Genomic DNA, 56,743 nt, shown 5'->3' with positions numbered 1-56,743 from the left:
CGCAACGCAGCCGTGCGTCCTGACGACATGGTCGCCTCGCGGCGTCTCACGCGCGTCCGGCGTCCTCGCGTTCAGCCGACGAGAAGCTCGGCTCGTTCGACCGTCGAGAAGTCCGGTGACGGCCCCGGCCGGGTGGCGAAACCGTGTGTGCAGGCGAGCAGATCACGGGCACGCACGGACGCGGTGGTGACCAGTGCTCCCCCGGGTCGGCCCCGGCTCCGGCGGCGGACAGGTTCTGCCCGAGTCTCGTACGGGGACCGCTGCTCGGCGGTGAGGGAGGCCGGGCGGTCGGTCTCGGTCTTCGGCGGGAGCTCGGACGCGATGCCCGGATCCGGCTTCCTGCGTCGGAGCGACGGGCTGACCAGCTCCGCCGGTCGCCGTGCTGTGGAGCCGTACCCACGCTCCTGACCCGGCGGTGGCCCGAACCCCGCGCGTTCTCCTTGTGTCGGCCTCGATGGCGCCGACCCAGCGGCGGCGGAAACGGCGTGAACGCCGGCGCGGCGCAGGTCGCTGCTGCTCCCTGCGTTCAGCCGTGCCCGGCCGCGAAGGCGGCTGTCGACGTGTCGTCCAGGTCCACGCAGCATCCGTAGCCCCAGTAGACGTAGTAGTGCGGGGTCGCCAGCTGGCGTCGACAGCTCATGCAGACCACCTGCTGGTGGGGATTGGCGCGGATCACGGCCGCGTCCTTGAGGCTGAAGACCGCTCGGGTGGTCTCCAGCCCGTGCTCCTCGATGCCCTGCTTCACGAATTCAAACGCGCCGTACGTGTGGCCGTTGGGGCACTTGATGCGGTTGGAGTAGGCCGAGCCGCACGCCGCGGCTCCGAGCTCGCTTCTGATCCGGGTCATTTCCTCGTCCGACACCGGCTCGAGTCCCATGTGCTTCATCCGCTGCGGTGTCCAGTACCACGCGTTGACTGCGGAGAATTGAGCACGGGTCAGGTAGAAGGTGGCGGTCCTACCACTCTTCACGGTGGCTTTCACAGCATCCACGACGATGCTGTCCTCAGCCATGATGACGGCCCTGCCGCCACCGACGACCGACTCGATGTCAGCGAGCGAGGACGGGTCCATGGTGCATCACTCCGCAGCAGGCAAAGGCCGGTGCGAACCCCGGCGCGGGTCTCTGTCGCTGTGATGCTCTGTCAGCTCAGTATCCGCTGCAACCGGGAACAGCCGTCCGGGTGCGCACCGCCACGCATGGTTCACGCGTTCCTGGCCCCGACCTCCGCACGGACCCCGGCCACGGACTCGGGCTCGGACCTGGACCCGAGTGGAAACACACACGGTACACACCTCCGCCGAGACCACCGCGCGGCGTGGGCGCACCCCTGACCGATGACACGTTTCAGCTGCTCACCGCACTGTGCGAACGGGATCTCCGCCTCCTCGCCGTCGGTGGCGCGTCTGCCGCGACGCCGGGCGGAACCGCGACAGGAACGTGTGATGTGCAGGGGGATCACAAATAGTGGGCATTGCTCTACTCTTCCGCCATGCCGAGGCCCCGCAGTGCCCTGAGCGTCCTGTTAGCCGTCTTGTTCCTTCTCGTCGGCGCGACGTCCGCGATGGCGCACGAAGAACGTCCCGTGGACTTTCCCGACGGTTCGGGGAGTGTGCCGCTCTATCGAAGCGCGGAGCCCGATCTCCTCGTGTGCAAGACCGACCGTGCCGACTTCGATCGGCGCGTCTCCGGCTTCCCGGCGGAACTGAAGGACCGCAATATCCGGCTCTTCGAGCGCTGTCAGGACAACGGGTTCCGGCATCTGCAGGAAGCGGTGAACGCCGTCGACAAGCCGGGCATGGGCATCGCGATTCTGCCGGGGCTGTATCTGGAGGAACCGACCCAGTCGGCGCCAACGGGCGAGTGCACCCGGCTCAAGGCGCCCAATTCGTCGTTCGGATACCAGATCCTGTCGTACGAGCAGCAGGAGAAGTGCCCCAACAACCAGAACCTGATCGCGATTCTCGGCAAGAGGGATCTGCAGATCGAGGGCACCGGCGCCAGCCGCAACGACGTCATCATCGACGGCGGGTACAGGAAGCTCAACATCATCCGGGCCGACATGGCCGACGGTGTCTACTTCAAGAACTTCACCGCGCAGCGCTCGACATTCAACTCCCTCTACGTCCTGGCGAGCGACGGATTCGTCATCGACGACGTGCTCACCCGCTGGAACGACGAGTACGGTTTCCTGACCTTCGCAAGCGACCACGGCCTGTACAAGGACTGCGAGTCCTACGGCAACGGCGACTCCGGCATCTATCCGGGCAGCGCCTCCGACGTCAACAGCGAGCGGGGCCACGACGTCGAGCGCTACTCCATGGAGATCACGGGCTGCCGCAGCCACCACAACATGGTCGGCTACTCCGGCACGGCCGGCAACTCGGTCTGGGCGCACGACAACGAGTTCGACCACAACATGGCGGGCGCCACCATGGACAGCGCCTTCCCCGGCCATCCCGGACTCCCGCAGGACCACTCGAAGTTCGAACGCAACCTGATCCATGACAACAACCAGGACTACTACCGTCATGTACGGGACGGCACCTGCGCCAAGCCGCCCGCCGAGCGGGGGTACGAGAAAGGCGTCGTCTGTCCTCAGATCTCGGTCCCGGTCGGATCCGGCGTCGTCATCGCCGGCGGCAACTACAACCTCTTCCAGGACAACTGGATCTACGGCAACCAGCGAACCGCCTTCGTGCTGCATTCCGTGCCCGGGTTCGTGCGTGGCGAGGAGGGCGTGGGAAAGCAGTGGGACACGTCCCACCACAACCGCTTCATCGGCAACCGCCTCGGCATCGACCGGGAGGGAAACCCCCGCCCCAACAGGACCGCCGTCTGGTGGGACGGCCAGGGCGAGGGCAACTGCTGGTCCGGCCTCACGGGTCCGGGCAACCCGCGGACGCTCCCGGCGTGCGGTGACACACCGGGTGAGGTGTCGGGAGGCAGCGACCGCATCGTCGGCGAGCCGGTGAAGCTGGTGCAACTGCTGGTGTGCTCGGAGTACGACGTGCGCGCCCGCAGGCTCCCCGCGGGATGCGACTGGTACGGCGCGCGGGGTGTGGAGCGGATCGAGACCCAGATCGCGATCGCCGTGGCGGCCGTGCTCGCACTCGTCGGCGGGGTGCTGTGGCGGCGGACGTTGCGCCGCGACCGGTGGGGGACCGCGGCCGCCGCGGTCGCGCTGATCGGACTCGTGGTCGGTGTGATCGGTTCGGCGAGGTCGTACGAGCACACGGTGATCCCGACCGTGTCGCTGTTGCTGCTCGGGCTCGGATGGGCCGGTATGGGCCTTCGGTTCCTTCGACGACGCAGGGTGTTCGGCTGGGTGACCGTGGGGCTGGGTGCACTCACCTTGCTCGACGCCTGGGACAAGTCCGTCGTGATGATCCCCTGGACTCCGCTCGGCCCGGCGTGGCTGCGGGCCCTGGTGGGTGCGGCGTGGGTGGTCTGGGCGGTGATCGCTGCCGCAGGCCGGTCGGAACAGGCGGGCGCCGCCCCGAACCGTAGCCGTCACCAGGACCGGGCTACGGCTACGGGCGACGTACGCACCGAGAACTCGGAGGAGCCTGGGCCGGACACAAGGACGGGGACGTCATGAGGAAGCGAACGGCTCCGTTGTGCCTCGCCACGCTCGCCATCGGCACGGCCCTCGCGGTCACCCTGACAGCGGTCGGCTGTGCCCGGCCCACCACCCACCACAAGCCCGGGACCAGCCACGACACGGCAACAACCCCCGTCGCTCCGGCAACCCGGCCGCCCGACGACTCAGGCAGTGACATGCGGGATCGGGACGACCGGGACTCCGCTCCGTCCACCAGAACCGTCCGCATCACCGTCACGGGCAACGAGGTCAGCCCCGCCCCCGGCCGTGTCGAAGTGGCCAAGGGCACCCGGGTGGCCCTCGTCGTGACCAGCGACCAGGCCGACGAACTGCACGTTCACGGCTTCGACATGACCACCGAACTGATGCCGGGACGCGCCCGGACGTTGTCCCTCACGGCCGACCGGACGGGCCTGTTCGCGGTCGAGACCCACGAGTCGGGGCTCGTACTCACCCAGCTCGTCGTCCGCTGATGGCAGGGCTCACCGATGCGGCGCCTCGGCATGCCGCCGCGGCAACCTTCCCGCTCCCGGCCGGCATACGCCCATGATCCTCGACGTCGACCATGCCCTTGGCCTCGCCCACGGCATCGGCAGCCGCCAGGACCTGCCCATCCCAGCCTTCTACGCCTATGCCGGAGCCTTCACGGCCCTGCTCGTCTCCTTCCTCGCCCTGGGCCTGCTCTGGCCCACCCCGAGATTCACTGGCGACACGGCCGGGCGTCCACTGCCGACCGCCCTCCAACGCGCTGCGGACGGCGCACTCTTGCGAGGCATCCTGCAAGCGTTGGGCCTCGCCGCGGCGGTCTTCGTCGCCGCCCATCTCCTCCTCGGCCCCGACGACCTCGACCGCAACCCCGCCCCCGGCGCGGTCTACGTCCTGTTCTGGGTGGGCCTGGTCCCCGCCTCCGTTGTCTTCGGCCCCGTCTGGCGTCTGCTGAACCCCCTGCGCACGCTCCATTCCCACGCCTGCCGCGCCCTCGGTCGCGACCCTCGCTCCGGGCGCCCTCTCCCGAGGGCCATGGGCTATTGGCCCGCCGGCGTGGGACTGTTCGCCTTCACCTGGCTCGAACTCGCCTCAAGGGAGCCCGCCTCACGCGCCGCCCTGCTCACCTTCCTCCTCCTCTACGCCGCGGCCCAGCTCGGCGGAGCAGCGGTGTACGGGGCACGGTGGTTCGACCGCGGCGACGCCTTCGAGGTGTACTCCGCGCTACTCGGTCGCCTCTCTCCTCTGGCCCGCCGCCCGCACGACCGGCTTCTCGTGTTGCGCAGCCCCTTCAACAGCCTGGACGCCGTCCCTGTCGCCCCAGGGCTCACCGCCACGCTGTGCGTGATGCTGGGCAGCACCGCCTACGACGGCTTCTCCAAAGCGCCGTGGTGGATCACCACGCTCCAGACTTCGCCCCTCGGCCGGACCGGTGCCGCCACCCTTGGGCTGGCCGCCTCCTGCGCCATCGTCGCCCTGCTCTACGCCTCCTGTGCCATCGCCGCACGCCTCATCTCGGGCCCGGGTCAGGAGCGTCCCACCAACGCCTTCGCGCATTCCCTCATCCCCATCGCCACCGGCTACCTCTTCGCCCACTACCTCTCACTCTTCATCATCGAATCCTCACGCACAGTCACCATCGCATGGGGCGCTGACAATCCGCCCCCACCCGCGGACCTCCTGTCGCCAAGCGCCCTGGCCTCCCTCCAGGTCACAGCGATCGTCCTCGGCCATGTCCTCGGAGTGATCGCCGCCCACGACCGATCCGTCCGCCTCTTCCCTCCCTCTCGCGCTGTCGCCGGACAGCTCCCCCTGCTGGTGCTCATGATCTGCTACACCGTCGGAGGCCTGACACTGCTACTGGAGGCATAGACCGAATCACTACCCAACGGGCAGACACTCGGCGAGCAGGTCGACCATGTCACGCCAGGCTCGCTGCGCGTGTCGCGGGTGGTGGCCGACTCCGGGGGGCACGGTGTGGCCGACCGGTGGCTGGTGGAACGCATGCAGGGCTCCACCGTAGACCGCGAGACGCCAGTCGACGCCTGCCGCCTGCATCTCGGCGGCGAACGCCTCCCGTTGTGCGGGCGGCATCATCGGGTCTTCCGAGCCGACTCCGGACCACACCGGGCAGCGAATGCGTGCTGCCTCGCCCGGGACACCCGTGGTCAGTGCGTTGACCGTCCCGATCGCGCAGTTCTGGCCCACGACAAGTGAAGTCGGCGGAGCGGACCGCACCGAGGTTCTCGACCTCGCGCCGCTGCCCAGCACCCGGCCCCAAGATGGAGTGTGTCGATTCGACAAGTCTCGGCGGCCTCGCCCCCGCGACACGCTCGTGACTAGGCTTCCACCGGAATCCCCGGGCAAGGGGCCCGGTTCCGGTGGGAGATGCCATGGTTGTCGGTCGAGTGGTGCGTTTTGACAGTGCGCGGGGCTTTGGGTTCGTCGCGCCCGAGAGCGGTGGGGACGACGTGTTCCTGCACGTGAACGACATGCACGTGGCCGAGGAATACGTGCGTCCCGGCGTGAGGGTGGAGTTCGAGATCGAGAACGGCGAGCGCGGGCCGAAGGCGTCCGCGGTCCGCCTCGCATCAGGCACGGAAGCAAGGGCCGCGGTACCGTTCGACGATTCCCTGTGCGACGTTCTCGGCGCGGATGAGTTCGTCCGGGAGGTCACCGAGGTTCTCCTGACATCGGTCCCGTCGCTCACCGGCGAGCAGATCCTACAGGCCCGCGCCGGACTGGCCCGGTTCGCGAAGGACCACGGCTGGACCGAGGGCTGATCCGCCTGCGGGCCACGCGCAGCAGCAGATTGCGGGCATCGGAAAGTCGGCCGCACCGGGCAGCCGGTGGCGTCCGATTCTGATGCGGGCACTGCTCCCGCCTGCCGCCATCACCCAGCGCTTCCTGCGTGCGGCCCACTTCGCGAAGATCGAGCAAGCCGCCAGGGCGACCGGGCCAACCACGGCTCAGTCGGGTAGCCGGATCACGTTGCCGTGACCCGGCCCCCTCAGAACCGGACGTGCCAGTCATCCCGGCATCCGGCTCAAGCAAGCCACGTGGGCTTCGCAGGTCAGCAGGTTGATGTGGTCCGTTCGCCGTCGCCCGCATGGTGCTGGCGATGACACTCGGAGTGCACGAGGCGAAGGTTGTTCCGCTCGTCCGAGCCACCGTGGCGCCGGTAGGTGAAGTGATGCTTGTGGAGCATCTTCTTCGAGGCCGCGAACCAGTTGATCCACTCGCGTGGACTGTCCGGTTCGTACTCGGCTCCGGCGATCAGCGCTTGCTTGCAGAGGGGACAGAGCCCCTGCTGCCGGACCGCCAGGAGAAGACTCGTCTTGTCCATCGGCGGCGGCGCTTTCCTGCGGCGGCGGTCCCGCCAGTACCCGGCCAGGTCGGGGTCGTCTGGAGACGATCCGCCCTTGACGAGCTGGTGGCGGACGATGCCGGTCCAGGAGAACTTGGGCAGGAAGGCGCCGTTGCCGCGGTCGCCGAAGACCCATCGGTCCTGCCTGGACGGGTGGAACCTGCCGAAGTACCGGTCCACGACCCAGTACCTTGACTTCTTGGGATGGCCTCGCCTGGCCCAGTTCCAGGTCAGGCGCCACATGTAGTGGTCCAACGACGCGAACGTCGTCGTGGAGGACATCGCCCGGTAGTAGGCCGACCAACCGCGAACGATCGGGACGAGCCTGCGCAGTACGGCCTCGGCGTTGGTCCCGTGAAGGGCTTTCACCTCGGTCCGTAACCGCTCCCGGAGCCTCTTGCAGGCCGCCGTGCTCGGTTTGATGATCAGTTTGCCGCCCGTCCGGCGGACGGTGAAGCCGAGGAAGTCGAATCCCTCGTCGAGGTGGACGACCTTAGTCTTCTCCTCGTTGAAGCGAAGACCTCTCGGCTTCAGCCAGTCCTCCAGCCGGGTCCTGACCTGGTGCACCTGGGCTTCGTCGTGGCAGAGCACCACGAAGTCGTCGGCGTATCTCACCAGCACGGGAGTGCCTGGGGATGCGCCGGGTTCTCGCCCGGCTCGCACCACTCTGTATCGGCACCCTGCGGCCTGTTCCAACCCGTGCAGAGCGACGTTCATCAGCAGCGGGCTGATCACACCGCCTTGAGGAGTTCCTTCCTCCGTCGGTGCGAATCGACCTCGGTCGACCACTCCCGCCTTGAGCCAGCCCCGGATCAGGTCCCTGGCGGGGAACTGGCCGATGGAGGTCATCAGGTGGTCGTGGTCGATGCGGTCGAACGCCGCTGACAGGTCCGCGTCCAGCACCCACTGACGTTTCGAGGACTTGCCCTTCACCGTCAGGAAGATCGCCATGATCGCGTCCTGGCAGCTGCGGCCGGGCCGGAAGCCGTAGGACCTCGGCTCGAACCGCGCTTCCCACTCGGGCTCCAGCGCGTTCTTCACGCGGGCCTGGAGCACACGGTCACGGATGACCGGGATGCCGAGCGGTCGCTGTTTCGCGTTGCTCTTGGGGATGAATACGCGCTTGACGGGCCTGGCCTTCCAGGGCTGGGACGACCGATGGATCTCGGCCGCCAGCTTCCCCCTCGCCGCAGGGGTGAGGGCTCGCTCCCCGTCGATGCCGGCGGTCTTGCGACCACTGCTCTGCTGCGTCACCCGCTTCACGCTGACCAGCGTGTTGCTCCGGCTTCGCAGCATGAGCTTCTGCAAGTTGCGGACCTTCTTCAGGTCCCCGTCCTGCGTCGCCTTGAAGATCCTCTGCCTCAGTCGCCGTACGTTCTCCTCGCACTCGGCCCAGTCGATGCTGTGCCAGTCGAGTATTTCGTCCTCCGGTCCGTTCACCGCAGCCGCCGAAGGCTCAGCCAAGACCGTGCCCCCAATTCGCGCCTCCAGTACCTAACTTGTCCTTCGGTTCTGACGTCCTTGCAGCGGTGACTTCAAAGGCTCACCTGATCCACGTGGGCTCCCTTTCGGGCCGGACCACCAAGGCCCGTATCCGGCGAGTTATGCGGGAGCGGGTGAAGGTCCCGTTCTCCCGGTTTCCTCTGGCCTTTCGGCCCACCGGCCTTCGCTTCTTGGATCATCCTTCTCCCGCCGGGGAGTTCAGCTCTCCTTGCGGTCGGCCTACCGGCTCTTCGCCTGGACCCCGACGGGGTTTCCACGTTCCGCACCAGTAAGACGCGGCTGGGGTGGGCGCCCCCTTTGCCCCGGGACCAGCGGTGTCCTCCCCTCAAGTCTCAGCTTCCTGAGGGTCGCTCGGTGCCTCACAGCACCGGGTCCTGTGACCGCCGTTTGCTTACCATCGCGCGGTCTTGAAATCACGGGGCGTCGTCAGGGGTTCACTCGCGTTCGCCCGTCCAGCCTTCCCCTCACCTGTGTCGCCTCGATGGCCGAGGCGTCCTTGGGCTTGAGCGCTCAGCTCCGCACCCCGCCGTTGCCAGCGACGCACGTGAGCGCGGGGACGGGCCTTGGACACTGGCCCGAAGCTCAGCCGATCGATACCTCCTTCATCTGGCTGTCCTTAGAGACCGCGCGGATAGGCGCGGTTGGGGATACCGGCAACAGAACGGGCACAGGTCCCGGTGATCATGGAGTTGTCTACGCTCTGTGATCACATGGAGGGCCTGTGCCCACGCTGCCATCATGGCTGACCGAACCGCTCTGGGACCAATTCGCTGCGCTGCTGCCCGAGAGGCCGGAGTACCACCCGGACCATCCACTCGGTTGCCACCGTCGACGCATCAGCGACCGGATCGTCTTCGACAAGATGCTGCAACTGCTGCGCTTCGGCTGTTCTTACGAGGCGATCGCCGACACAACATGCTCGGCCACCACGATCCGAAGCCGTCGCGACGAGTGGATACGACTCGGCGTCTTCGCCCAGCTCAAGCAGATCGCGCTCGACTCCTACGACCGGATCGTTGGTCTCGTCCTCAACCAGATCGCGGTCGACGGCTCCATCACCAAGGCCCCCGGAGGCGGCGAAGCCGCCGGACGTTCACCGGTCGACCGCGGCAAACAGGGCCTCAAACGCTCGGGCATGACGGACGGGTACGGCATTCCACTGGGGCGTGTCCTGGCCGGTGCCAACCGCCACGACTCCCCGTTGCTCGCACCGACCCTGGACCGCCTGGACGACCTCGGACCGTTACCCGACGACATCACCGTGCACCTGGACGCCGGCTACGACTCGGACAAGACCCGCGCGCTGCTCAGCGAACGCGGCCTGCACGGACGCATCGCGCACAAGGGCGCGAAGGCGCCCATCCAGGCCAGTCAGCGTTGGCATGTCGAACGCACCCACGCGTGGCAGAACGCCTTCCACCGGCTCGCCCGCTGCTACGAGCGGCGCACCACCGTCATCGACGCATTCTTCGACCTCGCCGACGTGATCATCACCGTGCGTAGTCTGATCCGGCAGGCATGGACGACTCACCGCTGGGACGAACGCCCGAACCACCGACCATGACCGCATCCCTATCCGCACGGCCTCCTACAGGGGCCGCGAGTCCGTTGTCAGTGCCCGGTGTTACTTTCTGTGACGTGACCGATCACGCGCTATGGCTGCTGCGGCAGGACCGCCGCTTGGCCAAACTGGCCGCCTTCCCCTTCGGCTTCGACCTGGACCGCGCCGCCCACGGCCATGTCGAGGAGGTCCGCCTCGCCTCGGGTGGGCCGCTGGAGACGGTAGCCGGGGACGATACCGGCGGTACGTACTTCGTGTGCGCGGACGGCTCGGTGCTCTACGCCGATTCGGAGGGCGCCGCGGGGATCATCGGCTCCAGTGTCGACGAGGCCCTTGAGCTCGTGATCGGCCTGCCCGGCTGGCGCGGCTACACACGTATGTCGTCGGACGACAGCGAGGAGAAGATCCTGGCGTGCGTCGCGGAGACCGAGGACGAGATCCGTGAGCACTACGGAATCGACGACGAGCGTGCCGAGCTCCGGGCGGTGCTGGGCTTCCCGAATCGCTCCCCGGTCGAGCTGGTGGGCAGGCTGCGTGCCGCGCTGCTGCGCACCGAGCCGGAGTTCGTACTGCTCAATGCGGATGAGGGGTGTGCGTACGACCGGATAGGCCCGGCCGGTCCCCCGCTGTGGGAGCCGGTGCTCGCGGCGGGCCACGCCGATCTCGCCCGGTTGCGGGAGGGCGACTGCACGGCATGGCGTGAAGTCGCCGAGGACCCGGTGCGGCGCCGGATCACCCTGCGGGCCGCGCAGTTCGACCGCGCCGAGGGCGATCTGGAGCTGCTGCGGCATCTGCTGCGGCACGAGACACGGTCGTCGATGACGGACGAACTGACGGCTCGCGGCCGTGCTGGTGGGGCTGGCCGGGGACACCGGAGATCTGCCGCTGCTGCTTGAGGTCCGGAAGACGGACTTCGACACGGCGTGCGGCTTGAGCGAAATACCGGAACCGGGTGCAAGCGCGGACGAGTTGCAACAGTGGGCGCGGGAGCTCGACGAGTCGATGTTCGGGACGAACCCGTCGGACGAGCCGGTCTCCACATGGACCGACCTGGCGCGGGACCAGGGGATGACGGACCTCGCGCGGGTGACGCTGATCCGCGAACTCGACAGCATCTTCATGGACCAGAGCAGACTCCGCCGCCCCAAGGTGCCCCGCAGCCTGGCCACGGATCCGCTGGACTGGCTCGCCCGGGACTTCGAGGAACTCGGCGACCTTCCCCAGGCGCTGCGCGCCCAGCGCCTGTACGCCGCCCTTCAGGAGACGGCATGGGACCGGGCCTCGGCCGGCTACACCCTGGCCCGCCTCGAGCGGGAGGCGGGCCGGTTGCCGCAGGCGGCGGACAGCCTGGCCGCCGTGCGCGACGCCCTGGCCACCCCGGGCGACGACTCACTGCTCCACTGGCAGCGGGTCAACCTCGGCCGCTTCATCGCCGAGGAGCACTACCGGCTCACCCTCGCCCTGGCCGACGCGGGCCGCCCCGAGGAGACCCGTGCCCTCCTCGCGGCCGCCGACGCCGTATTCGGCGAGCTCTCGGGGAACGCCGCGAACGGCGTCCGCGAGCTCGCCGAGCGGACCGCTGCGAGAGTGCGGGAGGTCAACTGAGGACGGGCACGGCGGGCGGGCGGTCCGCCAGGAAGCCGTGTGCGCGGCAGACCAGGTAGTCGGCCTGTTCCGGCAGCAGGATCACGCCACCCTGCTGTGCACCGCTGAGCGTGGGGTTCCACCGCCCGTCCTCCAAATACCCGGCCTTGAGCATCTACCGGATCAGCCGCAGAAATCATCCATCGTGGATTCTCTCCTCCAGACTTGCGAGCAGCACCTCGTGATCCAGGCTGCCGAAGCAGTCTCCCCGCCCGCTACTACGAGCGGCGCACCACCGTCATCAAGGCATCCTTCGACCTCGCCGACGTGATCATCACCGTGCGTAGTCTGATCCGGCAGGCATCGACGACTCACCGCTGGGACGAACGCCCGAACCACCGACCATGACCGCATCCCTATCCGCGCGGCCTCTTACTTACTTGGAGCGACCTCGTGTCGCACCTGATCGCTTCAGAATGAGCTGCGGTTGCAGACCGGTCGTCGCGGGGGACATCGTGGGGCGGTCCAGGCCTTGCCCGTCAGTGGCTCTCGCTATCGTCGAGGTCATGGCCTCAAGCGATCACCTGCTCGATCTGATCCGGAGCACGCCGGATGCCCACGGGCTGCTGCGGGCGACCTTCGAGTTCGATGTCGAGCGGAGGGAGTGCGGTGATGGCCTGAGGCTTGCCTCTGGCGCGTCGCTGGAGCCGATCGCAGGGGATTTCACCGGTGGGGCGTACTTGCTCTGTGCCGAGGAAGAAGGCCGCCGACCGGTCGTGTTCGCGAGCTCCACTGGCGCTGAGTCGGACGGAGTCCCGACCGTTTGACCAGCCCACACTCGCGGCTCCGTTGGCATCTGACGGGAGGTTTCGGCAGACTCTGCGCGTGTGTCTGCTGGCCCGGTTCCTGATGACCTGTGGGAGCCCATAGCACCGAACTTACGAGAAGATTCAGCAGAAGGCCGTCTCACGATGGGACGTGATGTTCGAGCGACACGATGCCGGTCATGAGTGCCGATCTGTCGAAGCGCCTGGTTCCCCTGACGCACTCTGGGAGCCGGTTGCCCCGTTGGTTCAAGCACGGTGACCGGAGCGAGTACCCACCGCACATGACGACGGGGCTGACCGACGACATCATCGCGGCCGAGAAGGACGACCCGGAGATCTGGGACGAATACCAGAACATCGGTCCTGGCGACGACCCGGAGGCGATGGGGATCGTCGACCCGGTCGACAACATGCTCGGCATCATGAGAAAGGATGCGGACAGCCGCGTCCGCCTCGGCCTGGATCTGCGTCACTCGCCTCGATAGCGCTCGCCAGTATCCGCGCGCAGGATGTCTTGTCGGCGTGGTCCAGCAAGCGTATGTTCGTAAGCGGTGTGCCGGGAAGTCTGGTCGGCGATCAGGGGCATGTGCCCGCCGCGCTGACTGTGGAAGGGCCGCATGGTCTCCCCTGCCATCCTTACGGAGTCCCTGACCAAACGCTATGGCCGCGTCCTGGCACTGGACAACCTGGATCTGAGCGTTCCCCCAGGCGTGGTGTTCGGCTTTCTTGGTCCTAACGGTGCGGGCAAGTCCACCACCATCAGGCTGCTGCTGGGACTTGCCCGCCCCACCGTCGGCCGGGTATCGATCTTCGCCACCGACGCGGCTGACGTCGCAGCGACGCACCGGCACCTGGCCTACGTGCCGGCAGACGTGGCGTTGTGGCCGCAGCTGACCGGGGCGGAAACGCTGCAACTGCTGGCGCGTACGGGCCCCGGAACAGATCTGCCCTACCGGGACGAGCTGGTCGAACGGTTCGACCTCGACCTGTCCAAGCCGGGCCGGGCGTACTCAACGGGAAACCGGCAGAAGGTGGCGCTGGTGGCCGCGTTCGCCACCCGGGCGCCCCTGCTCGTGCTGGACGAGCCGACCAGCGGCCTGGATCCGCTGATGGAACGTGAGTTTCGCCGCGCGGTCCGCGAGGCACGGGACAACGGACAGACCGTGTTCCTCAGCTCCCACCAGCTCGCCGAGGTAGAGGCCCTCTGTGACACGGTGGCGATTCTGCGTGCCGGGCGACTCGTCGACGTTGCCGCCGTGACTGACCTGCGACGTCTGCACCGCACCGAGGTGACTGTGTGCTTCACGGGCACACCACCGGACCTGACCCGGGTCCCCGGCGTGGAGAGCGTTGAGACGACCGGCCCGGCGTCCATTCGATTCACCCTCACCGGCCCCCCGGGGCCTGCGCTACGAACACTGGCAGCGGCAGACGTGGCCGGCCTCGCGGTGCGGGAACCCTCACTGGAAGAAATCTTCCTCGGCTACTACGGCGGGCAGAGGCGATGACCGTCATGCACGCGCCGGCCGGGCGCACCGGCTCCCCTATCGTGGCGAGGCGTGCGGTGACGGCCCTGGCTCTGCGTCAGACCAGACGCGGCGCGCTCGTCGTTGCCGGACTGGCGGCAGCGATGTCGGCGATGACGGTGGCCGCCCATCACAGCACGGTCAGGGATCAGGTGGATGTGGTGGCCCTGGAGGCGCTGGCTGCGAATCCAGCGATCCGCACCATGTTCGGGGAACCGGTCGCACTGGGTGACGCCGGCGGATTCGCGGTATGGCGCACAGGGACAGCCTTGGCGGTTGTACTGGCGGTGTGGGGACTGCTCGCTGCAACGCGGATCACCCGGGGCGAGGAGGATGCCGGCCGGTGGGATGTTTTGCTCGGGGGGCGGGTAGCGGTCAAGACCGTGGTCGCACGCCACATCGCCGTTTTGATGGTCGCGTCTCTGTTCGTTGGCGCAGCTGCGTTCGTCGGCCTGGTCGCGGCGGGTGCGACTGCGGGCGGCGCCGCAGCGCACGGCGTCGGCTTGGCCTTGTGCGGCGTGTTCTTCGCCGCGGTGGGGACCATGACCGCTCAGGTGTGCGCGACACGGTCGTCGGCCAGCGGCGCGGCAGTGGCAGTTCTCGGCATCAGCATGCTGCTCAAGATGATCGGGGACGGTGTCGCCGTCCTGGGGTGGCTTCGCTGGCTCTCGCCTTTCGGCTTGGCAGTGCTGGCCCGCCCCTACGACGGGAACCAGATCAGGCCGCTGGTGCTTTTGGGGGTCGCCTGCGCAGCGGTCACCACGTGCGCTGTGGCCGCTTCAGGGCGGCGTGACATCCGCGGCGGCCATCTGCGCATCTCCTCCGGCCGGTCACCGCGAATGAGCCTGCTCGGCTCGGTTCAGGCGTTCGCGCTACGGCGGATGGTGCGGCCTCTGGCTGCCTGGTCCGTTGGTGTCGGCTCGTACTACCTGATCGTCGGGGTGCTGGCTATGTCCATGACGGAGTTCCTCACCGACAACCCGCGGTTCGCCGATCTCGCTGCGGAGGCCGGCTTCGCCGGTCTCGGCACCGTCCAGGGATACACCGGCACGCTGTTCACGCTGCTAGCGCTCCCGACGGGGGCTTTCGTCGCAGTGCGACTCGCCACGCTCACCGCCGACGAAACCAGCCGACGGCTGACCCTTCTGTTCGCCCAGCCCATGGCCCGGACGAGAGTACTCATGGGTGAGATCGCCGTGGTTCTCGGCGGCACCATCGTGCTCACCACCGTCGCCGGCCTCGCCGCCTGGATCGGCACATGGGCCGCCGGCGCCGACCTCGGCCCTGCCCGGGCACTGTCCGGGGCCTGGAACGTACTGCCCATCACGCTCCTCTGCCTGGGCGCCGGTGTACTCGCGGTGGGCTGGACCCCGCGCGCGGTCGCTGTCATCGGATCGTTCCCGGCCGCGGGTGGTTTCCTGCTGAAAGTCATCGCCGACAGTTCCGACTGGCCTGCGTGGATTGGCCTGCTGTCTCCGTTCGCACATCTGGGGGCAGTGCCTGCGGAACCCGTCAACTGGCCCGCAGCTGTTCTCATGGCAGTCCTCGCCACGCTCGCCGCGGCCCTGGGTGCTGTCGGCTACAGACTCCGGGACCTACGCATCTGATCTGACCTGTGGCCCACCCAGGACGTGGACGGACTTCCCGGAACACGCTCCGCGCGAGCCTGCAAAGGAGGCGCCGACCGCCCGATCCGCAAGGCCTCCGTTGCCGAAGCACGGAAGGCACCCGCGACGATCTGCAGGATTACGTCGCCGACAAGCTCGGCGAGGACGGGCGGCATCCCCATCATCGACGACACCGGGGGTTCATCAAGTAAGGGCACCACCTCAACAGGGGTGCAGCGCCAGTACTCCGAAACCGCCGACCGGACCGAGAACCGCCAGATCGGCGTCTTCGCCGCCTACGCCTCCGCAAGCGGCCGAACCCTTGGTCGACTGCGAGCTCTGCCTCCCGAAGTCCTGGACCGAGGACCGGAACGCTGCCGCACCGGAAGGGTCCGCGAGGATGCAACTGCCGTTCCCCACGAAGTGAAGCCCTTGAAGAGCCCCACCATGACCCCGGCGGAAGGCGACAGCGGCTCCACAGTCCGTTCACGTGAACTCTCGCCGGCTGCTTGACACTCCCGAATATTCGGGTGAAGCCTTCTTTCCCGGACCGCATGGCCGGCGGCATCATCGACCTGATGTTGCGTCAGTTGGGTCGGCAAGGGTCTGATCAGCCCTGGTCACGGGACCCAAGGTGCCAGGTCAGAGGTCATGTGAGGCTTCGACTTGCGGCCTGGAGCGTCAAACGGGGGTCGCTCCCTCGTGATGAGAGAACGCGGGGCCTCTCACCGCAGCAACGGTCCGTCCGCGAGCGAGAGCACGGCCTCCCCCGCGACACCGAGGGCGAGGGAGAGTGCGGCTGCCGTGTAGGCGGTGGCGGCGGACCAACGACCCTGGACCGTTTGGGTTTGCGAATGGATGGCGTCGCTGGTGAGGAACAGGGGGCCGAGCCAGCGGAGGTAGTAGAAGAGGGAGGCGACGGTGTTTGCGACGGCAAGGGCGGCCAGCCAGGTGTAGCCGCCGTCCACGGTCGCGCTGAACACCTCCAGTTTGCCGAGGAAGACCCCAGTGGGCGGTGTGCCGACCAGGCCGAGCAGGCAGATGACGAGGACGGTGGTGAGGCCGGGGCGGCGTCTTGCGAGACCGCGGTAGTCCGTCAGCGTGCGGGCGCCGGGGAGTTCGGTCACTACGGCGAAAGCTCCCAGGTTGGTGACCGCGTAGGCGGCCAGGTACAGCAGCAGGCTCCTTTGTGCCAGGTCGGAGCGGGTGGCGACGGACACGGACATCAGGAGGTAGCCGACCTGGCTGATCGTGGAGTAGGCCAGCAGCCGCTTGACGGAGGTCTGGAAGAACGCAGCCAGGTTGCCCAGGGTCATGGTGGCAGCGGCGATGATCGCCAGCAGGAGTGGCCAGTCGAGGTCGGTGTCAGGCAGCGCCTGGTGCAGGAGGCGGTAGACGGCGATCAGGGCGCCGATCTTGGGGAGTGTCGTCACGTAGGCGGCGACGGGGGTGGGCGCCCCGTCGGTGACGTCCGGTACCCAGAAGTGCGCGGGCACCGCCCCGGCCTTGAACAGCAGGCCCGCCAGGACACCGACGAGCCCGACCGCGACGATTCCGTAGGGAGCGTCCGGCAGGGAGTCTGCGAGTTCGCGGTACTGCGTGGCGTGGCCGGCCCCGTACAGCAGCGCGATGCCGGCGAGCATGGTGGTGCCGAGCAAGGCGCCCATGAGGTAGTACTTCAGGGCCGCCTCGGTGCCGGGGGCGTCCTTGGCGAAAGCGGCCAGCGCATAGGCGGGAATGCTGGCCAGAAGGTACGCGGCGAACAGCATCAGCAGGCCGTTCGCGCCCATGAGGGCGAGGGTGCCCGCCCCCGTGAGCAGCAGGAGCACCCAGTACTCGGCCTCGCGCGGGTGACCGCGGACGGTCTCGGTGGACATGGTGATGATCAGTAGCAGAGCGACGAGGACGACGATCCGCCCGACGCCGGTAGCGGTGTCGACGGCGAACGTGTCCGCGAAAACGGTCTGTTCACGGCCCGTCGACATGGTGACGGCTGTGGCCGTCAGTCCGGCCGCGCAGGCGGTGGCCGCGAGCGCGGCGACGATCCACTGGCGACGCCGGGGCAGCCAGGAGCCCGTGAGCAGGCCGATGACGGCTGCGCCCAGGAGGGCGAGTTCGGGAACGAGAGCGGTCAGGTTCTCGTTCACCGTGCCACCAGGCCGGTCAGGGTGCGGCCGGCCGGTTCGATGACGTCGAGCAGCCAGCGTGGCGCGACGCCGATGACGAGGGCGACTGCGAGCAGAGCCGCGGTGGACACCGTCTCGGTGGCCTTGAGATCCGCGATGGCGCCGGTGGGCAGGTTCTGTGGCAGGCGCGGGGTGCCGAGGAACATGCGTCGCAGGGCCGTCAGGAACACGGCCGCGGTGAGGACGATGCCGGTGAGGGCGATGGAGGTGGCGACGGTGCGGGAGGCGAGGCTGCCGGTGAAGATCTGGAACTCGGCGATGAAGCCGGAGAATCCCGGGATGCCGAGACTGGCGAACGCGGCGACGGCGGTGACGGCCGCGAAGCGGGGGGTGTGGGCGGCCAGGCCGGAGTAGGCGTCCATCTCGTAGGTGCCACCGCGTTCCCACAGCACTCCGGCGAGCAGGAACAGGGCCGCGGTGATCAGACCGTGGCTGACCATCTGGGTGACCGCGCCGGTCACCGCGAGGGAGCGCGCCTGCGCGTCGCTTCCGGCCAGTGACCCGGCGGCTCCGACTGCCAGCACGACGTAGCCCATGTGGTTGACCGACGTGTAGGCGATCATGCGTTTGAAGTCCGTCTGGGCCAGAGCCACCAGAGCCCCGTAGACGACGGACACGGCGCCGACGATCACGATGACGAGCGCGTAGTGACGCCAGCTTCCCGGCAGCATGGGCATGGCGATGCGGACGAACCCATAGGTGCCCATCTTCAGCAGGATCCCGGCCAGGATCGCCGAGCCGGCGGCGGGGGCTTCGGTGTGGGCCGGGGGAAGCCAGGTGTGGAAGGGCACGGTGGGGGTCTTGACCGCCAGCCCGAGGCCGATGGCGAGCAGCACCAGTCCCGCGTAGAGGCCGTAGCCGGACAGCGGGTCGGTGCGGATGAGGTCCACGATGTCGAAGGTGTGCGGGTCGGCGGCCAGGTACAGGCCGATGAAGCCGAGCAGCAGGGCGAGGGAGCCGACGAAGGTGTAGAGGAAGAACTTCAGCGCCGCGGCGCGGGCGCGCTCCCCGTGCCCCCAGCCCGCGATGACGAAGAACATGCCGACGATCGACAGGTCGAAGAAGACGAAGAAGAGGATCAGGTCGAGGGCGACGAACAGGCCCAGACTGACTGTCTGGAGGAAGAGGAACAGGCAGACATAGGGGCGCACGTGGCGCCGTTCGCGCAGCGAGTACACGGCGACGGCCAGGAACAGCAGGCAGGTCAGCGCCACCAGGGGCAGGGAGAGTCCGTCCACGCCCACGTGGTAGCCGACGCCGGCGCTGGGCATCCAGCGCACTCGCTGCTCGTACTGGATCCCGCCGCCGGCGTCGAAGCCCGCCCAGACCACGACGACCAGCGCGAGGTCGGCGGCCGCGGCGGTGATCCATGTCCAGACGTACGCCCGGTCGTGGAGGGTGCGCGGCGAGAGCAAGAGCACACCGCAGACCAGCAGCGGCAGGAAGGTGACGATGCTGAGCACAGGACTTACCTCACCAACAGGATGATCAGGACGAGCACGGCGAAGCCGACGGCGGCCTGGGCGTAGTACTGGTGCAGCAGGCCGGTCTGCGGGCGGCGCGCCCAGCGCCCCAGGTTCCGTGCGCCGGTGGCGATCGCGCGGACGACGCCGTCGACACCTTCGTCGTCCAGGCGGCGGGTGAGGCGCGCCGCGGCGAGCGCGCCGCGCGCCGTCTGTCGTACGGCACCGTCGACGACGCGATCGTCGAAGACCGCCAGGGCCCCGGCCGCCTTCATTACGGGGCGGACCACGAGGAGGTACGCGGCCTGTTCCAGACCGAGCCATCCGTACGCCCAGCGCTCGGGGGCAGTCGGCGTCGGCGTCCGCCCGGACGACCACGACCAGCCGAGCACGGCGGCTGCGAGCGCGACCGCGGCCGACAGGGCGAGTTCCCACGGCTCGGGGTACGGCTCGTGCTCTGCGCCGAGCAGTCGACTCAGCCAGGACGCGGGACCCGGCAGGGCCAGGACGCCGAGAGCGGCAGCGGCGAGCGTGAGCATGAGCAGCGGAACCGGTGTCGTACGGGCGATTCTGCGGGTGCCGTGCTGCTCCGTGTCGTAGCCGGGCTCCGGGTCCAGGGGGAGCGGGCGGGTGACGTACCAGACGGCCTTGATGCTGTACACGGCGGCGACGGCCGCCGCCGCGAGGCCCAGGGCGTACAGCCCGGTTCCCTGGGCGCGGGCGGCGGCGAGGACTTCGTCCTTGGCCGCCCACAGGGACAGGGGCGGCAGTCCGGCCAGGGTCAGAGCGCCGACGATGAAGGCCGCGCCGACGGTGCGATAGGCGCGTGCTGCCCCACGCAGGGCGGCCAGCTTCTTGGTGCCCAGTGCCGTCAGCCAGGCCCCTGCGGCGATGAACAACGCCGATTTGGTCGCGGCGTGCGCGACGAGCTGCGTGGTGCCCGCAGTGACGCCGTGACTGCCCGCGGCCAGCACCATGAAGCCGATCTGGGCGGCGGTGGAGGCGGCGAGGAGCTGCTTGAGATCGGTCTGGGCCACGGCGACCAGGCCCAGGGCGAGAGCCGTGGCCGCACCGGTCCAGGCGACCAACGGCCCCGCCCAGCCGGTCGCGGCCAGCAACGGGTCCAGTCGCAGCAGCAGGTAGGCGCCGGCGGCGACCATGGTCGCCGAGTGCAGCAGGGCGGACACCGGGCTCGGGCCTTGCATGGCTCGTGACAGCCAGAAGGAGAGCGGCAGTTGCGCCGACTTGCCCAGCGCTCCCGCGACGACACCGGCGACGACGACGTGCAGCCACGGCGAAGCCGCCGTCGGCAGGGCGTCGAGCCGCAGACCGCCTACACCGCCGGCCACGGCAGCGCCGGCCGCCAGATACAGGCCGAGGTCGGCGGTGCGAGTGGTCAGGAAAGCGACGTCGGCCGCCGCCACGCGCTTTGGCTGCCGCCACCAGTAGCCGATGAGCGCCCAACTGGTCGCACCCATCAGCTCCCACGCCATCAGCAGCAACGGCAGCGTGGTCGCCGTGACCGTGACGAGCATGGCTCCGGCGAAGAGGAGCATAGGACCGAAGAACCGGCCCCGGTTCTCCTCACCGCCCATCTCCCCCACCGCGAACACCAGGACGGCGGCGGTGACCGCGGTGACGGTGACGACCATCACCGCGGAAAGGCCGTCCACCGCCAGCCCGGCTTCGATCTCCGCGAACAGCGGCGTGGATGCCTCCGGTCGGGTCACCGCGGCGGCCAGCGCCGTACCGAGCGTCGCGAGGGCGAGCGCCACGGCGGCAGCGGGCACGTGCCGGTCGAAGTGTGACCCGAACACCGCAAGCAGCGCGCCTCCCCCGAGCGGCAGGGCGATCAGCAGCCAGAGCAGCGCGCTCATCCCTTCAGGTCCTCGGCCATGTCGGTCATGTCGACCTGCCGTGCGCGGTAAATGGCGGTGGTCACGGCAAAGCCCATGGCCATCTCCACCGCCATCGCCACCACGGCCGCCACGATCACCACCTGTCCGCTGCCGGCGGCCGGTGCCAGGAAGTGCCAGAAGTCCGCGGCGGCGACGATGATCCCGCCGATCATCAGCTCGATCCCCATCATGATCATGACGATGGACTGCCGGGAGAGGGCACCGAACAGACCGGTGCAGAAGAGTCCTGCGGCGAGGACCAGGAGCAGTTCGAACGTCATCGGCCCACACCCCCGACCGCGGGATCCTTCGCGGGACGCTGGTCGAGGTCGTCGCCGAGGCGGTCGTAGCGGCCCCGCCGGGTGGCGAGCGCGGTGGCGCCTACCATCGTGGCCAGCAGCACGAAACCGAGCGTGACCATGGTGAGCATCTGTTCCCCCATGAGCGACACACCGACCTGAACGGTCGTGTCCCTCGGGCGTGGTGGCGACCGGTCGGGCCAGGGCACCACGAAGATCCCGGCCACCAGCGCGGCGAACACCGCCACGCTGATCACCAGGGCACCGCGGGTGTTGTGCAGCATCGACATCGGCATCAGACCTGCCGGATTCATCATGTAAGCGATCATGAACACGGCCATGATCACCATCTCCATGACCATCATCAGCACGATCACCACGCCGAGATACGGCAGCCCCAGCACCGTCACCACGGCGCCGACGCACATGAGGGAGCCCAGCAGTGCGAAGGTCACCCGAGCCATGGAGTCCAGGGTGAACACCAGAACGCCGCCGGCCAGGGCGAGCACACCCAGCACCCACAGCAGCACCACGCCCGTCACGCTCACCGCTCGCTCCTCTCCGCCGACTGATTCACCCTGCTAGCCGAGGGCGGCCAGGGCCGGCACCAGCGTCTGCAGGACGGCCACCGGAAGCAGCACCACCCAGGCGAACTCCACGTACCGGTCGGCCCGCAACACCGGCAATCGCCGCATCACCCACACCAGCAACCCCAGCACCAGCACCGTCTTGACCGCCTGCCAGGCCCATCCCGGCAACCCCGGACCGGCACCGCCGCCCAGGAACAGCGGCACCGCCATCGCAGCACCGGACGCCAGCCACAGCCATCGACCGGCCTGCAGCAGCAACTGGTCCACACCCGAGGTCTCCCCCAGCACCCCGTCGGCGATGTCCCGCCCTGCCGGGTAGGCGAACGGGCCCAGGAAACTGAAGGCGAGCACTCCCGCCAGGTAGACCACGAAGGCGAAGGGCATCCACACCGCGAACCACAAACCGTGCTGCGCAGCGACGACGTCACCCACCCGCAGGGACTGCGCCCCGGTCGCGGCCGAGATCAGTGCGAACATCAACGGAAGTTCGTACGCCAGGCCTTGGGCGAGAAACCGGTAGCCGCCGACCAGGGAGAACGCCGCGTTCGGCCCCCACCCGGCGAGCCACAGCCCGGCCCAGGTGAGCACCTCCATGGCGTTGAACCACACCACCCCGACCGACAGGTCAGCCACTACTGCGCCGCCGAACGGGATCACCAGGGTGGACAGGATCGCGGCCACCGGAACGGTGATCACCCCGGCCCGCCACAGCAGGACATCAGGAGCCGGCAGGCGCCGGGGCTGCGCGAGCAGCGCCCGCGGCACACCGAGGAACGGCCGCCCCAGGGTTGCGACGCGCACGGGCCTGCCCGCGTCACGGGCATCGAGCAACGCGCTGCCGGCCACCGCCAGGCCCGCCAGAGCGAGCAGCAACACGGGAGCCGCCAACAACGTCCACCACGTCCCCGCCTCAGTCACGGGCCATCACCCCGCCCGGCGTGACGGTGAGTTCGTCGAGGTCCGGGTCAAGGCTGGCGACGATGAGCCGGGCCGCGGCCAGCTCCGCCCCCTTCAGCAGACCGGGCAGCAGCCTGACCAGCGCGTCCGACGGCGGTGCACCGTCCCGCCAGTGACCGCGAGGGCTGTCGTCCACTTCCGGCCGGAGCGGTGACGCTTCCTCCAGTCGCTGCACGTCACGGCGAATGTCGGCGAGCCACTGCCGGTAGCGGTCGGTCACGTCACCGCCGGCCCGCGCCGCCGGCCCGCTCACCCCGGCATCACTCGCCTCCTGCGTGCTCAACCCGCCGATCCCGCGAGTCAGCCAGGCCAACGTCCGTGACCGGCCGACCCGGCTGGCGAAACGTTCGAGCCGTGGCCAGACGGCCGCGCCGGGCGCACCCTCCAGGAGGTCGTCACGCAGCCGTCCGGCCACGGTCGCCTCGGCGGGCCAGCCGGCCACCGAGAGCAGTCGGGCCAGACTGTCCAGATGCGCGGCGGCTCGCCTGCGGGCCGCCGCGCCCCCGCTCACCCGCTCCCCCGCCGCCTCGCGCACCCACGGCTCCGCCCAGAACGCCCCCGATACGGCCAGGGCGGACCGGCCCGGCTTTGCAACCTCGGCTTGCTGCACCACGTCGCCCTGCAAGGTCACACGGACGATCAGCCCGGACGGCCAGTCGGCGAGCAACGGCCCGAGAGAGATATGCAGTTGATCGAGCGTCAACCCGTCGCGGTCCTGGCCCTGACCAGCCATCGGCAACCCGCCCGGCATATCCATGCCACCGCCACCCCCGTGACCGCCGTGACCCCCGTGGCCGTGATCCCCCCCGCCGCCGTGACCTTGACGGAGTTCATCCTGGGAGTCGGCCTGGCCACCTCCGTGCTGCGCCTTCGCACCATGGTGATGGCCGCTGTCCCCGTCGGGCTTGTCGTGCCGACCGCCGCGGGCACCGTCCCACTCGCCCGGGCTCTGATCACCGGGCCCCGTCGAGGGGTGGACACCGTCGTCATCACCGATCCCGGCGGCTCCGGCCGCCCCGAGGACTTCGATGCGCTGATCGGCGAGCGAGCCGAGCCGGTGCCGTCCACCCTCCAGTAGGGCCTGCACATCGCCGGCGCAGGACGCGTGCACACGGACCCGGGGAGCCGGCAGGTCCCGCCAGAGCCGGTCCACCGCCACGCGCAGATCCGGGCAGTCCGGCCCTGCGACGAGCAGCACGTCCGCTTGAGCCGGGGTGGAGGCAGAAGGCCAGTCCCACTGCCTCAGCAGGCGCTCGGCTTCCAGCCGCGCGGCCGTTCCGCCAGGGAGGACGGCGAGCAACACTCGGGGTCGGGCGGCAGCAGCCCGCAAAGCAAGAGCGGTCACGCCCATCGCAGAGCACCCTCCCGCCAGGCGTAGACGACACCGGTCAGGAGAACCGCCAGAAAGACGAACATCTCGATCACCGCACCGGGCCCCATGACGGAGATCACCCGCGTCCACGGGTACATGAACACCATCTCCATGTCGAAGGCCAGGAACAGCATCGTCACGGTGTACCAGCGCACGTGGAACCGGCTCACCGCATGCTCGACCGGCTCCAGCCCCGACCCGAACGGCGCGACGGTCACCTGCTCGGAGGACAACCGCGCCGCCCAGGCCGCACCGTAGACGCCGACGACGGTCAGCACGCCCACTCCCAGCAGCGACAGCAACGCGGCGGTACCGCTCACCTCTTCCCACCGCCCATGGCCGGGCAGGCGACCGGCGGACGGCCCCGGATGCGCCGGATCACAGGCCCGGGGCGAACCCCACCGTCCTGGGCAGCCATCTGCGAACTCCTCTTCGCTGCGGTCCCGAGCCGTTCCCGGGGGCCCACGCAATCGGCGAGCGGGCCGGACTTCCTCTCAGAGCATTCCTGCCGTGGGCTGCGATGAGGGCGGGGCGCGCCGAGTTCGTGAAGGTTCGCGCATGCATCCAGCCGCATCCGCGGTCCCGCCTCCACCGTGATCGGGTACACGGCGGCTGATGGCTACTTCCTCACTCATCGATGTGCGGCTCCGAAGGCGACGGGTGCGTCTGCCCGTGGATCTTCCGGTGTGGCCCGCTCGAGTACGCCGTGTACGCCGTCACCACAACCGCCCGACTGGTCACCTGACCGACGGTGCGGTGGCACGTGGTCACGCCGCAGCGGAAGGCCGCGTGCTCGATGCTCGTCACTCTTCCTTGTGACGTTTCCGGGAAGCCCATGCCGGGGCGGGATGCATGCACGCTCCCGCCCCGGCGGGCGATCAGCCGACGTTCATGGTGATGGCTGCGGTGTGGAGCGTGCCGGCGGTCTGGAACTGCAGGAACAGCCGCCAGTCGCCTGCCTTGGGCAGTTCGGCGTGGAAGGTCAGACTGGGCCCGCCCCGGTCGCCCGAGACTTCTGTCTCGGGGTGGAGATGCGCCAGGGCCTGGTCGCCTGCGTGGAAGGCGGTCAGGCGGGCGTGGGTGTCGAGGTACGGCTCCAGGTCGGAGACCGGCCTGCCGTCCTTGGTCACGGTGACGGTGAGCGGTTGCGCCATGCCCGCCATGGGCCGACCGGTGACGTTGACTGTGACGGTGTAGCCGTCGACGGTGGTGGTGGTGCCGGACGCCTTGGGAAGCGTGACCCTGGACGCGGAGCCGGGGACGGTTGCCGTGGTACTCAGAACGAAACCCTGGACCTTGCCCGGCCCGCTGTCCGGGGTGAAGGAGGCATACATGCGCCACGTGCCCGGCTGGAGGGCCGTCAGTGGAGCGGTCCAGGTGCCGTCGGGGGCCATGGTGGGGTGAATGTGCTGGAAGCCGGTGAGGTCGCTACGGATGGCGTAGAAGTGCAACCGCTTCGTCTGCTCGACGCTGAACTCGGTCACGGGCTTGCCGTCCGGGCCGGTGATGGCGAACCGGTAGGCGGCTGCCTTTCCGGCGGGGAGGGTGGGCGAGGCGGCGCTGAGGCGGTAGCCGTTCTTCGCTGCGGCCAAGCCGTCGTCGGACGCCATGTCCATCTTGCCGGCCATGTCGTGGCCCGCAGCGCCTGTGGCCGAGGGAGCGTGAGAAGTTGCCCGATCAGGGGCGGGCACGGCCTGCTCACATCCGCGCGATACACACCTGAAGCAGCAGGGGACGGCCACCCGGCGGTGCCCGCCGACGGGCAGCGGACAGCCCGGTCGTTCGACCGGTCAACACCCACATCGCCGCTGTCCCCATCAGGGCGAAGACCGTGAGGGCGGGCAGCAGGAGCGGGCCGTGCTCGGGAGTGGACACACGCACCGCGTGATGGGCAGGAGACGGGAGACCGGCGCGAACCGCCGGACCGGTGGAGTCACCGGCCACCGGGATGGTCGAGGTGCTCATGTCGTGGTGGGGCAGCGCGGCTGCCCCACCGGACGGGGACGCGCCACCCGCCGTGTCCCCGTGGCAGCCTTCGGCGGCAGCCGGACTGCCGTGCATAAGGAACAGACCGGCAAGCAGCACACAGACCGCCAGCAGCCGGGCTACTGCCGGGCTACTGGCGGTGCGGGCACTGGTTGCTGTCATCGGCTCCTTCTCGCCTCAGGACGTCTGCTGTGCAGGGTGTGGAATCTCGCAGCTTCGATCGGGAATACGTGAGCGGCCCGAACTCGACGTTCGATGTACGGCCGTGCAGGTGCGCCGCTCACCCCCGCACGGTGATCAGTGGCCGTCTCCTGCCTCGACCGATAGCAGCTTGGTGAAGGTCTCGCCACCGTCTTTCGACTCGTAGACGCCGGTTTGGGTGGCGGCCAGGATGCGTTTGGCGTCAACCGCAGTAAGCGCCTGGGCCTGTCCGCCCGGCACCGCGCCCGCCTGTTTCCATGTGGAGCCGCCGTCGGTGCTGCGGCTGATCCCGCCCGAGTCGTCCATCCCGTACAGGACCCTGGGCGCCACCCAGGAGAGAAAAGCGATGACCGGCTGCCTTCCTGGGGCGAAGGTTCGTCCGCCGTCGGCGCTCTTGGCGACACCGTCGGCGGTGGTGGCGAGCACAGTGTCCGGGTCCGCGGGGCTGACTGCGATGTCCAGGGCCTGAAGCTCGGCACGGTCGACCCACGCGGATCCGTCCTTGCTGACGCGTAGCGATGCGTTGGTGCTGTCGTAGCCGTAGATGATGCCATGGGCGTATTCGAGGGAGTGGAAGTCGGCTTCGCCGGTGAGGGAGCGGGGCTGCCACGTCCGTCCGGCATCGGTGCTCTGGATCAGCCCGTGGTTACTGTGGCCGCCGGTGCCCTGGGCAGGGTGTCCGCTGGCCAGGAAGGTGTTCGCCTTCGTCACGGTGAAGCCCATGAAGTCGTCCCTGCTGGTGCCGACCCGCCGGGCTGCCCCGTCTTCTCCCAGGGTGAAGACGCCTTGGTGGGAGGCGACGTAGATCCGACCGTCGGAGGGGTCGATTCCCAGACCGTGCACGTGGCCATGCACGACGGCGGATGTCTTCGGTGGAGCGGCTTCGTTTGCGGAGTCGCTGTCGGAGTCGCCGGAACAGGCCGTCACGGCGGCCCCGAGCGCGAGGATTACGGTGGCGGCGAGAAGCCGTCGGGTGGTGTTCTTCATATTCCTGGTCCTGCCGGGGTGGGGAGCGTACCCGTCGTGGGGCCCGGACGGTAGCGAGGCATCGCCTGCCGTCCTTTCGGTTCTGTCGGTGGCTGTGGCTGTCGTCGTGTCCCACGTCGGCCTCACCGCCACCCTCCTTGTCCGCAGCTGAAGTTCCGCTGCCAGGGCACCTGTGGGTCCTTGATGACGTCGGCAACGAAGGACACCAGCAGGCCAAGCGGGACGAGGACGGCAATGCGTGCAGAGAGTGCTCTGCGCAGCGCGGCCCGCCCGCCCACTGGAGCAGCATTCGTCGCGTGAGCGGGTCGGTCGATGAGCTGGGACGAGGACAAGGGCATGCTCCTTGGCGGGTCGGCGCACGTCGCGGCGCCGGCATGGCAGAAGGGGAAGGAAAGACAGCGGACGGCCTGCGCGGCAGAGGGCGTCGCGCGCCGTGCCGCACTGCAGCGGGATGGCAGAAGGGCGCACCGCGCAGCGGTGCGGGATTCCGGAATCTATACCCGCTGAATGACCCAGTTGGCCGTACTTCGAGGAGGAGGCAGCGCAGACCGTTCGCCGGGCAGCGCGGATTTCCCTGCCATGGCCAGCGGGCAGGGCGAGTGCGGTTCGAGCACAGTCTGGGCGGGAGCCGACGGGCCGGACCCTTGCTGCGGCTGCCCGGACACACACTTGCCGGCCGGATGGGAGTGCTGTCCGCCTTCGTCGTGGTCCGACGTGGACTGAGCGTCCTGCGGCCCGGCGTGGCGGTCTGGCAGGAAGTACGCCGCAGGCCCGGCGGCAACGTTGGTCGTGTGACTTGTGGCGGTTTCGGCGCTCACGCCGTGGGTGTACAGCACGCCGAACAGCAGGGCCGCCAACCACAGCACGCGCAGCGGACCGGCCGACAGGCCGGTCCGCGGCTTGCTGGATGGCATCCAGGCCGTGGCCATGCCCCGAGCCTAGCCGTACGTATGGCCGTGGTGTCCGCGGGGCGCTGCCAGCCGGGGGCTGATCATCCCGGTCGCACGGCGGGGTCTCGCCCGGCGGCTGAGGAAAGGGCCGTTCAGGATTTGGTGGCAGGCCCACCCTTGTCGAGCTTGCGCACAACCTTCGTGGCCAGCCGTTTCATGAACTGCTGCAGGCGGCGGGGCGACCGCCCTGCCTGGAGGTCGACGCTGCGCCGTGTGTGCTTGAGGATCTTGACGAACGAGATCCGGTCAGGGTCCGGTCCCTCACCGTCGGCCGGCCGCATGATGATTCGGTTCAGACAGGGATGGAGGGTCAGGTGGGCCCAGATTCCCTGCCGTACCAGTTCCGGCGATGCCGACCGCAGCGGTCGACCTTCCCCGATGGTCTCGCCGCCGTCGACCGGGTAGTCGATCGCCCACACTGTCACCCCGCACGGATGGGAGCGCCGCCGCCCGGCAAGGTTCATCCGGGTCAGATGGGTCCCGTCAGACAAGACCTCCATGGGGCTCGCGGCGACGAAGGCGCGGGCTCTGATCAGTACGCGATCACCCGATCGAGACTCCCGTTCGACGCCGACCCCTCGAGACCAGAACGACAGCGGGTACTTACACGCAGTCTGTTCCCGCTGATCGGCAGCCCTGATGCGGTTCAGGCGACGCGGGTGTCGTAGGTCTCGCGGTTGGCAAGCACATCGTCCATGTGCACCTCGGCCCAGGCCTTGAGTCCGCGCATCATCTCGTACAGCGACAGGCCGAGATCGGTCAGCTCGTAGGACACCGTGACCGGGACGGTCGGCACCACGGTCCGGGACACCAGGCCGTCGCGCTCCAGGGAGCGCAGCGTCTGGGTGAGCATCTTCTGGCTGACGCCGGCCAGCAGGCGCTGCAACTCCGAATAGCGCATCACCCGGGACCCGCCGGCGCAGTCGACGCCGGGCTGATGCGCGCTGTCGCTGCCGAGCGCGGCCAGGATCAGCGTGACCCACTTGTTCGAGATCCGGTCGATCAGCTTGCGGCTGGGGCAGGCCGCCACGAAGGCGTTGTACTCCACCTTGGCCTGTGACCTTTGCTGGGCTGCCGTCATCGTCGCCATGGACCATTCCTCCCACCCGTGGGTGCCCTACGCACTTCGAAGTGCCTACTTCCCGATCAGAAGTTACGCACCAATAGTGGTGCAAGGTGGCTGTCAGGCACCACCCCCTGGCTCAACACGAAAGGCACACCATGAGCACCCCCTCCGCCTCGCTTCCCGGCGGCACTTGGACCCTGGGCGACCTGGCCGTCACCCGGTTCGGCTACGGCGCCATGCAACTCGCCGGCCCCTGGGTCATGGGCCCACCAGCCGACCGCGTCGGCGCACTGGCCGTCCTGCGCGAGGCCGTCGACCTCGGGATCACCCACATCGACACCGCCGACGCCTACGGCCCGCACATCACCAACCAGCTGATACGCGAAGCGCTGCACCCGTACCCCGACGCGCTGCACATCGTGACCAAGGTCGGCGCGACCCGCGACGAGGAGGGCGGCTGGCCTTCGGCCCGCGAGCCCGAAGAGTTGCGCAGGGCCGTCCAGGAGAACCTGGACAACCTCGGCCTCGAGACGCTGGACGTGGTCAACCTCCGGCTCGGCGACGCCCAGGGCCCCGTGCCCGGTTCGCTCGCCGAAGCCTTCGCAACACTCGTCGAACTCCAGCAACAAGGCCTGATCCGACACCTCGGCGTGAGCAACGCGACGGCGGAACAGGTCACCGAGGCACGCTCGATCGCCCCGATCGTGTGCGTGCAGAACATGTACAACCTCGCCCACCGCCACGACGACGAGCTGATCGACGAACTCGCCGAACAGGGCATCGCCTACGTGCCCTTCTTCCCCCTCGGCGGCTTCAGCCCGCTGCAGTCCTCGACGCTCACGGCCGTAGCCACCCGGTTGGCCGCTACGCCCATGTCAGTCGCCCTGGCCTGGCTGCTGCGGCGGTCGCCGAACATCCTGCTGATCCCCGGCACCTCGTCGGTGGCACACCTGCGCGAGAACGCAGCCAGCGCGGGACTCCAGCTCTCCGACGACGATCTCGCCGGGCTCGACAAGATCGGCCGCTAATCCTACGGGCACTCACCAGCGGCTGGGCCGGATCAACCGCGGGACGCTCGGGCAGCGGCGCCGCGAATTGATCCCGCAGCGAGTCGGTCCAGCCACGCTGTCCTCTGCCACCGCCGATGGCACGCCTACGCCGACACCACACCATGACCAGAAAGCCCGGCAGCAGCTCTCCACAGCTGCCGTGACCAGGCGAAAGAAAGCTACCCGACCATCACGAAAAGCTGGGTCGGCATCGGCTTCAAGAACGCCGTCATCGAGCACGGCGCCAAACTCGGCATCGACGTCGAAGTCGTCAACCGCAACCCCGAAAAGCGCGGCTTCCATGTCGTCAAAAGGCGCTGGGGCGTAGAGCGGAGTATCGGCTGGATCATGATGCACCGCCGCCTCGCCCGCGACTACGAGACCCTCACCACCAGCTCCGAGGCCATGATCCACATCGCCTCCATCGACAACCCGGCCATGCGGATAACGGACGAGACCACACCAACCCGGCGAGGAACCTACTAGAACATAAAGGGCAATCAGCCCACTTCGAACGCCCTCTCAGAAGAACACCCCGCAGCGCAGCAGCACGTTCGCGTACGGGCGGGCCTCGCCCGTACGGACGACCAGACGTACGTCCGCCGTCATGTCCTTCAGCTTCTCGTGCGGGACCAGGCCCAACCCCGTAAAGCGGATGTCCAGGAACGCCCAGGCCTCCGGGTTCGCATCCCGGACCTCACACGCCGCCGTCGCGCCTTCCACCACCAATTCGTCCAGCAGACCGTCCAGGACCTCGGTGAAGGACGGCACCCCGGCGCGGAAGGCCAGGTCCACCATCTTCGGGCCCGCCGGGATCGGCATGCCTGCGTCGCACACCAGCACCCCGTCCCCGTGCCCCAACTCGGCGAGCGCGCCCGCAAGATGACGATTCAGAATTCCGGCCTTCTTCACAGTGCGACGACCTCCTCAGCGGTGGGGAACGACCCCTGCGCCCCGGGTCGGGTCACCGCCACCGCCCCCACACGCGCCGCGTACGCCGCCGAGTCCGATAGCGACGAGCCCCTGCTCAGCCGCCAGGCCAGCGCCGCGGTGAACGCGTCGCCCGCGCCCGTCGTGTCCACGGCATCCACCTTCACGGACGTGACCCTGGTCGTGGCGTCATCGGTCGCCACCAGCGCACCCTCGGCGCCCAGTGTCACCACGACCGAGCGGGGGCCGAGCACCAGCAGCGCGTGTGCCCAGTCCTCAGGCGAGCTGCCCAGGTCCCCGCCCGCGATGACCCGTGCCTCGTGCTCGTTCACGATCAGCGGGTCGCAGGCCGCCAGCACCTCCGCGGGCAGCGGCCGGGGCGGCGAGGGGTTCAGTACGAAGCGGGCGCCGGACGGCAGGTTCCGTACGAGCTCCACGACCGTCTCCAGCGGGATCTCCAGCTGCGCCGAGACCACCCGGGAGGCGCGCAGCAGGCCGATGGCGGCCCGGACGTCTTCCGGGGCGAGCCGCCCGTTCGCTCCTGGAGACACCACGATGCTGTTGTCCCCCGACGGATCCACGGTGATCAGCGCTATCCCGGTGGGCGCCCCGCCGACCAGGATCCCCACGCCGTCGACGCCGGCGTCGCGCTGCGCGTCCAGCAGCAGTCGGCCGTGCGCGTCGTCGCCGACCCTGGCCAGCAGCGCCGTACGCGCGCCGAGGCGTGCGGCGGCGACCGCCTGGTTCGCGCCCTTGCCGCCCGGGTGGACGGCCAGGTCGGAGCCGAGCACGGTCTCCCCGGCCGCGGGCCGTCGCTCGACCCCGATCACCAGGTCCGCGTTGGCTGATCCCACGACCAGGAGGTCGTAGTCGTACATGAACTGTCTCCCTACGGGTCCCCACGGACCCCATGGATCGACGGGCTCCAAGGACCCCTGTCAACGGACCCCGCGGATCCCTGCAGCGGTGAAGGCCGGTGCCAAGGCCGCGGGTCGCGCGTCGTGCGCGTCCTGCGGCCGTGGCGACCGGACGGGTGCGGGGTCAGCTGGTGAACCCGGCGACGTTGTCCTTGGTGACGACCTTGACCGGGACCTTGATCGTGCTGTCGATCTTCTTGCCCTTGGCGGCGTTGACGGCGTTCTGCACGGCCAGCTGGCCCAGCAGCTTGGGCTGCTGGGCCACCGAGGCGAACAGAGTGCCCGCCTTGACCGCGGCCAGGCCGTCCGGCGTGCCGTCGAAGCCGACGACCTTGACCGACTTGCCGGCCTTGCTGCCCAAGGCCTTGATGGCGCCGAGCGCCATCTCGTCGTTGTGCGCGAATATGCCGTTCACGTCCGGATGGGCCTGCAGCAGGTTGGTGGTGACGTCCAGGCCCTTGGTGCGGTCGAAGTCGGCTGGCTGCGACGCGACGACCTTGATGCCCGGGTAGGCCTTCAGGCCCTCGGTGAAGCCCTGGCCGCGCTCGTTGGCGGCCGAGGTGCCGGAGGTGCCCTGCAGGACCAGGATGGTGCCCTTGCCGCTGAGCTGTTCGGCGATCGTCTTGGCGGCCAGTTTGCCGCCCTCGACGTTGTCCGAGGCGACGGTGGTGGCGATCGTGGCCTTGTTGACGGTGCGGTCGGCGGCGACGACCGGGATGTTCGCGTTGTTGGCGGCCTTGACTGACGGGCCGGCGGCGTCGGAGTCCACCGGGTTGATGATGATCGACTTCATGTTCTGGCTGGTGAAGTTCTGGATCTGGTTGGCCTGCTGGGAGGCGTCGTTCTGGGCGTCGGTGACGGTGAGGGAGACGCTCTGCTTCTTGGCCTCGGCCTGGGCGCCCGCCTTCATCTGGACGAAGAAGGGGTTGTTGAGGGTGGAGATCGACAGGCCCACCTTCAGGTCGGAGGAGCCGTCCGACCCGGAGTTGCAGGCGGTGGCGGTGAGGGCGAGCGAGGCGATGGCGGCGGCAGTGATCGTGATCTGCTTGGTACGCATGGCTGTTCCTTGCGGGTGCGGGTTGTGATTGGGGAAAGGCAGGAAACGGGGAGAGCCAGGAGAAGGAGAGAGCGCAGAAACGGCGCCGGCTACGCGCGGCGGCGAAGCGTGTCCAGGAGGACGGCGAGCGCGATGACGACGCCGATGACCACCTGCTGCCAGAAGGCGGAGACCGACAGCAGGTTGAGGCCGTTGCGGAGCACCGCGAGGATCAGGGCTCCGATGAGGGTGCCCGATGCCTTGCCGACGCCACCAGAGAGGCTGGCGCCGCCGATCACCACCGCGGCGATGGCGTCGAGTTCGTATCCGTACGCCGCCTGCGGCTGTGCCGAAGCCAGCCGCGAGGCGAGGACGATTCCGGCCACGGCGGCGAAGCCGCCGGCCAGGGCGTAGATGACCAGCTTCTGGCGCTTGACGCGGATGCCGGAGAGTCGGGCGGCCTCTTCGTTGCCGCCGATCGCGTACATGGTGCGGCCGATGTACGTGCGGTTCAGGATCACGGCGGTGATCAGCCCCATCACGATCATCACCAGGACCGGCACCGGCAGCCAGCCGCCGATGGTGGTGCCCAGGTTGGACACCGAGTCGGGGAAGGCGATCGGGCTGCCCTGCGAGATGACCAGTGCCAGGCCCCGGCCCACCGACAGCATGGCGAGGGTCGCGATGAAGGGCGGCAGCTTGCCGAAGGAGATGAGCGCGCCGCTGACCAGGCCGCAGGCGACGCCGGTGCCGAGGGCGAGCAGGACCGCCATCCAGACCGGGAGGCCCTGATTCGTGGCGGTCCAGGCCAGGACGGTGGCGGAGAGCGCGGCGACCGAGCCGACCGACAGGTCGATGCCGGCGGAGACGATCACGAAGGTGACGCCGAATGCCAGGATCGCCGTGACGGCCGCTTGGACGCCGACGTTGAGGAGGTTCTGGGTGGCCAGGAAGTCGCCGGACAGGAACGACATCGCCACGACCAGGACGACCAGGGCGGTGAGGGCACCGTTGTCGAGGAGTATGCGGCGCAGTGCGGAGGCACCGCCCGGGTACGTACTGCTCTTGAGCGTGTCAGTGGCCACGGGAGACCTCCACATCCTTTGCTGCCGTTGCTGCTGTGTTCGTTGTCGCGGTCGCGCTGACGGCCAGCGCCATGACGGCGTCCTGGGTCGCTTTCCGCGCGGTGAGTTCGCCCGCGATCCGGCCCTGGGACATGACCAGGACGCGGTCGCTCATGCCCAGCACCTCGGGAAGGTCGCTGGAGATCATCAGGACGGCGTGCCCGGAGGCGGTCAGTTCGTTGATCAACTGGTAGATCTCGACCTTCGCTCCCACGTCGATGCCGCGGGTCGGCTCGTCGAGGAGCAGCACCCTGGTGTCGGCCAGCAGCCATTTGCCGATGACGACCTTCTGCTGGTTTCCGCCGGACAGTGTCCGTACGTGCTGGTGCAGTCCGGCCATACGGACCTTGAGCTGCCCGGAGATACGGTCGGCGGCCCGCCGCTGCCCGGCCCGGTCGACGAAACCGACGCGCGTGGAGCGGCTCAGCGTGACCAGGCCGAGGTTCTCCTGCACGGTGGCGTCGAGGACCAGGCCCTGGCCCTTGCGGTCCTCGGGGACCAGGCCGATCCCGGCATCGAGGGCGGCGTTGACGTCGTACGGGCGCAAGGCGCGGCCCTGCACCTCGACGGTGCCGGAGTCGTACGGATCGGCTCCGAAGACGGCGCGTACCACCTCGGTGCGGCCGGCGCCGACCAGGCCCGCCAGGCCGACGACCTCGCCGGCCCGTACCTCGAAGTCGATGTCGTGGAAGGTGCCGGCCCGGGTCAGGCCGCGGACCTTGAGCAGCGGCGCTCCGGCCTCGGCGGGTTCGCGCGGGTACTGCTGCTCGATACTCCGGCCCACCATGAGCCGTACGAGCTCGTCCTCGGGGGTGCTCGCCGGGACCTGGTCGACACTGCGGCCGTCGCGCAGGACGGTGACACGGTCTCCGAGGGCGGCGATCTCCTCCAGGTGGTGGGTGATGAAGACGATGCCGACGCCGTCGTCACGCAGCTTCCGTGCGATCCGGAAGAGCTTGTCGACCTCTTCGGTGGTCAGGACGGCAGTGGGCTCGTCCATGATCAGGACACGGGCGTCGAGACTCAGCGCCTTGGCGATCTCGACCATCTGGAGCCGGGCAATGCCCAGTTCGCGCACCCGGGTACGTGGGTCGACATCGACACCGACGCTGGCGAGGAGTCCGGCCGCGTCGGCGTTCATCCGCTTGCGGTCGACGAGGCCGAAGCGGCGCGGCTGGCGGCCCAGGAAGATGTTCTCGGCGACGCTGAGGTCGGGAACGAGGTTGAACTCCTGGTAGATGGTGGCGATACCGAGGCGCTCGGAGTCCTGCGCACCGTGGATGCGCACCTCCTCGCCGCCGACCAGGATCCGCCCGGCGTCGGGACGGTACGCGCCGGAGAGCATCTTGATGAGGGTGCTCTTGCCCGCGCCGTTCTCACCGAGCAGCACGTGCACCTCGCCCCGGCGCAGGTCGAAGTCGACGCCGTCGAGCGCGACGACGCCGGGGAAAGTCTTGCGTATCCCCTCGATACGCAGCAGTTCGTCTGGATGGCTCACGTGGTGCTCCTCGGGGCCTGCGGGCAGGAGGCGGCCTCGCCGCACGAGCGGCGTACGACGAGACGGGCGGGGAGGGTGACGGACTGAGTGGGCCGGCCCTCGATGAGGTCGACCAGCGCACGGACGGCGGCACGCCCGAGTTCGCCGGTGGGCTGGGCGATCGCGGTGATCGGCGGGTCGGTGTGCACGAACCACGGGATGTCGTCGAACGCGGCGAGCGCGATGTCGTGCGGCACCCGCAGTCCGCGCGCCCGGACGGCGTCGAGCGCGCCGAGCGCCATCAGGTTGTCGGTGGCGAACACGACCTCGGGTGGCTCGGCCAGATCGAGGAACCGCTCGGTGGCCCGGCGCCCGCTCTCGGCCTGGAAGTCACCCTGGCCTATGTACGCGTCCGGGAGGGGAAGCCCGAACTCGCCCATGGCCTGGCGGAAGACCTCCACGCGCTCACGGCCGGTCGTGGTCGCCGCGGGGCCCGCGATGATCGCCAGCCGTCGGTGGCCGAGCCCGTACAGATGGGCGACGAGATCATGGATGGCGGCGCGTCCGTCGGACCGTACGACGGGTAGGTCGACGCCCGGGATCCACCGGTCGACGAACACCATCTGAGTTCCCGCGCGCGCGGCATCCAGCATCAGCGGCGAGCCGCCGTCGGTCGGGGAGACCAGCAGCCCGTCGATACGGCGGTCCAGGAGGTTCCGTACGTGGTGGTCCTGCAGGTCCGGTCGCTCGTTGGCGTTGCCGATGATGACGCTGTAGCCGAGGGCGCGGGCCTCCTCCTCCACAGAACGGGCCAGCTCGGTGAAGTACGGGTTGAGCACATCGCTGATGACCAGCCCGAGGGTGCGGGTCTGGTCGGTGCGCAGGGACCGGGCGACGGCGTTCGGGCGGTAGCCCAGCGCATCGACGGCGGCCAGCACACGGGTGCGCGCGTCGGCGCTGACCGACGGGTGGTCGTTCAGGACGCGCGAGACCGTGGCGACGGAGACCCCCGCCTCGGCGGCGACGTCCTTGATACTCGCCATCACCGGACCACTTCCCCTTGTTTCGTGGAATCGTTTACACAACCGACAGGGAGGATTGAAATCGATTACATGTCGGCTAATCAAGGGTCGGGGGCAGGGTCGAGACCGGATCGTGACCCACTGTCCGCCGGGCTGTGCCGCAGACGGGCGGCCCCGCCGCGCCGCGTGAGACCGCGGTCGTGCACCGCGGTCTCACGCGCCCTCCCGCCCGTGACCAACCCCGAAGATCATCTCGCCCACCGGCCAATGTGACGGCATCTGCACCCTGCACCGTCGGACCCGTGACAAGGCGCGTGAGCGGACGGGCGTCAGCCGCCGTCCCTCACGGTCGCGGCACGACCGCGTCGGCACCGACGCCTTGGCGCAGCGCCTCGAGAGAGGAGCCGCGGCGGCGCCGGACGAGCTTGCGCAGGGTACTGACGTTGCGGTAGCCGACCCGGCCGGCGATCGCCTCGGCGCTGAGCGTGGTGGTGCGCAGCAGGAAGGCGGCCTCGTCCAGTCGGATGTCCTGAATGAAGTCCAGCGGTGATCTACCGAGGACCGTCTGTGCGGTGCGCTGCGGGGTGCGCTGGCTTACTCCGAGCGCTCGGGCGGCGTCGGTCAGCGGGGGAGGATCGGCCAGGTGTGCCCGGACCCATCGCTCGAAATCGGTCATGAGCGGGGCGGCCTGGGCCAGTTGGGCAGGGAGGGCGAACGCGGCCCGCGAGGGCCTGTCGCCGATCACGAGGTAGCGGGCAACGAGGTCCCAGCTGACCGCCTTCGTCGCCAGACCTCGCCGTTGAGGCGACGCTTGGCATGACGGTGCCGGGAGCATCAGGCGGCATGTCACTCTCTGCGCAGGTTCTCGGCCTGGCTTCGCAGGCGCGCTACCGCTTCAGGCTGTTCGGTCAGGATATTGCGTGTTTCGAGGGGGTCGTCGGACAGGTCGTAGAATTCTTCCCTGCCGTCGTCGTAGCGGATGAGCTTGTAGCGGCTGTCGCGGATCGCCCATACGTCGGGGGCAGTGGTTCCGGTACGGCGGTTGGTCTGGCCGAATGCCTCGGTGTAGGCGTATGTGCGGCCGCCGTCGCCGTCGGTGGTCAGCAGCGGCGCGATGCTGACGCTGTCGCCGGTGCCGGTGGCGCTGGCTCCGGCGAGGTCGGACAGGGTGGCGTAGAGGTCGGCGCCGTTGACGAGCGCGTCCTCGCGTTCGCCCGTGCGTTGGACAGACGCCCCGGAGACGACGAGGGGCACGTGCACTCCACCCTGATAGACGGTGCCCTTGGCGTGACCGCGCGGGTAGGACTGGACGACCTGTTGGGGGGTGCCGTTGTCACCGACGAAGATCACGGTGGTGTTCTCCCGTTCACCGTCGGGGAGGTCGTCCAGCAGGCGCCCCAGCTCGTGGTCCATGGCCTCGGCGGCGGCGAAGTAGTACTCCTTGGGCCGCTTCTCGATGTCCTCCGGGGTGCCGGTGAGGTCCTCACGGGAGTGCAGCTCTGCTGGGGGCAGGTGGAAGGGGGTGTGCGGCGCTGTGTAGGCGAGCCAGGTGAACCAGGGCCCGTCCTGCTCTTCGATCCAGTCCAGAGCCAGGTCGGTGAACTTGGTGGTGGCGTACGTCGTCTCCTCGTGTGTCTGCCCGTTGACGGTCAGCAGCCAGCGGTGGTAGTCCTCCACGGCCCCGGAGAGGAAGCCCGCGTAGTAGGGCACACCGAGCTGGCCTGGGTGGTCGGCGACGACCTGGTTGGGCCGCCCGCCCACATGCCATTTGCCGATCACCGCGCTGGCGTAGTCGGTGCGCTCCCCCAGTACCCGCTGGATGGTGGTCTGCGAGGTGGGCAGTTGCGCGTCGACGGAGCCGACGCCGGTGCGGATGCCGTACTGGCCGGTCAGGAACGTAGCCCTGGTGGGGGTGCACTCGGTGTTGACCCATGCCTGGTCGAAGACCAGGCCCGATCCGCACAGCGATTCCAGGGTCGGCATGTCAGGCTTGTCTTCACCGAGGTCATAGCACGGGCTCGCGTCGACGCCGAAGTCGTCAGCGACGACCATCAGGATGTTCGGGGATGCGCCGGACCTGCTCGGTGAACCGTCGGTCGCCGTGGCCACGATGCCCGCGGCAAGCAGACTGGCGGCGACGAGGCCGGCTGCGATGCCGTGGAAGCGCTTCCTGGTGCGAGGCGCCGACTCCGAGCCCGCGCGCGATGGTTGCTGTGAGTCATTCACCGGCGGCCTCCGGGACGCGTGCCGGGGAGCTCGATCGGGTCACCGGTGAAGCATCCGAGCGTGTACGGGTACTCCTCGGTGAAGTGGTAGTGGTAGACGGTCTTGGTCCTCCCGTCCACTTCCACGGGCCCGGTGTGGCCGTGGCAGGCGTCGAGGTCGGCGTTGGTGAGTGCGTCCCCGTCGCTGTCCTTGGGGCCGTAGATGCCGAATCCGTCCAGGGCGAAGCCGAACAGGTCGCTGTGCCCGCCGCCGTCGCCCGACGAGTCGTCGATGCAGTCGGTCAGACTGTGGTAGTGGTACTGCCCGTTCTTCTCGGGATGGCCGTCGCAGGAATCTTGGATCTCGTGCGCGGCGGCATCCCGTCCCTGGGCATCCAGCGCGTTGTAGAGGGCCGCACCGGTCAGCGTGAATCCGATCATCCCCCCGGGAACGCAGGACGGCTCCGCCGCTGCACTCGGCGAGGCGGGCAGGCGGAGCAGGACCTGTTGCTCACTGATGTGGTTGGGGTTCCGGTCGTAGGCGTAGGCGTCGTCGTCCGGCGAGATCGGGAAGCTCCCCGTGGAATGGGAGGGCAGGCCGTTCGCCGTGACGACGCGTTCGGAGCCTTCCACCGCGATGCTGATCTCGGCGTTCGGCCACTCCACCTCGCCGTCCACGGTGGGCTTGCCTTCGGGGTCCCACTGGTCGCCCTGGATCCACTCACCGTCGCGGAAAGCTCCCGGAGCGTTCTTGGGGAACCGTGTCTGGCAGGAGAAGACCGACCCGGCTTCAGGACGGTCGCCGACCCGTCCGTCCCCCAGCGGCAGCAGGGAGGCGCCGGCGCGATGCGGGGTGGATGCCGACGAGCCGCACCCGGCGGCCACCAGGGCTGCCACGGCCAGCGGGACGACGAGGGCACGCTGCCGCAGCCATGGAAAGCGGCTGCGCCGGCGGCCCGGCGGTGATGACGGGTGATGCATGCGTGACAAGCCTCTCTTCGGTGCGGCGGTGACAGGGAAGCCGAAGGGCAGCGGGCCAGATACGGAGCGTCGGGTAACTCTGAGTGACTCCCCCAGCCGCCTTCGCTGACGCCGGGCGGCCGTTCCCCGCCGTACCGGCTAGGGAACGGGGGAAGCCGAGGGCGAGGCCGAGGGCGACGAAGCGCCGCCGGGATGATCCGGTTCGAGCTCCTTGCAGGCCGCAAGGGCCTTGCCGATCGCGGGGTCGGACGCGTCAAGCTGGTCGACCGGGCCATTCGGCAGCTCAATACCTTGCTCCTTGAGGCAGTCGCGGTAGGCGACCCGAGCGGCACGATCCTCTTCGGAGCGCTGCCCCTGCCCGCCGCGCTTACCGCCCTGCTGGCCGGCGCCCTGCGGGCCCGTGCCGCAGCCCGGCTGCCTGCCTTGGCCACCCTTGGAGACCTGACCCGCGCTTGCGGGAGCCGGCGGACACGTGGTCGCCGAGGTGGCAGCCGAGCTGTCTACGGCGTTCCCTCCATAGGCGGCGTAGGCGACGGCGAGCCCGCCTACCAGGGCGATGGCCGTGACAGCAGCGACGGTCATGATCTTGTACCGCGCCCAAAGGGAGCTGCCGGCAGGTTTCATGTTCATGCGGCAGAGCTTGGCGGATCTTTCTGGGCCCCACCGCAGCACAACCTCAGCGCCACCTGAGTGTCACCAAGATCCTTCAGGGTCTCCTCAGGGTTCTCTCAGTCCTCACTCAGGCGGACCGGCCATCCTGGCGGCCATGAAGTCATGGCAGGAACAACAGACCGGCCCCGAGCGGACAAGGTTGCTCATCGCCGAAGATGAGCCCAGCATCCGCGAACTGCTCGCGGTCGGCCTGCGCTACGCGGGCTTCGACGTCACCACGGCAGCGGACGGCCGGGAAGCGCTACAGGGTGCCGACCGAGCGCGACCGGACCTCCTGATCCTCGACGTAGCCATGCCCGACATCGATGGCTTCGAGGTGACCCGTCGCCTGCGGAGCACAGGAAACCAGGCCCCCGTGGTCTTTCTCACCGCATGCGACGCCACGGACGACAAAGTCGCCGGGCTGACCCTCGGCGCGGACGACTACATCACCAAACCGTTCAGCCTGGAAGAGGTCATCGCCCGCATCCACGCCGTACTGCGGCGCGCGCACCGGCAGCCGGCAGGGACGGCCTGCCTGGAGATCGCCGACCTGAAGATGGACGAGGACAGCCACGCTGTATGGCGGGCCGACCAGGAAATCCACCTCACACCTCTGGAATTCCAGCTGCTGCGCTTCCTCCTCGCCAACAGCGGCCGCGTCATGTCGAAGCCCCAGATCCTCGACAACGTCTGGAACTACGACTTCAACGGCGGCGCCGGCATCGTCGAGACCTACATCTCCACCCTGCGCCGCAAAATCGACTTCGCCGAGCCCAAACTCCTCCACACGCTGCGCGGAGTCGGATACGTGCTGCGAGTCCCCCGTACATGAGCAGGACCCGCCGACTGCTCGCCCACATCCCCCTGTCACTACGCCTGCTCCTGTGCGCCACAGGACTGGTCACCGTCGCACTCCTGGCGACTGGATTCCTCGGTTCTCACCTGCTGTACGGCTACCTCCTGGAACGGCTGGACCGCCAGCTGACCGGAACAGCCACCCGCATCTCGCACGAGATCGACAGCCCCCGCTCCGACCGGCTCGCCTCGCCGCTCCCCGCCGCGTACACAGCCTGGATCGTCGACGAAGCGGGCACCCTGATCCGCCGCATCCCGCCCCACGAGGACAGCCCGCCGAACTCCCTCTTGACGACCCTCGCCGCACCGTCATCGATACGTGCGCACCAGCCCTTCACCACCTCCGGCGCCGACGGCGACTGGCGGGGCGTAGCCCTGCCCCTGTCCGGCGGGAGGACGCTCGTGACCATGACCAGCCTGGCCGAATCCGAGGCGACCGTGGCGCGCCTCGTCGCCATCGACCTGCTGGTCGGCGCGGGAGCGGTCATCGCCCTGGCATGCGTGGGCCACCTCCTCGTACATGCTTCCCTCCGGCCCCTGCGGACCATCGAGGTCACCGCCGAATCCATCGTCGCCGGAGATCTCTCCTGCCGCGTCCCCGTGCACCCGGCCTGGACCGAGGCGGGACGCCTGGGACGGGCCCTCAACGCCATGCTGAACCAGATCGAGTCAGCCGTGAACGCGCAACGAGCCTCGGAATCGGCCGCACGCGACTCGGAAGAACGGATGCGCACCTTCATCGCCGACGCCAGCCACGAACTGCGCACCCCCCTCACTTCCCTCCGCGGCTACGCCGAACTGGCCCACCAGACTCCCCACGAACCAGCTCAACTCATGCACCTGATGCAGCGCATACAGGACGGTGGGACCCGCATGGCAGCACTCGTCGAGGACCTGCTGCTCCTGGCCCGACTCGATCAGCATCGCCCGCGCGCCCACCTCCCGGCCGACGTGTTCGATCTCGCCGTGGCAGCAGTACTCGACGCACGAGCCCGCGACCCCCACCGCCCCATCGAACTCGTCCGCCTGGACAACCCGCAAGACACCACCACACCGGTGCCCGTCCTGGGCGATGTCGACCAGCTCCGCCAGATTCTCGACAACCTCCTCACAAACGCCCTCACCCATACACCCGAATCTGCTTCCATCGAAGTACGCATCGGGCTGCGGGAGACCACCGCCGTCATCGAAGTAGCCGACGAGGGACCGGGCATGACCGCCCAACAGGCAGAGCGCGTGTTCGAACGTTTCTATCGCACCGCAGCAGCGCGTACGCACCCCGGTACCGGTCTGGGCCTCTCCATCGTCGCCGCACTCGCCGCCGCCCACAAGGGCACCACCCAGCTCGAAACAGCCCCGGAAGCAGGCTGCACCTTCCGAGTGATCCTCCCCAGCGCCGCGTCGAATCGTGGGGGATGAGCCGGCACGAGCATCGCCTGGCCGACGTCTTCCGATCCCGCCGAGGCCGACCTCGTCCCCCACAGCAGCCACGAACTCCTCCGCCTGCTGCGGGCCTTGATCCTCCCATCGCCCCGGCGAGACCCCGAACACCTGCTGTGGTGGTCCACCTGGCGCCGCCGCCATCAACACCGTGCCCGCCTCTGCCACCGCCGATGGCCGCCTACGCCGACACCACACCATGATCAGAAAGCCCGGCAGCAGCTATCCACAACTGCCGTGGCACAGCGACAACCTTCCCACCCACCCCGCGGGGCAAGCCAGTTCAGATGTCACTCCGATCGTGCGGCAGGCCCTCTCGGATCAATAGGCAACAAGGGCTGCCATCAGCATGGACAGAACGACTCCGACATAGACCACCGTCGAGGCCACGGCGACGATGAGATTGAGGCGTCGTGCCCCTCTGTGCTTGTCAGGGGTGTCCAGGCAACGCCATACGTACGTCGTGGTGACCATGGCGACCATAACGTAGGCCAGCGTGCACCAGTGGATACGGTCGACGAGCGTCACCCCCACGATCCCGCCAAGCGACTGACCGGCCTCGCGCATGTTGACCACGAGGGTGAAAACAGAGACCCCCAGGATGGCGAACCGCGTGGTCAGCGCGGTCTTCAGGTCTTCAGCCCAGATCAGGAAGGAGATGACGGCCAGCATGAACACGATGTAGACGGGCCACGTCTCCTTGAAGAAGCTCGAGAACTGTGTTCTCACCAGTTCGACGTCGATAACGAACTGGCTGTACTGGCTACCGCTCCCGCTGGGCAATTGCGGGTCGCCGAAAGTAGTGGGATAGCGGTCTATCCGCGCGCCGACCTTGAAGCCGGACACACGGAAAAAGTCCAGCGTAATATCTGGATTATACGAAGAGTTGGCCACATCCGGCTCGAGGACCAACTGCTGGGAGTCCAGATCGCTGTCTTCGACAAGGAAACTGATCGACTGCCGGTCGAATGGATAGTCCCCGATGTGAATGTGCTCACGAAAGGTTCCCTCGACCTTCACCTGAGACCAGTACTGGTTGCCGACCTTCCTGATCTGGTGAGAGCTCTGGACGATGTTGTTACCGTTCAGGAACTCGAATCGCCGTGTAGGGTCCAGTTCAGCGGTAGGGCACAGGGCCCAGAGCCACATGTCCGCGCCGATGGTGTCCCTCACCGGATCGATATCGTAGAGGTCGGCGAGATAGACACCCACTCGACAGGACGGCGCGGCCGTTGCGGACGCGGAACCGGATGCCGCCGTGAGCAATGCCACCGTGCAGAACGACAGCACCAGAAGGCGCTGCACCAGGCGGTCACGCCGCAGGACACCGCGCACCCGCAGCGCCGCGAATGCTGCCCCGTGGCGCCATACCGACCGACAACGCACTTTCTAGCCGCCCTCCTCCGTCCGTTTATGCGCCGCCCTCCGAGGATCGCTCCCATGGGCTGTCCCGTAATCCCCGGCGGGCGCGCAACGACAGCTACGGCACTCCCCCTGGCTTCGCAGGGAGGCGCCCCCTCGCCACGTTGTCGAATCACCTGAATACACCAGTATGAGGGCGCCCCTCCGCCTTGCGCTGCGTCCCCTCCGTCCCAAGGGCCGGGGGAGACCCCATACATCTGACGCCGCGCGCTGATCCACCACGGATCACAGGACAGCCCCGAGCGCGGCTTTCTCGGCGGCCCGGCGGTCGACCGCGGGGTCCGGGTGGGTGACGGAGCAACGGTCTCGGAGCTTGACGGGGTCTGCACCGACGGGCTGCTGGGAGAGTTGCTCGCGCGCCCTTCGAGGAACAGAAGGCTCATGGATGTGGCTGCCACGGCCGTTCGGCAGGCGCCGACGCGCTCGGCTCGGCTCGGCCTTCTTTGCCCATTCGCTCCGTCATAGTGCTCTCCTGCGGCGTGCAACCGCATCGTCGTACTCGTCACCCACCCGCCGCCGGGCATCGGAGAGACGATGCCAGTGTCTTTCGCTCGGATGGGGCACTCCGCCGGGTCACGCTCGACGCTGCCATCCCGCCCGCCTCCACGCCCTCAGTTCCCGATCCATGGGCAGGCCGCAATACATCAGCACCACCGGTCGGTCGTCCGCCCGCAGCACGGCCTCGCCACGCCGTACGGTTCCTCAGGCGGCCGGCAAGAAGAAGGACAGCGATGGGGCGCCCCCTCGCCGGAGCAAGCCATCGAAGGCGTGAAGGCCGACACCGCAGAGATCAAATAAGGGATGACCCACCGATGACCGGGACTCCCCAGGACGACGCGACCCCTGATACCCCCGAAGAACTGGCCGTCCAGGCTCAGGCCCACCCGGGAGCAACTCGGCCACACCCTGGAGGCCCTCGCCGACGAGACCGACGTCAAGGCCCACGCCCAGGCGGTGGCCGGCGACCTCAAGACCCACGTCGCACAAAATGCTGCGGAAGCAAAAGACAAGGCCGCCCAGGCAGCGCGTCTCGTGCACGACAACGCGCGCGAGCCGCTACTCGAAGCGGCCGGCGCTGCTCGCCGCAACCGCACCGCTCTGCTCGCCGCCGGCGCAGGCATCATCGCTGTAGCGATGCTGGTGCGGCGTGCCATGAGGTGAGGGCCACGGCCTTGCGGGGCCGGGCACTCCGAGGGGCCCCCACCGCGCCGGCGGGGGTCCCTCGCCGGTGAGAAGGGACGGTCAGCCCGGAGGCCCCAGCTCTCGGCACCGTGACCACGCGGCCATGCGGCTCTGGCCGGAGTCGCGACACGCGCGCTTGGCTGCGTCCACCGAGGCACATTTCACGGAAGCATTGCTGGGTGGTGGTAAGGGCTTCTCCTTACGGGATCGGCCGCTGCCATGCCGTCACCGCTGCGAGAGGGTCGCCTTGTACGACGTGGACGTGGCAATCGTCGGTGCCGGGGCCGCCGGTCTCTCGCTGGCTCGGCGGCTCACCTCGTCCGGACAGCAGGCGACGTCGGAGCGGGGGGTCTCCATCGCGCTGGTCGACGCGCCTGAGGGGCCACTGCGGCCGCCGGAGCGGACCTGGTGTTTCTGGGAGGAAGCGGGTGGCGAGTACGACGACATTCTCGCGGCGAGCTGGGACCGGCTGCGGATCACGGCCGTGGACGGAACCGTGACGACCGTCTGCTGCGCGCCGCTGCGCTACAAGATGATCCGGTCGGTGCCCTTCGAGGAGCGTACTGCCGAGCTCCTGTTCTGCGGCGGCTGTCTTCGGTACGAGGCTGTCGTGAGCCATGTACGGGATCTGCCCGGCGGTGGCGCCGAGGTGTGTGGGCGGGACGTTGCCGGGGTGGACTTCCGGCTGACGGCCCGCTGGGCCTTCGACTCGCGGCCGCGAGAGGCTGGCCCCGCACGCACCAGGTGGTTCCAGCATTTTCGCGGATGGTTCGTGCGTACCGAGAGGCCTCAATTCAACCGTGCAGTCGCTGACCTCATGGACTTTCGCACGCCCCAACCTGCCCGGGGGCTGTCATTCGGGTATGTCCTGCCGCTCGGCGCGAGGGACGCACTGGTGGAGTACACCGAGTTCTCTCCGTCCATTCTCGGCATGGACGCGTACGAGCGGGCCCTGCGCCACTACACCGGCGCGGTGCTGCGACTCGGTTCGTTCCGCATCACGGGGGCGGAGCAAGGAGTCATTCCGATGACTGACGCGCGCTGTGCGCGCCGGATGGGCAGGGCGGTGTTCCCGATCGGTGCGGTCGGCGGCGCCACCCGGCCGGCGACCGGCTATACCTTCGCAGCCATCCAGCGCCAGACCCGTGCCATCACGGACGCGCTGACGCAAAGCCGCACCCCATCGGTTTCACGGCCCTACTCCTCCCGGTCCCGGCTCATGGACGCGGTGCTGCTGCGCGCTCTGGACGCCGGGCGGATCGACGGACCGGCCTTCTTCACAGGGCTGTTCCGCCAGGTGCCGGCACACCGCCTGCTGCGCTTCCTCGACGGCAGCACCCATTGGTGGGAGGACGTGGTGATCGGGCTGAGCACGCCGGTCTGGCCGATGCTCCACACCGCATGCGAGCTGCCGCTGCTGCCCCGCCGCGCTCCGGCGTCCGCAGGACGTCGGCAGGCCACAGGCTGACTCCTTTACCGTTCCGCCTCCGAGGAGTGCTGATGTCTCTGCTGCGCGATGCCGATCTGTCGGTTGCTTTCGATCGCGCCGCTCGGTCCTACGACCGGATGGTCGCGGTCAACCCCGGATACCACCGCCAGCTCCGGCGCTCGACACGGCGCCTCGGGCTGGCTTACGCAGGGGCCGGTCAGCGTGTGCTGGACCTCGGCTGCGGTACCGGGGCGTCGACCGCGGCGCTGCTCGCGGTGGCTCCCTGCGCCCAGGTAACAGCAGTCGACGCGTCGGCGGGCATGCTGGCCAAAGCCCAGCGCAAGGCCTGGCCTCCAGGAGTCTCGTTCACCCATGCCTCCGCCGAGGATCTCGCCCGGGCCGGGGTGAAAGGCCCCTTCGATGCCGTCTTCGCGTCCTATCTGTTGCGCAATGTGTCCGACCCGGATGACGTACTGGCCCAGGTGCACCGCCTTCTCGCTCCCGGAGGACGCATCGCCGTCCACGAGTACACGCTCAGCGGCAGACGGGTGCACCGCGCGGTCTGGACGGCGGTATGCCGGGGTGTGGTTCTGCCGGTCGCCCGCAGGTCCGGGGACGCCGCCCTCTACGAGCATCTGTGGCGCAGCGTCGTTGACTTCGACACGGCGGACGAGTTCGCCCGGCGGATGCGGAGGGCGGGCTTCGCAGATGTGCGGGTCCTGCCGCTGTCAGGGTGGCACACGGGCATCACCCACACGTTCGTGGGGCGTGTACCGGCTGGGGAAGGGCGGAAGTGACCACCGCGAGGGGCCCCCGGGTGGGCGCGGATGGCGCTGGGATCAGGGAACGTTTGCCGTGGGGACGGGACTTGAGCTCGCATGTCCTGATCGCTCGGCCGGGCCGCCCGTGGGCCGACGCGCCACCGCCACATGTGGGGGTGATCGGTGGCGGTATCGCCGGGCTGGCTGCTGCCACTGCTCTGGCCGAACGGGGCGTCCGGGTGACGTTGTACGAGCGCGGGCCCGCCTTGGGAGGTCGGCTCGCCGGTTGGCCGGTGGATCTGGCCGATGGTACGACCGCCACAATGAGCCGCGGATTCCACGCCTTCTTCCGCCAGTACTACAACCTGCGCGCACTCTTGCGGCGCACCGACCCGGAGCTGCGTGTTCTCACCGCCCTGCCGGACTACCCACTGCGGCACAGCGACGGCATGCTGGACAGCTTCGCACGCATTCCGCGCACTCCCCCGCTCAGTGCGTTGGGCTTTGTCGTCCTGAGCCCGTCGTTCAGTTGGCGTGACCTCCTGCGGATGAATCCCGTTGCCGCACTCCCCCTCCTGGACGTGCGCGTCCCTGACATCTTCGAGCGCCTGGACCACGTCAGCGCGACGGACTTCCTCACCCGGATCCGGTTTCCCGAGGCCGCGCAGCACCTTGCCTTCGAGGTCTTCTCGCGCAGCTTCTTCGCCGACCCGAAGGAACTATCGGCGGCAGAACTGGCTCTGATGTTCCACATCTACTTCCTGGGCTCGAGCGAAGGACTGCTTTTCGACGTGCCCCGGGAACCCTTCCCCCAGGCACTGTGGGAACCGCTGGGGCGGTACCTGGACGGTCACGGGGTCACGATCCACACCGCAACGCCGGTCGACTCTGTTACTCCTCAGCCGGATGGGAGACTCACCGCGACCACTGCCGCCGCTTCGTGTGTTCATGACGCGGTCGTCCTCGCCGTGGACACGGCAGGACTGCAGCAGCTGATCGCCACGTCCCCCGGTCTTGGAGACGCGGCATGGCGGGCGAGGATCGCGGAACTGCGCACCGCGCCGCCCTTCTTGGTGTCCCGGTTCTGGCTTGACCGGCCGGTGGCCGCAAAGCGGCCGGGCTTCCTGGGCACCAGCGGCTACGGCGACCTGGACAACATCAGTGTGCTGGACCGGTGGGAGGGCGAAGCGCACCGCTGGGCCGTGCGGACGGGCGGTTCCGTGGTGGAGTTGCACGCGTACGCCGCTCGCATCGATGGCGACCGGGCCGCCGTGCAAGGCAGGCTGCTGGAGCAACTGCACCGGGTGTACCCGGAGACCCGTGATGCCGGCGTGATCGACGAGCGGCACGAGTGGCGCGAGGACTGCCCGCTGTTCTCCCTCGGTGGTCACAGAACTCGGCCGACCGTCCGCACGCCCGACCCGGCCCTGATGGTGGCAGGCGATGTGGTCCGGACCAACCTGCCCGTAGCGCTCATGGAGCGTGCCGCGACCAGCGGCTTCCTGGCCGCCAACGAACTCCTGGCGCGCTGGGGCCTTCGAGGTCACGTCCTGCGCACGGTCCCGGCGCGTGGCCGCTCGATCCTGATGCGGGGTTTGGCCGGATTGGGGACACGGTGAGGACCGCGGCCCCGCCCCTTCCAGTCAGTTCGGGAGGCAGCCCTTACCGCGCAGTTGCCAACGACGCTCCGCGTATGCGAGGTCGTCGCGCCAGAGACGGGCCGACACGGCCCTCAGCAAGGGGCGGAGGAAGGGTGCGGTGGCGCGGGCCGCGGTGAAGCCGGGTCGGTCGGATGAGGCAATCACCGCTTCGACGACCATCGTGCTCGGCCGACCGAGCAGGTCAGATCCGAGGGGAGTGGCGTGCGCCTCAACGACCGACCCCTTCCCCTCACCGTCCGTGATGTGCATGACAACCGTGCGGGGTTCCGGCGCGGTGAAGGCCGCAGTGACCGGGACGACAAGCCGACTCGCCACTTTGAACGACACCTGGACCGCGAAGGCGTCGGGGGCTCCCCCGGCATCCGTTTCCGGGCTCGTAGCCGGCGCTTGGACCACGGTGAGATCGACGAAGGAGTACGGGTGGAACCAGGCACCGTGCCAGGGGTCGAGCCGGTTGGCGACCACGTCTTCCGGTTCGCACACGCCGATGGTGGTGTAGATGGCGGCGACCGACGCATCGAGCGAAGGCCGTTCCGGAAGGATGGGGCGGTCCAGGGGTTGTTCCCCACCGATTGCGTCCAGCCGCACCCACGCGAGCACTCCGTCATCGTGAGCGGGGAAAGGCTCCCATCCTGCGAAGGGTGCACCGTTCAGGGCCATTCCATGCCAGTGGCAGATCAGCGTTCCGCAGCTCACGCGGCTGTCCCGCAGTGGCGCGCCGAGGTGAGGGCAGGCGCCGGGGCCGGCGATGAGCCGTCCCTCGTTGTCGCGCCAGGCGACCACCTCGACTCCCGCGATGGTCCGGCCGTACGGGGCGCCCGGGCGGACGGCCTTGGTGTCGCCGAGGACGTACCAGTTCCCGGACGGGCGGGCGAGAGCTCTCTTCAGTGCACTGTCGATGAGTGCGGGGCGGGCGTCCTGCCAGGTGGGGCGCTGTTGTTCCCACGCCGTGGGGGTGCGGCGAAACCGCAGCGGGATGCGGTCGCGGCCTCGTTCGCCACCCTGCTTGAAGCGACGCTTCATACGGCCGTCTCCTCCTGGGGCTCCGATTCGTAGCCTGCAGGTGAGCGGGGATGGGTCGGGTAGGCACATGGCGAATGAGCGCCTCGTACGGCGCGGCGGCTGGTCCACCGAGCGGCTGTCACCCGGGCAAGCCCATCGAGGGCGATCGCCACCCGGCGCGTCGGTGCGACGGCGGCGCGGCGGTGGACACAGGCGTAGCCGTCTTCGGCGATCGCATCCAGGATGCCGCCGTACAGGATGAAAGCGGTGCGGATACAGGGTCTCGACGCCGGATGAAGCATGTGCAGTCCCGGCGCTGCCTCGCGGTACACACCCCGCGTGAGGTGGATGGCGTCCTTGAGTGCCGCGGTGACGCGGGGGTCCTCCCGGCCTGTGGTGCGGCTCCACAGCAGCAGGTCCCGGTCCACGTTGTGCGCGTCCAGCAGATCGGCGGGGAGGTAGACGCGTCCGCGGTCCAGGTCCTCGCCCACGTCGCGTACGAAGTTGGTCAGCTGGAAGGCCACCCCGAGGGCGGCGGCGTACGGTGCGGCTTCCGCGCGAGGGACGACGGTGCCCAGGACAGGCAGCATCTGCAGTCCGATGACGGCGGCGGATCCGTGCATGTAGCGCCGCAGGGCGTTGTAGTCGGCGTAGTCCGTGACCTCCAGATCGCTGCGCATGGACGCCAGGAAGTCGGTGAAATGGCTGTGCTCGATGCCGTACCGGCGGGCGGTGTCGGCCAGTGCGTGGACAACCGGTTCGGGGCTGCGGATGGCACGAAGTCCGGCTTCGAGGTCTTCTGAGAGCCGCTGCAACGCCGACCGCCGGAGAGTTGCTGACGTGTGTGTGCTGAGGTCGTCGACGATGTCGTCGGCCCAGCGGGCGAATCCGTAGAGGGCGTGGACAGCGGGGCGCCGCTCGATCGGGAGCAGCCGGGTGGCGAGGAAGTAGGTCCGGCCGTGACGGGCATTGAGTTGTCGGCAGGTGGCATACGCGGCGCGCAGGGTGGGGTCGGTGATGCCGGCAGCGTTGAGTTCCCTGCGCGTCATGGCGTCCCGCTTCTGCTGGCGCGAAGGACCTCGCCTTGGGGAGTGCCGGTAACGGCGGCTGCCGGCACGGGCTCGGCGGTGCTTCTGGCGGTGTTCGCCCGCATCGGTGGACGCGTCGCGGGCCGGTGTCCACCGACGATGCGGGCCGCGGCGAGTTTCCCGGAGATCAGCACCGTAGGCACGCCCACGCCGGGTGTGGTGCCGCAGCCGGCGAGTACGGCGTTCTCCGTGCCGTTGACAACGTTCCGCGGACGGAAGGGCCCGGTCTGGGAGAAGGTGTGCGCCACGGAGAACGGGGTGCCCGCCGCGTGGTCTTGCCTGGCCCAGTCGGCGGGTGTGACCAGGCATTCCTGCTCGATCGATGCGGCGATGCCGTTGAGGCCCCGGCGGTCGAGCTCGGTCAGGAGGTTCTGCCGGTAGCGGGGGCCGAGGTCCTGCCACATGGCCGTGTTGGGGCCGATGTCCGTGTTGGGGCAGGGTGCCAAAACGTAGTGGACATGGCGGCCGGGCGGCGCGAGGGACGGGTCGGTGGTGGTGGGTCGGGTGATGAGGAGCGAGGGGTCCGTCATCAGCCGGCCGGTGCGCGTCAGCTCTCGGAAGGTGTTCGCCCAGGCGGCACCGAACGAGATGGTGTGGTGGGCCAGTCCGGACCAGGTCCGGTCGGTTCCCGCGTGCAGCACGACGGCGGACGGCGAGTGGCGCAGGGCGCGGAGCCGCTGTGGGCGGCGTCCGAGGAGCCGGTAGGTGACCGGCAGGTCCGGGGTGAGAACGACGGCGTCGCACGGCAGCCGTTCCCGGTCGGTGACGACAGCGGTGATGCGCTCACCTGTGCGTTCGAGCTTGGTGACTGCGTGGCCGTAGTGGAAGGTTGCTCCGGCATCCGCCGCGGCGTTCGCCATGGCGCGCGGTACGGCATGAACGCCGCCCTTGGGGAAGTGGACTCCGGCGACGGTGTCCATGTACGCGATGACTGCATAGGCGGCGAGGGCGCGGGATGGTGACAGACCGGCGTACAGGGACTGGAAGGAGAAAACTCGGCGGAGCCGTTCGTCACGGACGAAGCGCCCGATGCGGGCGTCGAGGCGGCCGAAACCGCCGAGGGCGGCGAGCCGGGCGAGGTCGGGAGCGAGCAGCTGAAGCGGGGAGTCGAAGTTGGTGTCGATGAAGCGCCCCATCTGGGCTCTATACAGATTCTCCAGCCAGCGGCGCAGACGGCGGTAGCCGAGCGCATCCCGTGCGCCGGCGAACCGCTCGACCTCCACCTCCATGGCGTCGGGCCGGGTGTGCACATCCAGGGTGCTGCCGTCGGCGAAAGCTGCCCGGTAGGCGGGATGCAGCGGAACGAGTTCCAGCCTCGCCTCCATCGAGTCGCCAACCGCAGCGAAGGTGTCGGCAAGGAGGTCGGGCATGGTGATGACGGTCGGGCCGGTGTCGAAGTGGTAGCCACCGCGCTCGATGCGCCCGGCACGGCCGCCGGGGTGAAGATCACGTTCGACGACGGTGACGCGGCGGCCCGCGCCGAGGAGATGCAGTGCTGCCGACAGCCCGGCGAGCCCGGCTCCGACCACTACGACATGGTCGGTGCGGCCCTGAACGGTCCTCATGGGTGGCACCCGTCGGAGGGTGCCAGTGAGCACCGCGTCCGGCCTACCGGGTTCGCCGCCAAGACCCGCACAGGTGGGGTGTTCGGGGTCGGCCATGATGAGCGATGAGGACTACAGGCCGGCTCGGTGGCCTGCGCGCCTACGCCGCGGGGCGCGCGCAAGCCGCGCCGGACGCCAGACGCCTGCGCCGGTGTTTCAGTCGGCTCGGTAGGAGTCACCGGGGCAGCTGCCCGCGCGAAGAGGGTGCGCAACTGCCGCGCGCCTGCGGAGGAGAGGACGGCAGCGGACAGCCGGCGGTGACAGGCCTCCAGCAGCCATTCGATCCGTTGCTCGACGATGTCCACGGCACCGGTCTCGATCAGGACTTCGCGCACCTTACGCAGTCCGTCCTCGGTCAGCTCCGCGTTCCCGAGCGCGGTCTCAAGTAGCGACAGCGTGGCTCGGTCATGGCCGGCCTCGGCTCGGGTCTGTGCCACGGCGACGAGGTAGGTGAGCTTTCCGGCACGGACATCGTCGCCGGACGGCTTGCCCGTGGTCGCCGGATCACCGAAGACGCCCTCGATGTCGTCGCGAAGCTGGAAGGCGGTGCCGGCATACTGGCCCGCCGCGTAGAGCTGCCGAGTCGTCCGTGCGTCGGCGCACGCGACAGCAGCACCGAAGGAAAGGGGCCGCGCGACGGTGTATTGCGCTGTCTTGAGACGGGCAGTGCGCAGTGCCTGGGCGACGGAGCGCGACCGTGTCGTCTGCCCATGCAAGTCCAGATACTGCCCCGCGACCATCTCGGTACGCATGGCTCGCCAGTGCTCCAGCACGCGAAGCCGGACCGCTTCGTCGCAATGTGTCTCCGCGACGATGTCGTCCGCCCAGGCGAGTGCGAGATCTCCGGCCAGGACCGCGGCGGAAGACGCGAAGGTCATCGTGCCGGCTTCAACGGCCGCGGAGTCGGCGTGGCGTGCGGCCAGCCGAGCCTGGAACGACGGCTTGCCTCTGCGGCGCATTGATCCGTCCATCACATCGTCATGCAGCAGGGCACAGCTCTGGATGAGCTCCAGGGCCGCGCCCAGACGAAGTGCGACAGGGATGTGCCGATCCCCGCCCCCGCACGCCCGCATGGCCCACCACAAGAACTGAGGCCGCATGCACCGGCCGCCATCCAACGTGAACAGGGCTAGCGGCTCACCGATGTCCGAAGCGAACACACTGTCAAGCACACCGGCGGCTGACACCCTGGGTTCGAGCAGGACGGTGAGTTGTCTCCTCACCGCCGCGGCTACGTCGTCGTCGATCTCCTTGCAGAGGAGACAGTCCGCCTCGGCGTTGAGCAGGGGTGAGACGGGGGTGCACGCCGGTTCCCCAAGCCCGTCCATGTCGCTCCTCCGCGTCGGTCTGCGGCTGCCACTCGCTCTTGCGCGGAGAGACGGCCCCCGGCCTCGCCTACGGCGCCTCCGCGACGCGTGATTCCGGTGGTAGCCAGTCGACCACGCCGGGATGGGCTGCTCCGGCATTCGAGCCGCGTGCGCACGTATTCCGCCCGATTGCCGCAGCCGGGACTCAGCAGAGCTCACGGCCGCCTCGTACGCTCACCTGGGGCACTCCCCTGATCGTCGTCCGGAACATACCTCCCTGGCCTGGAGCATGGTGACCGCGCCACTGGCATCCGTCACACGGCGTCATCCCGGCTTCGGTCATACCTTGGTCATCCCGTCTGGATTCCGAGCCCCGGAACAGCGAGCAAGCCCAAGGTCAGCGGCGAAGTGTTACGAACAGCCGCTGCGCACCACTGCTGAGAAGCAGCTACGGGCGAGGCATACGCCGGTGAGATCCTGCACACTCGCCTCACCCGGGTTCGCTTCCTTGATGGATCTCGCTCCTTCGTCAGCCTGCACGCCGAGGGCTTCGCGGAGCGCTTCGATGATCTTGCTGGCCGTGGCTGCAACGCCGTCCGGGCAGGAGCCTCCGAGAATCTAGGCGCGGGCGTGCCGGGATTACGGGATTGCCTTGGTGTGTTCGGGTCAGTTGGTGGCGGGGTGGCCGTGCCACCATTCGCGTTCGGTTTTGCGGGGGTCTTCTACGACGGTGTTGGTGGTGCTGTTGTCACGGGCGTAGGTCATGACGGGTCGTCTGACCGTGTCGTAGGCGGCCCAGGAGACCTGTCCGGTCTTGGCGAAGTCGGCCCAGGCCTGGTGGAGTGCGGTCGCCAGTGCCTGGGGCGGGTTGGGGCCGGTGAGTTTCATGCTGTCGGGCAGGGCGAGGGTGTTCCAGGCGAAGGGCAGGTCGACGCTGTGGCAGGCGCCGATCTTGACGTGCAGGTTGTTGGGGGTGACGGGGGAGCGCCAGCCGAATTCGTACAGATGGGTGGGGGCAGCGCTGTCGACGATGCGGGCTTCGGCGATGCGGTACGTGGGGATGCGGAACATGCGGTCGCTCAAGAGCGCGCAAGCCACGCCGGAGGCGGCGTTACGGGGGTAGGCGGTGGTGTCGCCCTTCTTGTACTCGTCCCATGAGCCGTCAGGGACGCTGTAGGCGTTGAGATGCTTGTCGTACAGGATGGGAAGATTCCAGCCGACCAGGATGGTGGTGACTACGAAGAGGCGGAACTCCTCGGTGGTGGTGCCCATCAGCAGGGGGATGTCGCTACCCGCTCCGTCGGCGATGGCGTCGATGGGGCGCCGGGGCAGCACGTCGCCGTCGACGACGGGCATGAACGACAGACCACAGGAGGCCATGGTGCTTGCACCGTACTTGGCGGTGTCCGGGGCCTGACTGACGTCCGCGCTCACTTCGTTCTGCGCCTTGAGCAGTTCTTCGGTGTCGACACCGGCCAGGACTTCGACCGTGGGCTCGACGCCGAGTTCGTCGGCGACGGCCGCGAGGACCTTGGCCGCATCGGCGGGAGTCTGGCCGAGGTGAGCGGTGCCGCTCTGCACGATCGCCCTGTGGAACAGACCGTCCTCGCGGGAGAGGAGCGCGAGGACGCTCATCGCACCGGCGGACTCCCCGGCCACCGTGACGTTGCCCGGGTCACCGCCGAAGTTGGCGATGTTCTCCCGCACCCAGTTCAGCGCGGCGATCTGGTCCAGAAGGCCGCGGTTGGCGGGTGCGGGCGCGTCGGGCAGATAGCCGAAGCCGTACACGCCGAGCCGGTAGTTGAAGCTCACGCACACAAGTCCGTCACGGGCGAATGCGGCGCCGTCGTAGGTGGGCACGGCCGACGAGCCGGTGGTGAACCCGCCGCCGTGGATCCACACCAGGACCGGCATACCGGACCCGGCGGGGTCGGGTGTCCAGACATTCAGGTTCAACCACTCCTCGCCCTCGATGTCCGGATCGGAGGTGATCTCACCCAACCGGCCGCCCAATGGCGGCTTGGGTGCGGTGGGACCCAGGCTGTGGGCGGCGCGTACTCCAGACCATGGCCTCGGCGGT

The 56,743-nt window shown here is 68.8% G+C and carries 50 protein-coding genes and 5 pseudogenes (1 of these 55 cut by a window edge); 22 read left to right on the top strand and 33 right to left on the bottom strand.

The genetic code is table 11. The features are described 5' to 3' along the window. Positions 1 to 526: 526 nt before the first annotated feature. Positions 527 to 1,072: a hypothetical protein gene (locus tag V1460_RS15605; protein WP_338674320.1), complete on the bottom strand. Its 546-nt coding sequence runs from the start codon at positions 1,070 to 1,072 to the stop codon at positions 527 to 529. Between the two features lie 419 nt (positions 1,073 to 1,491). Between V1460_RS15605 and V1460_RS15600 the strand changes: the two genes are divergently transcribed. The 3 genes from V1460_RS15600 to V1460_RS15590 all read left to right on the top strand — a co-directional run bounded on the left by V1460_RS15600 (position 1,492) and on the right by V1460_RS15590 (position 5,460). Beyond that, on the top strand, positions 1,492 to 3,600 hold the full coding sequence (locus tag V1460_RS15600; protein ID WP_338674319.1) for a right-handed parallel beta-helix repeat-containing protein: 2,109 nt from the start codon (positions 1,492 to 1,494) through the stop codon (positions 3,598 to 3,600). Next, positions 3,597 to 4,076 (top strand): hypothetical protein, encoded by a 480-nt coding sequence (locus V1460_RS15595; RefSeq protein ID WP_338674318.1) that lies wholly within the window; start codon positions 3,597 to 3,599, stop codon positions 4,074 to 4,076. Before V1460_RS15600 ends, V1460_RS15595 begins: the two co-directional genes overlap by 4 nt. Before the next feature lie 73 nt (positions 4,077 to 4,149). Continuing rightward, positions 4,150 to 5,460: a hypothetical protein gene (locus V1460_RS15590; protein ID WP_338674317.1), complete on the top strand. Its 1,311-nt coding sequence runs from the start codon at positions 4,150 to 4,152 to the stop codon at positions 5,458 to 5,460. 9 nt (positions 5,461 to 5,469) lie between these two features. Here V1460_RS15590 and V1460_RS15585 read toward each other — a convergent pair. Then, a pseudogene (locus V1460_RS15585) lies at positions 5,470 to 5,781 on the bottom strand (dienelactone hydrolase family protein); the annotation flags it as partial. 200 nt (positions 5,782 to 5,981) lie between these two features. On the opposite strand from V1460_RS15585, the gene V1460_RS15580 reads away from it, so the two are divergent. Continuing rightward, positions 5,982 to 6,371 (top strand): cold shock domain-containing protein, encoded by a 390-nt coding sequence (locus V1460_RS15580; RefSeq protein ID WP_338674316.1) that lies wholly within the window; start codon positions 5,982 to 5,984, stop codon positions 6,369 to 6,371. Positions 6,372 to 6,661: 290 nt separating this feature from the next. On the opposite strand, the gene ltrA is transcribed toward V1460_RS15580, so the two are convergent. Next, entirely contained in the window at positions 6,662 to 8,419 is a 1,758-nt protein-coding gene (gene ltrA / locus V1460_RS15575) for a group II intron reverse transcriptase/maturase (protein ID WP_338673644.1), read from the bottom strand. Positions 8,420 to 9,179: 760 nt separating this feature from the next. Between ltrA and V1460_RS15570 the strand changes: the two genes are divergently transcribed. The 3 genes from V1460_RS15570 to V1460_RS15560 all read left to right on the top strand — a co-directional run bounded on the left by V1460_RS15570 (position 9,180) and on the right by V1460_RS15560 (position 11,624). Continuing rightward, the gene (locus tag V1460_RS15570; RefSeq protein ID WP_338674315.1) at positions 9,180 to 10,022 is read left to right on the top strand and encodes an IS5 family transposase; all 843 of its coding nucleotides are present in this window, start codon (positions 9,180 to 9,182) and stop codon (positions 10,020 to 10,022) included. Positions 10,023 to 10,096: 74 nt separating this feature from the next. Next, on the top strand, positions 10,097 to 10,915 hold the full coding sequence (locus V1460_RS15565) for a hypothetical protein (RefSeq protein WP_338674314.1): 819 nt from the start codon (positions 10,097 to 10,099) through the stop codon (positions 10,913 to 10,915). Then, on the top strand, positions 10,866 to 11,624 hold the full coding sequence (locus V1460_RS15560) for a hypothetical protein (protein WP_338674313.1): 759 nt from the start codon (positions 10,866 to 10,868) through the stop codon (positions 11,622 to 11,624). The genes V1460_RS15565 and V1460_RS15560 overlap by 50 nt, the downstream gene beginning before the upstream one ends. A gap of 82 nt (positions 11,625 to 11,706) precedes the next feature. On the opposite strand, the pseudogene V1460_RS15555 reads toward V1460_RS15560, so the two are convergent. Continuing rightward, positions 11,707 to 11,868, bottom strand: a pseudogene (locus V1460_RS15555) (RNA-directed DNA polymerase); the annotation flags it as partial. A 5-nt stretch (positions 11,869 to 11,873) separates the two neighbouring features. Here V1460_RS15555 and V1460_RS15550 point away from each other — a divergent pair. The 6 genes and pseudogenes from V1460_RS15550 to V1460_RS15525 form a co-directional block, all read left to right on the top strand. Further along, positions 11,874 to 12,011: pseudogene (locus V1460_RS15550) on the top strand (IS5/IS1182 family transposase); the annotation flags it as partial. A 158-nt stretch (positions 12,012 to 12,169) separates the two neighbouring features. Continuing rightward, the gene (locus tag V1460_RS15545; RefSeq protein ID WP_338674312.1) at positions 12,170 to 12,430 is read left to right on the top strand and encodes a hypothetical protein; all 261 of its coding nucleotides are present in this window, start codon (positions 12,170 to 12,172) and stop codon (positions 12,428 to 12,430) included. A gap of 281 nt (positions 12,431 to 12,711) precedes the next feature. Further along, positions 12,712 to 12,915: a hypothetical protein gene (locus V1460_RS15540; protein WP_338674311.1), complete on the top strand. Its 204-nt coding sequence runs from the start codon at positions 12,712 to 12,714 to the stop codon at positions 12,913 to 12,915. Between the two features lie 132 nt (positions 12,916 to 13,047). Next, positions 13,048 to 13,938, top strand: coding sequence for an ABC transporter ATP-binding protein (locus tag V1460_RS15535; RefSeq protein ID WP_338674310.1), 891 nt, complete (start codon positions 13,048 to 13,050; stop codon positions 13,936 to 13,938). Further along, positions 13,935 to 15,563, top strand: coding sequence for a hypothetical protein (locus V1460_RS15530; RefSeq protein WP_338674309.1), 1,629 nt, complete (start codon positions 13,935 to 13,937; stop codon positions 15,561 to 15,563). Before V1460_RS15535 ends, V1460_RS15530 begins: the two co-directional genes overlap by 4 nt. A 24-nt stretch (positions 15,564 to 15,587) precedes the next feature. Further along, complete coding sequence (locus tag V1460_RS15525; protein WP_407077462.1) at positions 15,588 to 16,076, top strand: transposase; 489 nt, start codon at positions 15,588 to 15,590, stop codon at positions 16,074 to 16,076. A 212-nt stretch (positions 16,077 to 16,288) separates the two neighbouring features. Here V1460_RS15525 and V1460_RS15520 read toward each other — a convergent pair whose 3' ends face one another. The 7 genes from V1460_RS15520 to V1460_RS15490 are packed head-to-tail and all read right to left on the bottom strand — an operon-like array spanning position 16,289 to position 23,713. Beyond that, the gene (locus tag V1460_RS15520; protein WP_338674308.1) at positions 16,289 to 17,710 is read right to left on the bottom strand and encodes an NADH-quinone oxidoreductase subunit N; all 1,422 of its coding nucleotides are present in this window, start codon (positions 17,708 to 17,710) and stop codon (positions 16,289 to 16,291) included. Further along, on the bottom strand, positions 17,707 to 19,212 hold the full coding sequence (locus tag V1460_RS15515) for an NADH-quinone oxidoreductase subunit M (RefSeq protein ID WP_338674307.1): 1,506 nt from the start codon (positions 19,210 to 19,212) through the stop codon (positions 17,707 to 17,709). Before V1460_RS15515 ends, V1460_RS15520 begins: the two co-directional genes overlap by 4 nt. A gap of 5 nt (positions 19,213 to 19,217) precedes the next feature. Beyond that, a complete protein-coding gene (locus V1460_RS15510; protein WP_338674306.1) occupies positions 19,218 to 21,089 on the bottom strand; it encodes a proton-conducting transporter membrane subunit in 1,872 nt (623 codons plus the stop codon). Continuing rightward, entirely contained in the window at positions 21,086 to 21,391 is a 306-nt protein-coding gene (locus V1460_RS15505) for an NADH-quinone oxidoreductase subunit K (RefSeq protein WP_338674305.1), read from the bottom strand. Before V1460_RS15505 ends, V1460_RS15510 begins: the two co-directional genes overlap by 4 nt. Continuing rightward, entirely contained in the window at positions 21,388 to 21,951 is a 564-nt protein-coding gene (locus V1460_RS15500; RefSeq protein WP_338678061.1) for an NADH-quinone oxidoreductase subunit J, read from the bottom strand. The genes V1460_RS15505 and V1460_RS15500 overlap by 4 nt, the downstream gene beginning before the upstream one ends. Positions 21,952 to 21,990: 39 nt before the next feature. Next, the gene (locus tag V1460_RS15495) at positions 21,991 to 22,917 is read right to left on the bottom strand and encodes an NADH-quinone oxidoreductase subunit H (protein WP_338674304.1); all 927 of its coding nucleotides are present in this window, start codon (positions 22,915 to 22,917) and stop codon (positions 21,991 to 21,993) included. Continuing rightward, positions 22,910 to 23,713, bottom strand: coding sequence for a hypothetical protein (locus V1460_RS15490; RefSeq protein ID WP_338674303.1), 804 nt, complete (start codon positions 23,711 to 23,713; stop codon positions 22,910 to 22,912). The genes V1460_RS15495 and V1460_RS15490 overlap by 8 nt, the downstream gene beginning before the upstream one ends. A gap of 15 nt (positions 23,714 to 23,728) precedes the next feature. Between V1460_RS15490 and V1460_RS15485 the strand changes: the two genes are divergently transcribed. After that, entirely contained in the window at positions 23,729 to 24,034 is a 306-nt protein-coding gene (locus V1460_RS15485; protein ID WP_338674302.1) for a hypothetical protein, read from the top strand. Between the two features lie 263 nt (positions 24,035 to 24,297). Here V1460_RS15485 and V1460_RS15480 read toward each other — a convergent pair whose 3' ends face one another. The 7 genes from V1460_RS15480 to V1460_RS15450 all read right to left on the bottom strand — a co-directional run bounded on the left by V1460_RS15480 (position 24,298) and on the right by V1460_RS15450 (position 29,542). Further along, a complete protein-coding gene (locus V1460_RS15480) occupies positions 24,298 to 24,648 on the bottom strand; it encodes an NADH-quinone oxidoreductase subunit A (protein ID WP_338674301.1) in 351 nt (116 codons plus the stop codon). A gap of 558 nt (positions 24,649 to 25,206) precedes the next feature. Further along, positions 25,207 to 25,956, bottom strand: a complete 750-nt coding sequence (locus tag V1460_RS15475) for a hypothetical protein (RefSeq protein ID WP_338674300.1) — start codon at positions 25,954 to 25,956, stop codon at positions 25,207 to 25,209. A gap of 70 nt (positions 25,957 to 26,026) precedes the next feature. Continuing rightward, positions 26,027 to 26,476, bottom strand: coding sequence for a hypothetical protein (locus V1460_RS15470; protein ID WP_338674299.1), 450 nt, complete (start codon positions 26,474 to 26,476; stop codon positions 26,027 to 26,029). Positions 26,477 to 26,611: 135 nt separating this feature from the next. Then, positions 26,612 to 27,502, bottom strand: coding sequence for a F510_1955 family glycosylhydrolase (locus tag V1460_RS15465; RefSeq protein WP_338674298.1), 891 nt, complete (start codon positions 27,500 to 27,502; stop codon positions 26,612 to 26,614). A 494-nt stretch (positions 27,503 to 27,996) separates the two neighbouring features. Further along, complete coding sequence (locus tag V1460_RS15460; protein WP_338674297.1) at positions 27,997 to 28,431, bottom strand: hypothetical protein; 435 nt, start codon at positions 28,429 to 28,431, stop codon at positions 27,997 to 27,999. A gap of 113 nt (positions 28,432 to 28,544) precedes the next feature. Next, positions 28,545 to 28,943, bottom strand: coding sequence for a hypothetical protein (locus V1460_RS15455; protein WP_338674296.1), 399 nt, complete (start codon positions 28,941 to 28,943; stop codon positions 28,545 to 28,547). Between the two features lie 155 nt (positions 28,944 to 29,098). Next, positions 29,099 to 29,542, bottom strand: coding sequence for a helix-turn-helix domain-containing protein (locus V1460_RS15450; RefSeq protein ID WP_338674295.1), 444 nt, complete (start codon positions 29,540 to 29,542; stop codon positions 29,099 to 29,101). 131 nt (positions 29,543 to 29,673) lie between these two features. Here V1460_RS15450 and V1460_RS15445 point away from each other — a divergent pair, with 131 nt between their 5' ends. Together V1460_RS15445 and V1460_RS15440 are read left to right on the top strand one after the other, a co-directional pair. Next, positions 29,674 to 30,546 carry an aldo/keto reductase family oxidoreductase gene (locus V1460_RS15445; RefSeq protein ID WP_338674294.1) on the top strand — a complete coding sequence of 291 codons (873 nt, stop codon included), beginning with the start codon at positions 29,674 to 29,676 and terminating at the stop codon, positions 30,544 to 30,546. Positions 30,547 to 30,729: 183 nt separating this feature from the next. Beyond that, a pseudogene (locus V1460_RS15440) lies at positions 30,730 to 31,053 on the top strand (transposase); the annotation flags it as partial. A 36-nt stretch (positions 31,054 to 31,089) separates the two neighbouring features. Here the strand turns inward: V1460_RS15440 and rbsD are convergent. The 9 genes and pseudogenes from rbsD to V1460_RS15395 all read right to left on the bottom strand — a co-directional run bounded on the left by rbsD (position 31,090) and on the right by V1460_RS15395 (position 40,888). Next, positions 31,090 to 31,479: a D-ribose pyranase gene (rbsD, locus tag V1460_RS15435; RefSeq protein ID WP_338674293.1), complete on the bottom strand. Its 390-nt coding sequence runs from the start codon at positions 31,477 to 31,479 to the stop codon at positions 31,090 to 31,092. Next, a complete protein-coding gene (locus V1460_RS15430) occupies positions 31,476 to 32,375 on the bottom strand; it encodes a ribokinase (RefSeq protein ID WP_338674292.1) in 900 nt (299 codons plus the stop codon). Before V1460_RS15430 ends, rbsD begins: the two co-directional genes overlap by 4 nt. A gap of 163 nt (positions 32,376 to 32,538) precedes the next feature. Continuing rightward, a pseudogene (locus tag V1460_RS15425) lies at positions 32,539 to 34,535 on the bottom strand (substrate-binding domain-containing protein). After that, complete coding sequence (locus tag V1460_RS15420; RefSeq protein ID WP_338674291.1) at positions 34,525 to 36,072, bottom strand: sugar ABC transporter ATP-binding protein; 1,548 nt, start codon at positions 36,070 to 36,072, stop codon at positions 34,525 to 34,527. The pseudogene V1460_RS15425 and the gene V1460_RS15420 overlap by 11 nt, the downstream one beginning before the upstream one ends. Then, the gene (locus tag V1460_RS15415; RefSeq protein ID WP_338674290.1) at positions 36,069 to 37,094 is read right to left on the bottom strand and encodes a LacI family DNA-binding transcriptional regulator; all 1,026 of its coding nucleotides are present in this window, start codon (positions 37,092 to 37,094) and stop codon (positions 36,069 to 36,071) included. Before V1460_RS15415 ends, V1460_RS15420 begins: the two co-directional genes overlap by 4 nt. A 322-nt stretch (positions 37,095 to 37,416) precedes the next feature. Beyond that, positions 37,417 to 37,818 carry a helix-turn-helix domain-containing protein gene (locus V1460_RS15410; protein WP_338674289.1) on the bottom strand — a complete coding sequence of 134 codons (402 nt, stop codon included), beginning with the start codon at positions 37,816 to 37,818 and terminating at the stop codon, positions 37,417 to 37,419. A gap of 101 nt (positions 37,819 to 37,919) precedes the next feature. Continuing rightward, complete coding sequence (locus V1460_RS15405; RefSeq protein ID WP_338674288.1) at positions 37,920 to 39,299, bottom strand: sulfatase-like hydrolase/transferase; 1,380 nt, start codon at positions 39,297 to 39,299, stop codon at positions 37,920 to 37,922. After that, positions 39,296 to 40,258, bottom strand: coding sequence for a YHYH protein (locus V1460_RS15400; RefSeq protein ID WP_338674287.1), 963 nt, complete (start codon positions 40,256 to 40,258; stop codon positions 39,296 to 39,298). The genes V1460_RS15405 and V1460_RS15400 overlap by 4 nt, the downstream gene beginning before the upstream one ends. 138 nt (positions 40,259 to 40,396) lie before the next feature. Beyond that, positions 40,397 to 40,888: a hypothetical protein gene (locus V1460_RS15395; RefSeq protein ID WP_338674286.1), complete on the bottom strand. Its 492-nt coding sequence runs from the start codon at positions 40,886 to 40,888 to the stop codon at positions 40,397 to 40,399. Between the two features lie 136 nt (positions 40,889 to 41,024). Between V1460_RS15395 and V1460_RS15390 the strand changes: the two genes are divergently transcribed. After that, positions 41,025 to 41,744 carry a response regulator transcription factor gene (locus V1460_RS15390; protein WP_338674285.1) on the top strand — a complete coding sequence of 240 codons (720 nt, stop codon included), beginning with the start codon at positions 41,025 to 41,027 and terminating at the stop codon, positions 41,742 to 41,744. Then, positions 41,741 to 43,186: a HAMP domain-containing sensor histidine kinase gene (locus V1460_RS15385; RefSeq protein WP_338674284.1), complete on the top strand. Its 1,446-nt coding sequence runs from the start codon at positions 41,741 to 41,743 to the stop codon at positions 43,184 to 43,186. The genes V1460_RS15390 and V1460_RS15385 overlap by 4 nt, the downstream gene beginning before the upstream one ends. Before the next feature lie 342 nt (positions 43,187 to 43,528). On the opposite strand, the gene V1460_RS15380 is transcribed toward V1460_RS15385, so the two are convergent. After that, positions 43,529 to 44,542 (bottom strand): hypothetical protein, encoded by a 1,014-nt coding sequence (locus V1460_RS15380; protein WP_338674283.1) that lies wholly within the window; start codon positions 44,540 to 44,542, stop codon positions 43,529 to 43,531. A gap of 930 nt (positions 44,543 to 45,472) precedes the next feature. Here V1460_RS15380 and V1460_RS15375 point away from each other — a divergent pair. The 4 genes from V1460_RS15375 to V1460_RS15360 all read left to right on the top strand — a co-directional run bounded on the left by V1460_RS15375 (position 45,473) and on the right by V1460_RS15360 (position 49,620). Further along, entirely contained in the window at positions 45,473 to 45,790 is a 318-nt protein-coding gene (locus V1460_RS15375; RefSeq protein ID WP_407077615.1) for a DUF3618 domain-containing protein, read from the top strand. A gap of 268 nt (positions 45,791 to 46,058) precedes the next feature. Continuing rightward, positions 46,059 to 47,279, top strand: a complete 1,221-nt coding sequence (locus V1460_RS15370; protein ID WP_338674281.1) for a lycopene cyclase family protein — start codon at positions 46,059 to 46,061, stop codon at positions 47,277 to 47,279. 32 nt (positions 47,280 to 47,311) lie between these two features. Next, entirely contained in the window at positions 47,312 to 48,037 is a 726-nt protein-coding gene (locus V1460_RS15365; protein WP_338674280.1) for a class I SAM-dependent methyltransferase, read from the top strand. 20 nt (positions 48,038 to 48,057) lie between these two features. Further along, positions 48,058 to 49,620: an FAD-dependent oxidoreductase gene (locus tag V1460_RS15360; protein WP_407077614.1), complete on the top strand. Its 1,563-nt coding sequence runs from the start codon at positions 48,058 to 48,060 to the stop codon at positions 49,618 to 49,620. A gap of 24 nt (positions 49,621 to 49,644) precedes the next feature. Here V1460_RS15360 and V1460_RS15355 read toward each other — a convergent pair whose 3' ends face one another. The 5 genes from V1460_RS15355 to V1460_RS15335 all read right to left on the bottom strand — a co-directional run. Next, entirely contained in the window at positions 49,645 to 50,685 is a 1,041-nt protein-coding gene (locus V1460_RS15355) for a DUF5914 domain-containing protein (RefSeq protein WP_338674278.1), read from the bottom strand. Then, the gene (locus V1460_RS15350; RefSeq protein WP_338674277.1) at positions 50,682 to 51,713 is read right to left on the bottom strand and encodes a phytoene/squalene synthase family protein; all 1,032 of its coding nucleotides are present in this window, start codon (positions 51,711 to 51,713) and stop codon (positions 50,682 to 50,684) included. Before V1460_RS15350 ends, V1460_RS15355 begins: the two co-directional genes overlap by 4 nt. Further along, positions 51,710 to 53,317 carry a phytoene desaturase family protein gene (gene crtI / locus V1460_RS15345; protein WP_338674276.1) on the bottom strand — a complete coding sequence of 536 codons (1,608 nt, stop codon included), beginning with the start codon at positions 53,315 to 53,317 and terminating at the stop codon, positions 51,710 to 51,712. Before crtI ends, V1460_RS15350 begins: the two co-directional genes overlap by 4 nt. Next, positions 53,314 to 54,684: a polyprenyl synthetase family protein gene (locus tag V1460_RS15340; protein WP_338674275.1), complete on the bottom strand. Its 1,371-nt coding sequence runs from the start codon at positions 54,682 to 54,684 to the stop codon at positions 53,314 to 53,316. The genes crtI and V1460_RS15340 overlap by 4 nt, the downstream gene beginning before the upstream one ends. A 645-nt stretch (positions 54,685 to 55,329) precedes the next feature. Further along, a protein-coding gene (locus tag V1460_RS15335) for a carboxylesterase family protein (protein ID WP_338674274.1) crosses the window boundary here: on the bottom strand, positions 55,330 to 56,743 show its 3' portion. 137 nt of this gene lie beyond the right edge of the window; 1,414 of the gene's 1,551 nt are visible here — the last part of the coding sequence; its start codon lies beyond the right edge, outside the window — the gene reads right to left on this strand; it ends in the stop codon at positions 55,330 to 55,332.

The organism is Streptomyces sp. SCSIO 30461 (assembly GCF_037023745.1).
Lineage (GTDB): Bacteria > Actinomycetota > Actinomycetes > Streptomycetales > Streptomycetaceae > Streptomyces.
This window is presented reverse-complemented; position numbering and strand designations above follow the sequence as displayed.

What these genes read in the sequence shown, in the direction of transcription:
- V1460_RS15605 (WP_338674320.1), bottom strand. Translation starts at nt 1,072, where the DNA reads ATGGACCCGTCCTCGCTCGCTGACATCGAGTCGGTCGTCGGTGGCGGC.
- V1460_RS15600 (WP_338674319.1), top strand. Translation starts at nt 1,492, where the DNA reads ATGCCGAGGCCCCGCAGTGCCCTGAGCGTCCTGTTAGCCGTCTTGTTC.
- V1460_RS15595 (WP_338674318.1), top strand. Translation starts at nt 3,597, where the DNA reads ATGAGGAAGCGAACGGCTCCGTTGTGCCTCGCCACGCTCGCCATCGGC.
- V1460_RS15590 (WP_338674317.1), top strand. Translation starts at nt 4,150, where the DNA reads ATGATCCTCGACGTCGACCATGCCCTTGGCCTCGCCCACGGCATCGGC.
- V1460_RS15580 (WP_338674316.1), top strand. Translation starts at nt 5,982, where the DNA reads ATGGTTGTCGGTCGAGTGGTGCGTTTTGACAGTGCGCGGGGCTTTGGG.
- V1460_RS15545 (WP_338674312.1), top strand. Translation starts at nt 12,170, where the DNA reads ATGGCCTCAAGCGATCACCTGCTCGATCTGATCCGGAGCACGCCGGAT.
- V1460_RS15540 (WP_338674311.1), top strand. Translation starts at nt 12,712, where the DNA reads ATGACGACGGGGCTGACCGACGACATCATCGCGGCCGAGAAGGACGAC.
- V1460_RS15535 (WP_338674310.1), top strand. Translation starts at nt 13,048, where the DNA reads ATGGTCTCCCCTGCCATCCTTACGGAGTCCCTGACCAAACGCTATGGC.
- V1460_RS15530 (WP_338674309.1), top strand. Translation starts at nt 13,935, where the DNA reads ATGACCGTCATGCACGCGCCGGCCGGGCGCACCGGCTCCCCTATCGTG.
- V1460_RS15510 (WP_338674306.1), bottom strand. Translation starts at nt 21,089, where the DNA reads ATGAGCGCGCTGCTCTGGCTGCTGATCGCCCTGCCGCTCGGGGGAGGC.
- V1460_RS15505 (WP_338674305.1), bottom strand. Translation starts at nt 21,391, where the DNA reads ATGACGTTCGAACTGCTCCTGGTCCTCGCCGCAGGACTCTTCTGCACC.
- V1460_RS15490 (WP_338674303.1), bottom strand. Translation starts at nt 23,713, where the DNA reads ATGGATATGCCGGGCGGGTTGCCGATGGCTGGTCAGGGCCAGGACCGC.
- V1460_RS15475 (WP_338674300.1), bottom strand. Translation starts at nt 25,956, where the DNA reads ATGGCCGGCAAGATGGACATGGCGTCCGACGACGGCTTGGCCGCAGCG.
- V1460_RS15470 (WP_338674299.1), bottom strand. Translation starts at nt 26,476, where the DNA reads ATGACAGCAACCAGTGCCCGCACCGCCAGTAGCCCGGCAGTAGCCCGG.
- V1460_RS15465 (WP_338674298.1), bottom strand. Translation starts at nt 27,502, where the DNA reads ATGAAGAACACCACCCGACGGCTTCTCGCCGCCACCGTAATCCTCGCG.
- V1460_RS15460 (WP_338674297.1), bottom strand. Translation starts at nt 28,431, where the DNA reads ATGGCCACGGCCTGGATGCCATCCAGCAAGCCGCGGACCGGCCTGTCG.
- V1460_RS15450 (WP_338674295.1), bottom strand. Translation starts at nt 29,542, where the DNA reads ATGGCGACGATGACGGCAGCCCAGCAAAGGTCACAGGCCAAGGTGGAG.
- V1460_RS15445 (WP_338674294.1), top strand. Translation starts at nt 29,674, where the DNA reads ATGAGCACCCCCTCCGCCTCGCTTCCCGGCGGCACTTGGACCCTGGGC.
- V1460_RS15430 (WP_338674292.1), bottom strand. Translation starts at nt 32,375, where the DNA reads ATGTACGACTACGACCTCCTGGTCGTGGGATCAGCCAACGCGGACCTG.
- V1460_RS15415 (WP_338674290.1), bottom strand. Translation starts at nt 37,094, where the DNA reads ATGGCGAGTATCAAGGACGTCGCCGCCGAGGCGGGGGTCTCCGTCGCC.
- V1460_RS15400 (WP_338674287.1), bottom strand. Translation starts at nt 40,258, where the DNA reads ATGCATCACCCGTCATCACCGCCGGGCCGCCGGCGCAGCCGCTTTCCA.
- V1460_RS15395 (WP_338674286.1), bottom strand. Translation starts at nt 40,888, where the DNA reads ATGAACATGAAACCTGCCGGCAGCTCCCTTTGGGCGCGGTACAAGATC.
- V1460_RS15390 (WP_338674285.1), top strand. Translation starts at nt 41,025, where the DNA reads ATGAAGTCATGGCAGGAACAACAGACCGGCCCCGAGCGGACAAGGTTG.
- V1460_RS15385 (WP_338674284.1), top strand. Translation starts at nt 41,741, where the DNA reads ATGAGCAGGACCCGCCGACTGCTCGCCCACATCCCCCTGTCACTACGC.
- V1460_RS15365 (WP_338674280.1), top strand. Translation starts at nt 47,312, where the DNA reads ATGTCTCTGCTGCGCGATGCCGATCTGTCGGTTGCTTTCGATCGCGCC.
- V1460_RS15355 (WP_338674278.1), bottom strand. Translation starts at nt 50,685, where the DNA reads ATGAAGCGTCGCTTCAAGCAGGGTGGCGAACGAGGCCGCGACCGCATC.
- V1460_RS15350 (WP_338674277.1), bottom strand. Translation starts at nt 51,713, where the DNA reads ATGACGCGCAGGGAACTCAACGCTGCCGGCATCACCGACCCCACCCTG.
- crtI (WP_338674276.1), bottom strand. Translation starts at nt 53,317, where the DNA reads ATGAGGACCGTTCAGGGCCGCACCGACCATGTCGTAGTGGTCGGAGCC.
- V1460_RS15340 (WP_338674275.1), bottom strand. Translation starts at nt 54,684, where the DNA reads ATGGACGGGCTTGGGGAACCGGCGTGCACCCCCGTCTCACCCCTGCTC.